Origin of the sequence: Apibacter mensalis (assembly GCF_001418685.1) — a bacterium.
GTDB lineage: Bacteria > Bacteroidota > Bacteroidia > Flavobacteriales > Weeksellaceae > Apibacter > Apibacter mensalis.
The window spans coordinates 1-57,671 of the sequence record NZ_LIVM01000004.1 but is presented as its reverse complement, the minus strand read 5'-3'; the positions used below and the strand labels follow the sequence as shown (position 1 = coordinate 57,671).

46 protein-coding genes and 1 other RNA gene (1 of these 47 running past the window's edge) are annotated in these 57,671 nt (G+C 32.8%); 22 read left to right on the top strand and 25 right to left on the bottom strand.

Features of this window, described 5'->3' with window-relative positions:
- Positions 1–773 carry the 5' portion of a CapA family protein gene (locus ASC36_RS03710; RefSeq protein WP_073961203.1) on the bottom strand. It extends 340 nt beyond the left edge of the window, so the window shows 773 of its 1,113 coding nt (coding positions 1–773); its start codon is at positions 771–773; its stop codon lies off the left edge, out of view.
- Positions 774–818: 45 nt separating this feature from the next.
- Positions 819–1,004 (bottom strand): hypothetical protein, encoded by a 186-nt coding sequence (locus tag ASC36_RS03705; protein ID WP_055425147.1) that lies wholly within the window; start codon positions 1,002–1,004, stop codon positions 819–821.
- 44 nt (positions 1,005–1,048) lie between these two features.
- Here ASC36_RS03705 and ASC36_RS03700 point away from each other — a divergent pair, with 44 nt between their 5' ends.
- From ASC36_RS03700 to ASC36_RS03685, 4 genes are all read left to right on the top strand, one after another.
- Positions 1,049–1,867, top strand: a complete 819-nt coding sequence (locus tag ASC36_RS03700; protein ID WP_055425146.1) for a DUF6427 family protein — start codon at positions 1,049–1,051, stop codon at positions 1,865–1,867.
- 330 nt (positions 1,868–2,197) lie between these two features.
- Positions 2,198–4,783 (top strand): DNA mismatch repair protein MutS, encoded by a 2,586-nt coding sequence (mutS, locus tag ASC36_RS03695; RefSeq protein ID WP_055425145.1) that lies wholly within the window; start codon positions 2,198–2,200, stop codon positions 4,781–4,783.
- 325 nt (positions 4,784–5,108) lie between these two features.
- A complete protein-coding gene (locus tag ASC36_RS03690) occupies positions 5,109–6,680 on the top strand; it encodes a xylulokinase (protein WP_055425144.1) in 1,572 nt (523 codons plus the stop codon).
- A gap of 32 nt (positions 6,681–6,712) precedes the next feature.
- Positions 6,713–7,759, top strand: coding sequence for an NAD(P)H-dependent glycerol-3-phosphate dehydrogenase (locus ASC36_RS03685; protein ID WP_055425143.1), 1,047 nt, complete (start codon positions 6,713–6,715; stop codon positions 7,757–7,759).
- Positions 7,760–7,990: 231 nt separating this feature from the next.
- Here the strand turns inward: ASC36_RS03685 and ASC36_RS03680 are convergent, their stop codons facing one another.
- The 6 genes from ASC36_RS03680 to ssrA form a co-directional block, all read right to left on the bottom strand.
- Positions 7,991–8,200: a hypothetical protein gene (locus tag ASC36_RS03680; RefSeq protein WP_055425142.1), complete on the bottom strand. Its 210-nt coding sequence runs from the start codon at positions 8,198–8,200 to the stop codon at positions 7,991–7,993.
- Positions 8,201–8,280: 80 nt separating this feature from the next.
- The gene (locus tag ASC36_RS10630; RefSeq protein ID WP_156332306.1) at positions 8,281–8,442 is read right to left on the bottom strand and encodes a hypothetical protein; all 162 of its coding nucleotides are present in this window, start codon (positions 8,440–8,442) and stop codon (positions 8,281–8,283) included.
- Between the two features lie 27 nt (positions 8,443–8,469).
- The gene (locus ASC36_RS03675) at positions 8,470–9,081 is read right to left on the bottom strand and encodes a hypothetical protein (RefSeq protein WP_141656191.1); all 612 of its coding nucleotides are present in this window, start codon (positions 9,079–9,081) and stop codon (positions 8,470–8,472) included.
- 1 nt (position 9,082) lies between these two features.
- Positions 9,083–10,537 carry a hypothetical protein gene (locus tag ASC36_RS03670; RefSeq protein WP_055425140.1) on the bottom strand — a complete coding sequence of 485 codons (1,455 nt, stop codon included), beginning with the start codon at positions 10,535–10,537 and terminating at the stop codon, positions 9,083–9,085.
- Positions 10,538–10,641: 104 nt separating this feature from the next.
- The gene (locus tag ASC36_RS03665; protein ID WP_055425139.1) at positions 10,642–12,447 is read right to left on the bottom strand and encodes a type VI secretion system Vgr family protein; all 1,806 of its coding nucleotides are present in this window, start codon (positions 12,445–12,447) and stop codon (positions 10,642–10,644) included.
- Positions 12,448–13,383: 936 nt separating this feature from the next.
- Positions 13,384–13,784: a transfer-messenger RNA gene (gene ssrA / locus ASC36_RS10460) on the bottom strand.
- Positions 13,785–14,180: 396 nt separating this feature from the next.
- Between ssrA and dnaN the strand changes: the two genes are divergently transcribed.
- The 9 genes from dnaN (at position 14,181) to trpS (ending at position 26,896) form a co-directional block, all read left to right on the top strand.
- Positions 14,181–15,296, top strand: a complete 1,116-nt coding sequence (gene dnaN, locus ASC36_RS03660; RefSeq protein WP_055425138.1) for a DNA polymerase III subunit beta — start codon at positions 14,181–14,183, stop codon at positions 15,294–15,296.
- A gap of 86 nt (positions 15,297–15,382) precedes the next feature.
- Positions 15,383–17,803 carry a phenylalanine--tRNA ligase subunit beta gene (pheT, locus tag ASC36_RS03655; protein ID WP_055425137.1) on the top strand — a complete coding sequence of 807 codons (2,421 nt, stop codon included), beginning with the start codon at positions 15,383–15,385 and terminating at the stop codon, positions 17,801–17,803.
- 10 nt (positions 17,804–17,813) lie between these two features.
- The gene (locus tag ASC36_RS03650; protein WP_055425136.1) at positions 17,814–18,590 is read left to right on the top strand and encodes a Rossmann-like and DUF2520 domain-containing protein; all 777 of its coding nucleotides are present in this window, start codon (positions 17,814–17,816) and stop codon (positions 18,588–18,590) included.
- Positions 18,577–19,107 carry a KdsC family phosphatase gene (locus ASC36_RS03645; protein ID WP_176696532.1) on the top strand — a complete coding sequence of 177 codons (531 nt, stop codon included), beginning with the start codon at positions 18,577–18,579 and terminating at the stop codon, positions 19,105–19,107. The genes ASC36_RS03650 and ASC36_RS03645 overlap by 14 nt, the downstream gene beginning before the upstream one ends.
- Positions 19,108–19,640: 533 nt before the next feature.
- Positions 19,641–21,140 carry a cardiolipin synthase gene (gene cls, locus ASC36_RS03640; protein ID WP_073961202.1) on the top strand — a complete coding sequence of 500 codons (1,500 nt, stop codon included), beginning with the start codon at positions 19,641–19,643 and terminating at the stop codon, positions 21,138–21,140.
- A 234-nt stretch (positions 21,141–21,374) separates the two neighbouring features.
- Positions 21,375–24,770, top strand: a complete 3,396-nt coding sequence (gene ileS / locus ASC36_RS03635; protein ID WP_055425135.1) for an isoleucine--tRNA ligase — start codon at positions 21,375–21,377, stop codon at positions 24,768–24,770.
- 2 nt (positions 24,771–24,772) lie between these two features.
- Positions 24,773–25,150, top strand: coding sequence for a TraR/DksA family transcriptional regulator (locus tag ASC36_RS03630; RefSeq protein WP_055425134.1), 378 nt, complete (start codon positions 24,773–24,775; stop codon positions 25,148–25,150).
- A gap of 6 nt (positions 25,151–25,156) precedes the next feature.
- Positions 25,157–25,798 (top strand): lipoprotein signal peptidase, encoded by a 642-nt coding sequence (locus ASC36_RS03625; protein ID WP_055425133.1) that lies wholly within the window; start codon positions 25,157–25,159, stop codon positions 25,796–25,798.
- A gap of 132 nt (positions 25,799–25,930) precedes the next feature.
- Entirely contained in the window at positions 25,931–26,896 is a 966-nt protein-coding gene (gene trpS / locus ASC36_RS03620; RefSeq protein ID WP_055425132.1) for a tryptophan--tRNA ligase, read from the top strand.
- A 177-nt stretch (positions 26,897–27,073) separates the two neighbouring features.
- On the opposite strand, the gene ASC36_RS03615 is transcribed toward trpS, so the two are convergent.
- From ASC36_RS03615 to ASC36_RS03580, 8 genes are all read right to left on the bottom strand, one after another.
- On the bottom strand, positions 27,074–27,745 hold the full coding sequence (locus ASC36_RS03615) for a head GIN domain-containing protein (RefSeq protein WP_055425131.1): 672 nt from the start codon (positions 27,743–27,745) through the stop codon (positions 27,074–27,076).
- Between the two features lie 130 nt (positions 27,746–27,875).
- Entirely contained in the window at positions 27,876–28,124 is a 249-nt protein-coding gene (locus tag ASC36_RS03610) for an ArsC/Spx/MgsR family protein (RefSeq protein WP_221400560.1), read from the bottom strand.
- A gap of 245 nt (positions 28,125–28,369) precedes the next feature.
- Positions 28,370–31,486, bottom strand: a complete 3,117-nt coding sequence (locus ASC36_RS03605; protein ID WP_055425130.1) for a type I restriction endonuclease subunit R — start codon at positions 31,484–31,486, stop codon at positions 28,370–28,372.
- A 12-nt stretch (positions 31,487–31,498) separates the two neighbouring features.
- Positions 31,499–32,599: an ATP-binding protein gene (locus tag ASC36_RS03600; RefSeq protein ID WP_055425129.1), complete on the bottom strand. Its 1,101-nt coding sequence runs from the start codon at positions 32,597–32,599 to the stop codon at positions 31,499–31,501.
- A 17-nt stretch (positions 32,600–32,616) separates the two neighbouring features.
- A complete protein-coding gene (locus ASC36_RS11045) occupies positions 32,617–33,840 on the bottom strand; it encodes a restriction endonuclease subunit S (protein WP_055425128.1) in 1,224 nt (407 codons plus the stop codon).
- The gene (gene rhuM / locus ASC36_RS03590) at positions 33,837–34,841 is read right to left on the bottom strand and encodes a RhuM family protein (RefSeq protein WP_055425127.1); all 1,005 of its coding nucleotides are present in this window, start codon (positions 34,839–34,841) and stop codon (positions 33,837–33,839) included. Before rhuM ends, ASC36_RS11045 begins: the two co-directional genes overlap by 4 nt.
- On the bottom strand, positions 34,838–36,379 hold the full coding sequence (locus ASC36_RS03585; RefSeq protein ID WP_055425126.1) for a type I restriction-modification system subunit M: 1,542 nt from the start codon (positions 36,377–36,379) through the stop codon (positions 34,838–34,840). Before ASC36_RS03585 ends, rhuM begins: the two co-directional genes overlap by 4 nt.
- Positions 36,380–36,775: 396 nt before the next feature.
- On the bottom strand, positions 36,776–37,135 hold the full coding sequence (locus ASC36_RS03580; RefSeq protein ID WP_055425125.1) for an arsenate reductase family protein: 360 nt from the start codon (positions 37,133–37,135) through the stop codon (positions 36,776–36,778).
- 273 nt (positions 37,136–37,408) lie between these two features.
- Between ASC36_RS03580 and ASC36_RS03575 the strand changes: the two genes are divergently transcribed.
- The 4 genes from ASC36_RS03575 to ASC36_RS03560 all read left to right on the top strand — a co-directional run bounded on the left by ASC36_RS03575 (position 37,409) and on the right by ASC36_RS03560 (position 45,013).
- On the top strand, positions 37,409–39,460 hold the full coding sequence (locus ASC36_RS03575) for an HsdM family class I SAM-dependent methyltransferase (RefSeq protein ID WP_055425124.1): 2,052 nt from the start codon (positions 37,409–37,411) through the stop codon (positions 39,458–39,460).
- A 20-nt stretch (positions 39,461–39,480) separates the two neighbouring features.
- Positions 39,481–40,581, top strand: coding sequence for a restriction endonuclease subunit S (locus tag ASC36_RS03570; RefSeq protein ID WP_055425123.1), 1,101 nt, complete (start codon positions 39,481–39,483; stop codon positions 40,579–40,581).
- A 12-nt stretch (positions 40,582–40,593) separates the two neighbouring features.
- Positions 40,594–41,502 (top strand): DUF5655 domain-containing protein, encoded by a 909-nt coding sequence (locus tag ASC36_RS03565; RefSeq protein ID WP_055425122.1) that lies wholly within the window; start codon positions 40,594–40,596, stop codon positions 41,500–41,502.
- Positions 41,503–41,962: 460 nt separating this feature from the next.
- On the top strand, positions 41,963–45,013 hold the full coding sequence (locus tag ASC36_RS03560) for a DEAD/DEAH box helicase (protein ID WP_055425121.1): 3,051 nt from the start codon (positions 41,963–41,965) through the stop codon (positions 45,011–45,013).
- A gap of 258 nt (positions 45,014–45,271) precedes the next feature.
- On the opposite strand, the gene mnmE is transcribed toward ASC36_RS03560, so the two are convergent.
- The 8 genes from mnmE to lnt form a co-directional block, all read right to left on the bottom strand.
- Positions 45,272–46,642 (bottom strand): tRNA uridine-5-carboxymethylaminomethyl(34) synthesis GTPase MnmE, encoded by a 1,371-nt coding sequence (gene mnmE / locus ASC36_RS03555; RefSeq protein WP_055425120.1) that lies wholly within the window; start codon positions 46,640–46,642, stop codon positions 45,272–45,274.
- 19 nt (positions 46,643–46,661) lie between these two features.
- Positions 46,662–47,282 (bottom strand): peptide deformylase, encoded by a 621-nt coding sequence (def, locus tag ASC36_RS03550; RefSeq protein WP_221400558.1) that lies wholly within the window; start codon positions 47,280–47,282, stop codon positions 46,662–46,664.
- Positions 47,263–47,745 carry a hypothetical protein gene (locus ASC36_RS03545; protein ID WP_141656190.1) on the bottom strand — a complete coding sequence of 161 codons (483 nt, stop codon included), beginning with the start codon at positions 47,743–47,745 and terminating at the stop codon, positions 47,263–47,265. Before ASC36_RS03545 ends, def begins: the two co-directional genes overlap by 20 nt.
- A 14-nt stretch (positions 47,746–47,759) precedes the next feature.
- Positions 47,760–48,716, bottom strand: coding sequence for a signal recognition particle-docking protein FtsY (ftsY, locus tag ASC36_RS03540; RefSeq protein ID WP_055425118.1), 957 nt, complete (start codon positions 48,714–48,716; stop codon positions 47,760–47,762).
- Between the two features lie 108 nt (positions 48,717–48,824).
- Positions 48,825–48,977, bottom strand: a complete 153-nt coding sequence (locus ASC36_RS10455) for a DUF4295 family protein (protein ID WP_073961201.1) — start codon at positions 48,975–48,977, stop codon at positions 48,825–48,827.
- A 12-nt stretch (positions 48,978–48,989) separates the two neighbouring features.
- On the bottom strand, positions 48,990–49,172 hold the full coding sequence (rpmG, locus tag ASC36_RS03535; RefSeq protein WP_055425117.1) for a 50S ribosomal protein L33: 183 nt from the start codon (positions 49,170–49,172) through the stop codon (positions 48,990–48,992).
- A 15-nt stretch (positions 49,173–49,187) separates the two neighbouring features.
- Positions 49,188–49,427, bottom strand: coding sequence for a 50S ribosomal protein L28 (gene rpmB, locus ASC36_RS03530; protein WP_055425116.1), 240 nt, complete (start codon positions 49,425–49,427; stop codon positions 49,188–49,190).
- Between the two features lie 86 nt (positions 49,428–49,513).
- On the bottom strand, positions 49,514–51,172 hold the full coding sequence (gene lnt / locus ASC36_RS03525; RefSeq protein ID WP_055425115.1) for an apolipoprotein N-acyltransferase: 1,659 nt from the start codon (positions 51,170–51,172) through the stop codon (positions 49,514–49,516).
- Between the two features lie 47 nt (positions 51,173–51,219).
- Here lnt and ASC36_RS03520 point away from each other — a divergent pair, with 47 nt between their 5' ends.
- From ASC36_RS03520 to mgtE, 4 genes are all read left to right on the top strand, one after another.
- A complete protein-coding gene (locus ASC36_RS03520; protein ID WP_055425114.1) occupies positions 51,220–51,798 on the top strand; it encodes a rhodanese-like domain-containing protein in 579 nt (192 codons plus the stop codon).
- Positions 51,799–51,808: 10 nt separating this feature from the next.
- On the top strand, positions 51,809–52,522 hold the full coding sequence (locus ASC36_RS03515) for a hypothetical protein (protein ID WP_055425113.1): 714 nt from the start codon (positions 51,809–51,811) through the stop codon (positions 52,520–52,522).
- A 169-nt stretch (positions 52,523–52,691) separates the two neighbouring features.
- Positions 52,692–53,957 (top strand): DUF2130 domain-containing protein, encoded by a 1,266-nt coding sequence (locus ASC36_RS03510; RefSeq protein ID WP_055425112.1) that lies wholly within the window; start codon positions 52,692–52,694, stop codon positions 53,955–53,957.
- Between the two features lie 95 nt (positions 53,958–54,052).
- Positions 54,053–55,390, top strand: a complete 1,338-nt coding sequence (gene mgtE / locus ASC36_RS03505; protein ID WP_055425111.1) for a magnesium transporter — start codon at positions 54,053–54,055, stop codon at positions 55,388–55,390.
- A 2-nt stretch (positions 55,391–55,392) separates the two neighbouring features.
- Here the strand turns inward: mgtE and ASC36_RS03500 are convergent, their stop codons facing one another.
- Positions 55,393–56,439: an ABC transporter substrate-binding protein gene (locus tag ASC36_RS03500; RefSeq protein WP_055425110.1), complete on the bottom strand. Its 1,047-nt coding sequence runs from the start codon at positions 56,437–56,439 to the stop codon at positions 55,393–55,395.
- 417 nt (positions 56,440–56,856) lie between these two features.
- Here ASC36_RS03500 and ASC36_RS03495 point away from each other — a divergent pair.
- Positions 56,857–57,671: leucine-rich repeat domain-containing protein (locus ASC36_RS03495; protein ID WP_156332305.1), on the top strand; the 815-nt coding region annotated here is incomplete at its 3' end.

The following is a 57,671-nucleotide window of genomic DNA, read 5'->3' as shown; positions in this document are numbered from 1 at the left end:
TCTGCCCCCGAATCGATACACGCATGTGCAAATTCCACCACATTGCCACGATTTTCACCTGCATAAAATTCATTTTTAAAAGGGATATGCTGATAAGAGGCACCCTCTCCTCCCCCATGAAACATAACAATAACAATATTCACTTTAGGACGAACCTCTTTTATGATTCTCTTGATATCCGTGTAGTAAATCGAACTTACTAAACCCGCATTATGCCCGGCACCAATAAAGGCATATCGTATTCCATTCTTTTCTTTAATAGCATATTCAGAATGTTTTAATATACCGGCATATTGAATTCCTAAACTCTTTAAGTTTTTTTCTGTTGCGATCCTCCCCATTGATCCAAAATCATTACTATGATTATTTGCCATGCTTAAAAAGTCAAAACCAGCCTCCTTCAAATATCTTCCATAGGTAAAAGGAGTTCTGAATACAAAGCAAAAATTAGAATTGGTACAACTTTTGGGCTTTCCTCCGGAATCAAATAAGGTACCTTCTAAATTACCGACGATTAAATCCGTTTTTTCTTTAAGTACGGGTTTAATTTCTTCTAATATATTGACACCTGGCAAATAAGATATAGAGGGATAATTACTTCCTATCATGATGTCCCCAACAGCAGTAATTGTTACCGTATCGGAAATAATATTAGAAGAAAGATTTTTTGAAGTAATAACCGGATAAGACTTTTTTTCAAATTCTTTATCCTTATTTTTTTTACAGGCAACTATAATTACCAAAAAGGTTATAATAATTAAAAAGAATCTCATAAGAATAAGTTAATAAAGCCATTGACTGTGCCTTAAAAACATAATTTATAGATGATCCCCATCATATTTGTTGTCTTTTTGTGTAAATCCAATAATTCTTTTACACCAGTATAAAAGAAATAAACAAAGAACTACCACATAAAACCAATCTACAAAATGCCCAATGACAGGTAAAATTTTGTAAGACCATGTAAATAATTTGCTGATACCTAGAATTAATTCTGTCATCATTTAATAGGTTTTTATTTATATTTTTGTAACAAATATATAAAAAAATGTACTCGAATTCTCCTTTTAATAAATATTTTTTTCCCGTTTTAGGCCTGTGGATCATTTTTTTAGTAGCAATTATATTTTATCTCCATTTACAAATTAATTCCCTAACCAGATTATGGGAGATAGCAGCTATAAGCTCTCTATCATATATCTTAAATGTAATTACTATTTTATACTCAAAATTTAAAAATAAAAGTAAAATATGGGCATTAGCCATCTATAATCTTTTATTTATTCCTTCCTGCGAAGAATTTACCAATTCAACTATTGGTATTTCCTACTTATTACTTTCTATTGCTCTTTTATTACTGTTGGATATTTTCACCAAATCTTCCCAATTGAAATATTTTAACATTGGTATGCTCACTTCCATATCAAGCTTATTATACTTCCCTACCATTACTATAGTTTTTCTGTTTTTGTTTATGACAATTATTTATTATAAAGAAAAAATTAATATATCTCAATATATTGCCGGAGTTGTGGTTACCATGATCCTTACACTTGAAATAACATTGATTACCGATTCATTCTCATATTTGAACAATTGGATAAATCAATTAACCATCCCAACGTTTCATTTTGAATATCAAATACCTATTCTATTAATACTCTCGGTTGTATTAATCTTTGGATGGATCAGTCAATATTCGAACAAAAATATTTCTGAAGATTTAAATATCTCTTCACAACATACCATATTAGTTTTTTATTTATTATTTTGGATTTTAATATATGCTTTCTTTATGGGAGATAATTATGCGTTATTGATATTCGTAAGTCTTCCGGTAAGCCTTATTACTTCTAGATGTATTTAAAAGTTTTGAATTTTTATATAAATCTTTTTTTATTATACGTTAAAAAGTTAGAACGAGTTAAAACTAAATTTATCTCAACTAAAGAATGTGAGTTCCGAAAGGATTCATTTAGAATCAATACTTTATTTTTCAAACTTTAAAATATATATTTTCTCAACACTTTTAAATTATGAATAAAGCATAAAATGTTCTAAGTCAAGATCATTTAGATGTATTTCAGAACAAAAATGGCTAAGCTTTTAATGAAAATTGCAATTTTTTAATACCATTAATAAATGTTAACTTAGCAAATTCATGTAAATTAACACTTATTATAATTTCACATAAGCAATGGGTAAGACAAAAGAAACTCCTTTAATGAAGCAATACAACAGTATAAAAGCCCGATATCCGGATGCTATGCTGTTGTTTCGAGTTGGAGATTTTTATGAAACATTTGGTGAAGATGCTGTAAAAGCTTCCAAAATTTTAGGAATTGTTCTTACAAAAAGAGCTAATGGACAGGCTTCTCATATTGAATTAGCCGGATTTCCTCATCATTCTTTAGATGTTTATTTACCCAAGTTGGTACGTTCGGGACTTAGAGTTGCTATTTGCGATCAATTGGAAGACCCTGCCTTGGCAAAAGGAATTGTCAAACGTGGTGTTACGGAATTGGTTACACCGGGAGTGACGTTTAATGATAAAGTATTAGAAGCTAAGAGTAATAACTTTCTATTGTCTGTTCACCAGGAAAAAAATTTATATGGAATGGCTTTATTGGATATTTCCACCGGTGAATTCCTGGTCTCTGAAGGAGATGAGTTAAAGCTCCGACATCTAATTGATAATTTTAAGCCTACCGAAATAATCCATCAACGAAGACATCCTTTACCCTTTACTCATCAAGCTTATTCATTTCAATTAGAAGACTGGGCATACCAATATGATTACTCCTACGACAAACTAACCTCCCATTTTAAAACTAAATCACTGAAAGGATTTGGAATAGATCAGATGAAGTTGGCTATAACAGCTGCAGGAGCGATTTTTGCTTATTTGGTAGAAGATACCCATCATACATTATTGGATCATATATCCAATATTCAACGTTTGTCGCAAGAAACTTTTGTTTGGATGGACGATTTTACTATCAAAAATTTAGAATTAATACATACAAAAGAATCCCAATCGGTTACCCTATTAAAAATATTAGATAAGACGCATACCAATATGGGAGGAAGAATGTTACGCAGATGGGTTCTCACTCCTCTAAAAGACATACCTGTGATCAAACGAAGATTGGAAGTAGTAGATTTCTTTCTAAAATTCCCTGAAATATCTTATGAGATCAGTGAAAAACTTAAAGGCACATCCGATGTAGAAAGACTTTTAGGAAAATTAGCCGGTGAACGTATATCACCTAAAGAATTAGGATATTTGAAAGATTCTCTGATCCATTACATAACCATTGAAAAAATTTTAAAAGAGAAAAATCATCCAACACTTAGCAATTTTGGAGAATTTAAAAATTTAAAGGAGGTTGTATTATTATTACAAAGACATCTGAATGAAGATTTGCCAGTAGCTCTATCAAAAGGAAATGTTATTAAACAAGGAATTTCCGAAGAACTTGATCAATTGCGAAATCTTAAAAATCATGGTAAAGAATATTTAGATAATTTATGTATCAGGGAATCAGAAAAAACCGGAATTCCTAGCTTAAAAATTGATTTTAATAATGTATTCGGCTATTATTTGGAAGTTAGAAACACTCATAAAGATAAGGTTCCTTCCGACTGGATCAGGAAACAAACTTTGGTTAATGCAGAAAGATACATAACAGAAGAATTAAAAGAATACGAAATACAAATTCTGGGTGCTGAAGAAAAAATAGGAATACTGGAATCCGAATTATTTAAAAGTCTTTGCTTAAAAATAAAAAATAATCTTGCCGATATACAGCATAATACTTCCATAATTGCTACTATCGATACCCTACTGTCATTTGCAAAAACAGCCCAAGAAAATTCTTATACTCAACCCAAATTCACTGATTCTAAAATCATTGACATAACAGACGGAAGACACCCAGTGATCGAAAAACAATTACCTTTAGGAGAATCCTATGTAGCTAATTCAATTTATTTGGATGATGAAAAGCAGCAAATACTCATGATCACCGGACCCAACATGGTCGGAAAATCTGCATTGCTCAGACAAACGGCATTAATTGTTTTAATGGCTCAAATAGGCTGCTATGTTCCGGCAAAAAATGCTACCTTGGGAATTGTAGACAAAATATTTACTCGTGTAGGAGCTTCGGATAATCTGTCAAAAGGGGAATCAACCTTTATGGTTGAAATGAACGAAACGGCCAGTATTTTAAATAATATATCAGATCGCAGCTTACTATTACTTGATGAAATAGGCCGAGGCACCAGCACCTATGACGGCGTTTCCATAGCTTGGGCTATCGCAGAATACCTGCATGAACATCCTACTCACCCGAAAACACTTTTTGCGACCCACTATCATGAACTTAATGAAATGACTACTTCCTTTGCAAGAATTAAAAATTTTAATGTAAGCATTAAAGAATTAGATGGAACAATTGTATTTCTCAGAAAATTAGTACCGGGAGGAAGTGAACACAGTTTTGGTATACATGTAGCAAAGTTAGCAGGAATGCCGGAAATTTTAACTCGACGTGCCGAGCAAATTTTAAAGACTTTAGAAAAAAACAGTTCCAAAGAAGAGCTAAAAGAAAGAACCAAAGTATTAACTGACAAAAACATACAATTAAGCTTTTTTCAACTGGATGATCCTGTTTTAGAAAACATACGAAAAGAAATATTAAAAACTGACATCAATGCCCTTACTCCTATTGAAGCCTTAATAAAATTAAATCATATAAAGAAAATGATAGGTGGCTAACTGATAATTATTTTTTAATGATATATCAATAAACCGTAAACATTTTCCACGTTCTTTTAATCATTTATTTTTTATCAAAAAATAGTTAACGATAATATTTTTTAAACTTATTGAAATTATCTGTCTTTTATACCAAAAAAAATTAAATGTATTTGTTCAGATTTCAAAAAGTTTCTTTTTAAAAACATTTTACTTTCGATACACTTCCTTAGTTATCGATATTTGTAAAAAAAATTTCGTTTAATTCTTGCCTACTTTCGATTTAGTAAATATATTTGTCTAATTGACTTTCAATTAAACTAAAACCACAAAAAAATTATAAACTATGGACACCCAAAAAGCACAAGACGGTCCTTTAGTCATTGCCATTGATTCTTCAACCACTTCTACCAAAGCAATTATCGTTGATGAAAACGGTAACATTTGGCACACAGCAAAAAGAAATATACAACTCCATACACCTGCTATGGATTTTTATGAACATAATCCGATCCGATGGTGGGAAACTACCAAAGAATGCATAGGAGAAGTGTTATCGAAACTTTCTTCGAAAGACAGAGAACGCGTTGCGGCTATAGGACTAACTCATCAACGAGAAAGCTTTGCTCCTTTTAGTCAAAACGGAAAACCTATACGTAATGGGATACTTTGGCTGGACGGTCGCGCTACGAAACAAATTAGAACTTACGGATCTCACTACATACACAATCTTTCAGGTAAACCTCCGGGCGTTACTCCCGGCATATATAAAATTGCCTGGTTAAAAGAAAATGAACCCGAAATACTGGAACAAGCACACAAATTAGTAGAAGTACACGGGTATATATCTTGGAACCTTACCGGAAAATGGGTTTCCTCTGTAGCTGCAACAGATTCTTTAGGCTTATTAGACATCCGTAAATTTGATTACAGTGAAGAACTCTTACATATAGCCGGAGTAACACGAGAGCAAATGGTCGATCTAGTTCTTCCCGGAGAAATTATGGAAGAATTAAAACCTGAATTGGTATCAGAATGGAAATTATCCAAGTCGATTCCTGTTATCGCAGGACTGGGAGATGGTCAGGCAGCGGGATTAGGTGCAGCGGCCGTATCCGCGGATATTGCCTTTTTAAATTTAGGTACTGCCGTAAATGCTGGAGTTGAAAGCTCTGAATACAGATGCGATCCAGTATTTAGAACTCATGTTTCAGGAATTAAAGGGAATTTTGTTTTTGAAATTTTACAATCATCGGGATCATATCTTGCCGGATGGTTCAGACAATCTTTGGGCGATCCTAAATTATTAGGGGAACCCGACCCGAAATTAGATAATGAAGCTTCCCATATTCCTCCGGGTTGTGAAGGACTTGTAACCCTACCTTACTGGAATGCCGTACAAAGTCCTTATTGGGACTCTGTAGCAAGAGGTGCGGTAGTCGGCTGGAGAGGAACTCATTCCAAAGCACATATGTATCGTTCCATTCTGGAATCAATCGGTTTTGAAATGAAATTTAACTTAGAATCCATTGAAAAAGGAACCGGTGTTAAATTAAAATTTATTCGAGCCATGGGCGGCGGAACCCGATCGAAATTATGGCGACAAATAATGGCCGATTCCATAGGACTCCCCATTACAATATGTTCAGAAGATGAAATTTCTGCCTTAGGAGCTTCCATAGTTGCCATGGCAGGAATAGGAGCACACGGATCCACCGACATAGCTCATGCAGCTAAACATATGGCTCATTTCGGTGATACTATAGAACCCGATTTAACTCAATGCGAAAGATATAGAGAAGTTGCTGAAATACAACATAAACTTTATCCGCAACTAAAAAATATTTTTGAACAACTCTATGAGCTTTCAGAAAAACATCCTTCTACCAAACCGGAATCACCAAAATCAGAATTATAAAACCAAAAACATAATCCATAAAATAAACAAAAATGGCAATAATCACCATATTAGGAGCTGGAGCCATGGGCTCGGCCTTATGTACACCGGTATGTAGAGCAGGATGGGAAGTGAGACTATGGGGTACCTGGCTGGACGGTCACTTACTTGATGTTTGCGAAGCAGGTAAACCTCATCCAAGAACCCAAATTCCTCTTGAAAAAGGAGTTAAACTTTATCGCTCCAATGAATTAAATAAAGCATTAGAAGGAGCAGATGTTGTTGTAATGTCTGTTGCTTCTGTAGGTGTTCCCAAAGTTACCGAATTAGCATTAAAAGGAATTTCACAAGCAAAAGCACTTTGGCTTACCTCTAAAGGATTTTGTCCGGATAAAAATGGTAAAATCCAGCTTCTCCCCGAAGCAATACGCATCATAGCTAAACAAAAAGGAGTATTAATCCCTCCTATTGTGGCAATCGCCGGTCCGGTAAAAGCAAACGAATGCGCAGAAGGCAAACCCACCGCCACCATCTTCGGATGCAAAGATCTGGAAGTTTCACGCAAGTATGCCCAAGAAGCACGAACAGAGGTTTATTGCATTGAAGCAACCGACGATGAGATCGGAGTAGAAATCTGTGCTCCCATGAAGAATGTATATGCCATAGCTTTAGGAATTGCAGACGGTCTTGAAGAAGGAACAGGATTCCCCCATCATAATTTAAAAGCCGCAACGTTTAGTCGTGCAATCAAAGAAATGTCCTTATTGGGACAAGCGTTAGGTGCTCGAATGGAAACTGCATTCGGTCTGCCCGGAGTAGGTGACCTGGAAGTAACCGGATTATCGGGTAGAAATAAAGTATATGGTGTAAGGATAGGAAGAGGCGAAAGCGCAAAAAATGCCTTAGCAGAAATGAATCGTTTAGAACAAACTGTAGAAGGAGTTCCGGCAGCAAGTCTCGCCGCCAAATTAGTTGAGCAATCAGCTCCTCATCTTAAAGAAAAAATGACGTTATTACAAGCAGTAAATGAGATTTTAGCCGGAACTGAAAGATCGGTGGTACGAGTGCTTTCCGAAGCAGTTCTCCCCCAAAAACCTTAAAGACATAGATTTTAAATTTCACCATAGTTGTACTAATTAACCCAAGTAGTTCCTGAAATTTCAGGAACTATTTATTCATTATACATTTATAACCTACCATTTCAGCTTTTATATTTTAAATGACAACTGAAATACAATCTCATAAAATCAGAAAAGGTTTGATGGGTCTGTTATCAGATAACACTTTGCGTGTACCGGTAATACTACTTTCATAATAGAATTTTGACATCTTTAAACCTGTTTCTTCCCCCAATCTACAAACATTTTATAAGCTTTTTTACCCTGACTGTTAGCATTTAATTCTATATCTTTATTTGTTATTCTATCATACTTAGCAGAAAAATCTAATTCTCCATCGGTTTTATATTTTTGCAATTGCCCCCATTGCTTGGTGCCTTTATAGTAGAATTTACCATCTTTTAGTTGGCTTTTAATACTCACCTCATCAATAGGTTTCTCAAAGTAAGCATAAACAACAAATTTTGTGAAATTTAATTCTTGGTAGTAAAAACAGATAAAACTTATACTAATTTATTAATAACGATCATTTTACAGTATTTCATATTATTCTTTTCTTGGTTTTTACCTTTTTCAAAAATAAACATTCCTCCCTCAAGACGACCTCCCGGAGTCTTTCCGCTTGTTGGAGCTGAATAAACCCCGTACCAATCCCCAATATACATGGTTGTGTCTATTTTAAATACTCATCATTATAAAATATCTATTTCAAACCATTTTCCGAAATTGTGGTAAACTTGCCTGATTTTAAGCGAGTCTTTTTTATTGTATAATTCATAAATATATTTTTCGGATTGTTTTTGTGTTTCATAATCATCATAAGAGTAATCCAAAAAATTCTGTACGATGTTGACATTGAGGCTATCAAAATCAGTTGATAATTTTTTTACGGGAAGTTTATCTTTATTTATTCCTTGTTCTATTTTAAAATGTAGCTTGGTTTTTTTTAAATAATTTACACTAATTCTAAAATTTCGGGTGTTTGTATCATTACCCTGATTATCTTCTCTATTAAAAATGAACTTATGAGAAGCCGTATCTTTAATGAAAGCTATATTGTCATCAAATTCATACATATCTTTATGGGTCATAATTATCAGATAGCCCTTATTCTTCTCAGCAAAGTTAAACAGGTATTTAATGCAATTTTCGTTATCCTGAAAATTATCAAATACATAATAATGACCAAGATAATTATCCCGTAAATGATGTATGTTGGGTTTCCCTAGGGGCTTTTTGGGTGGAGAACAGCTTACCAAAACAGAAAGGAGCATGGAGTACAAGAAAAGTAGTGTAGATTTCATGTTATTTCTTGCTGTTGATGGTTATATAATCTACGGATTTATAAACCAGTTCGGTTTCAAAGGGTTTATAGTTTTTTTCGTAGCCGGGAAGGTAGCCGTAATGGTATTGAAGCCAGAAAAAGGCATTCAAACAGGACATGTTCCCTTTTTTATGTCCCATCATTTCATTTAGTCGGCTGCCCATAGCCGCAATAGCGATGTTTTGAGACACCAGGGCTTTCCCTACATCGGTAAATTGATTCATCAGTTTGGAATATATTTCTCCATAGTCTTTTCCTCCGTTAATGTCTCCCCAATCAGACCCGTACCAATCCCCTATATACATGGTTGTGTCTATTTTAAAGCGCCCGGGCTGGGTTTCTTCTATTTTCAAATCTACCTTAACCGTTTGCGTGCCTCCCATCAAGCCGTAATACTCGAATCCTTCTTCATTGTACGTGCGCATGTATAAATCTGCGGCCAATTCTTTAGGGCGGTAATTAACTCCGGTAAAATTAGACAATGCAAGTTTATCCAAATAATCTTCTCCAAAAACTCTTTCTATCCCTTCTTTACCAATCGTATGAATATCAAGTCTTGGATCTTCCAGTACAAACTTAATCATTTGCAGGTAATTATTGTAAAAATAGTCCTGAAAGGGTTTGAATTGGTGCAGGCGTTTGGAAATTTCGGTATCGGGGCCAAAACTTACTTTTTTACCATTGCCATGATAAAAATTCTGAACTATGGTATTGGCGGTATTTTCTTTAAGTACGTCTCGGGTACCGAAAAAGCCGCCTTTATAATCGTTGCCTTCATAAAGTTTCTGAATTTGCTTTTCGGAAAGTTTTTCCAGATGGGATATAGCAGCCTGCCCGGAGTTTCCTGCTTTGGATCTAAACTCTTGGTTGTGGGCATCCAAAATTGCTTTTACCTTGTCGGTATCGTTTTGCAGTTGCCCCCATTGCTTGGTGCCTTTATAGTAAAATTTACCATCTAATCTGCTTTCAATACTCACCTCATCAATAGGCTTCTCAAAGTAAGCATAAACAACAAATTTGGTGTAATTAAATTCTTTATCTATATTAAATTTTACTTCTTTTAATCCTCGTATATTTGAATAACCTGTATTTAGGGGTTGATTATCAAATTTTGTTGCCCACTTTAAGTCTTTAATTTCATATTCTTTTGCCCCTCTGTTAAATTGCACTACTTTGTATATATACCATTTTTCCTTTTCCAGTACAGTAACTTTTTGGCCTTTTTCATCAAAAGGACCGTCCAGTTTTACCACACGTAAAGGCGCAGGAGGTACATAATCATTCAAGTATTCTACTCCGCCCTTTTTTCCTATCATTTCCACTTTTTTGGCTGAATATAAGGTTAAATTATCATGAGTTGACTCTAATATTATAGATTTTTTTGCTTGTTTTATACTCTCTCCCCCTATTTTCCGTATTATGTTTCCTCCTTCCATAATTAGTGTAAACTTGTATCTTGAGAACTGTTGGATTTAACTTTTTTACCACTTCTTAAATGGAAATTTTCTTCCTCACTGCCGTATGTTCCTTTTTTAGATGTTTAAATTATATTCTTAGCATCTGAAAATCTGGTTTGTCCGACACTTTCAAAAATATTGTTTGCCGCCAGGGTATAATCTTTTCCCGCCGTAGTGGAAATATTTTCCCCCGCAGTCATTTGTATATTCTGTGAGGCTGATACTACCACATTTTTGGCATTCATAAAAAGAGTTTCGGGGGCATCTGCTTTTATATTTCCCTTCCCGTCCAGAAAAATTTTATTTCCGCTGGGGTCTTCCAATAGGATGCTTCCTTCTGCATCGTTAAAAACAATCTTGACACCGCTTCGGGTCTGGATCACTTTTATGTCGTTGCCTTGGGTATAATAGGCGGTTATTTCTCCTACGTTATAGGCCGTTCCTAATACTACGGGGGCTTCGGCATTACCTCCATGAAAGGCACATAAAACCGTCTCGCCTATTTCCGGGTTCATGTACGTCCCTTTCCCTGCTCCGGAATGGGGTTGTATTACTTGTATCCACGGGGTTTGGCTGTTGCTTTCTTTCTGCCAGCTAAACTGTACGCGCACTCTTCCCATTTTCAACGGATCTTGATTGTCTGTTACCGTGGCATGTTGTATTGATGCTTTCGAATATGTTCTTCCGTTATAATACGGTGGAACGGTCATATCTTTGGGTATCCCGATAAAGGTATTTTCATAACCTTCTCCGTCAGCAAAGGTGTGTATGATTTCCGTGATTTTATACGATTCAATCGGCACGCGCCCGTCCTTAAATATTTCATGTTCCGGAATCCATACCATTATCTTGGCTATATCTCCTACGCGCAATTGAGGGTTGTTACTGACGGCTTCTACATAGACCAAATTCTGCCTTTTCTTTTTTTCTGTCTCTACTGATTGCTCTATTTCCATAGCTCCGTTCTGTAATAAGCTGTAGTCATAATGAGATTGCGGTACTGTATTATACAGTTTTTTTGAGTACGACAAGGCATGTTGTTGAAAGGGATTAGTTGACGGGGAATGGTTTTGATGAATGGAATTTAGGGTATGGTCCGTTTTCTGTTTAGCATCATATGCTGTGTACTTAAAATTCTGGGGTTGTATCCCCAACTTTAACTCATAATCATATATCTCTTCGCCTTCCATCAATTCTACGATCTTCCCTCCCCAGGAGCTGAAGCAAAACTGTTCTCCGTTGTAATAAAAATATTCTCCATAGCGTTCGCTTAATTGCTGAATAAATTCTAAATCCGTACTGTTGTATTGTACTGTATAACCCAACCGTTCTTTTTTATTGGGATTGATATGGAAGTTCATTAGATTCTTGGGATAGGGTCGGATTACTTCTTGGATGATCTCCTCCAAGGTTTGGTTTTCAAAACTGCGGCATTGTAAGCCGCTCTCCATTAATATGGCGGGAGAGGTACCCCGAAATACCAGTTTACGGATGCCTTCTTTCTTAGGCATGGATATTTGTGTGATGATTCCGGTAAAAATCGAAGCCGTTTTACCATACTGGCGAAATTCAAAGGTTATTTTTTTTCCTAAAAACTCTTTGGTATTTTGCAGTAAATAGGTCTTTTTGTTTTCCCCGAATTCATCCGGATCACAATACAGAGTAAAGGTATGTAATTCATTAAGCTTTTGTTTAAGCTCTAATTTAATGCTGGTTTTGGTAAAATATTCGGTTTCGTTTATGTATATTTTTACGGAAACCAAGTGTGAATTTCCATACATTTCATCTTTTACTCCTCCGTATTTAGCATAATAACGAGGTTCTTTTTCAGGCGGGTTTAGCTGAAATGATTGATTATTGTATTTCTCATAGTTTGTAGTGGTTTTCATATGAAAAAAGTATATTTATTATTAAAAATTTATAAAACACAAAAATAACAATTACTTAATTATTGAAATAAATATAGCCAAAAAAACAAATAGAAACTTAATAAGTATACAAAAACGCACATTATAGCCTATATACTTACATTATTTATACGTATATATGTTTTAAACAATACAACAAAAAAAATAAGATATTGAGATATGAGAAATTTTAACAACTCGCTTTTCCTTGGATCGTGAAACTCCAATTTCCTCATTATAACATCAACCTAAATAAGCAAGAAACTAAAGACACGAGACATAAAGTTCCGGTTAGAATTATCAGAATTATATTTTTATCCTTAGGTGAATGTGTGCTTTATCCTGAAGTCAACAGTCATGATTGTATACTTATAAGTGGAATATTTATTTTTAACTTGTTCAAAAAATTTTTTATTTCTTAATCTTAATTGGTCAGCATCTGAAGGCACTATGAAATAAAAGATGAACATTCTGTATAATAACTAATTTTTTATGGATTGTGTATCTATAAATGACTCATTAAACACATTAAACACAATTTTTAATTGGGTGTCCATCTTAAAGACCAATTCCTTGTATTCTGTGAAAATTTTTCTTGCTTTTTATCGTAAAAAGAAAAAATAAAATGGTAGGATTTTCTTTTTTTTGGACTTGAACCATTTTCGTGAATGATTATGAATGTCCCAACTCAAATAAATGCATATATAATTTAAAACGGATGTCCATAAAAAATCCTCTTAGAAATTATTACCCAAGAGGAGCGACTTTTTAAGAATTGTATCAAAAGATTTGATACAAATATAAAAAAGTGTATCAAAAATATGGCATAATACAGCATTTTTTGTCATATTCAAAAATTACTAAAATTCAATAAAAACCTTTGTATAAAAGAAAAACCCGCTATATAAGCGAGTTTTATAGTGGAGATGGAGGGATTCGAACCCTCGTCCAAACAAGCAATACGCAAGCTTTCTACATGCTTAGTGAATTATTAATTTTCGGCTGATTGCTGAGAATTCACACTCCACAAGCAGCTTATCATCTAAATTTTCAAACAAAATCCGATGCCTATTCTGTTCTATCTCCGCATTCCCGTGCCTCTTAATCAAACGCCGCAGAGAAGGGCTTTTGAGAGACATTTAGCTTCCTTACCTGGTAAGGAGATAGCTTGGACTTACTGTAATTCGGTCGTATTAAGCAGCTAAAGCGTATTCTTCGTTGCCAGTTATAAGTTTGTAACGAAAGATTTACGAGATTACATTACGTGACTCGACATGCTTACTTACCCATTGATCTTGCTGTCAAAACCGGTCATCCCCCAATGTTAATTAGCAAATATAATCATTTTTATTTATACTTAAAAAGTATATTTGAAAAATGGTCTCCCTAAAAAATATTTCACAACATAAATTAATTTTTATATAAAATAAGCTATTCATAAAATATAAAAATTTTAATTATTTCTATAATTTAATAAAAACAAAATTCATTGGTTTGAAACTATTACAAAACATAATTGATTGAAAAATATTTTTAAAAAAATTAAAATTATTATCTTATTATATTTATAAAAGTAATGAATAGAAAATAATGTAATATATCATAAAGAACTATATTTTTTTTTGATAATAATATTTTTTCAATAAAAATTGAAAAAAGAGTTTGATTTAGAATGAAAAAAACTAATTTTGTAAATATTAAGAAAAAATTCATATATGAAATTCATAGTTTCAAGCGGAGAATTATTAAAAGCATTACAATTAATAAGTGGAGTTACCGGAGGAAATTCGTCTTTACCTGTATTGGAAAATTTTTTATTCGACCTGGATTTTGATCAATTAACCATCTACGGATCAGATGGGGAAACTACCATGAAAACCAGCATTCAAGTTCAAAGTACAGATAAAGGTAAAATTGCAGTCCCATCTAAACTACTTACCGATACTGTAAAAACTTTTTCCGAACAGCCGCTTTCCTTTTCTCAAGAAGGAAATCAACTGGAAATTGTGGATGAAAAAGACAATTATTTTATAGCATTAGACGATGTAGATCAATATCCTACCATACCTGAATTAGACACAGATAAGTCTATAACCATGAAAGCCTCCGTTTTAGGGGAAGCTGTTGCCAATACTGTGTTTTCAACCGGTAATGACGCCATGCGTCCCGTGATGACCGGGGTACTATTTCAATTTACTGATTCTGAATGTCGATTTGTAGCAACCGATGCGCATCGCTTGGTAAAATATACCCGAAAAGATATTAATGCCGGCGAAGATATAGAATTTATCATGCCTAAAAAACCGCTTACTCTATTAAAAAATGCTTTAATTGCATACGATGATGAGGTCATTATTGAATTTAACGAAACGAATGCACGATTTACCCATAATGAAACTCAATGGGTATGTAGATTGATCGACGGTAAATATCCCAATTATGACGCTGTAATACCTAAAGAGAATCCTAATGTATTAACTATAAATAGACAATTGTTTTTAAGCTCTTTAAAAAGAGCCTCTCTTTTCTCTAATAAATCAACATCGCAGGTCCGTCTGGCATTAAATGGAAATTTACTTAAATTAAGCGCCGAGGACGTTGACTTTTCCAATAAAGCGGATATGAGCCTTCCTTGTGATTACAATGGAGAAGAACTGAAAATAGGATTTAATTCCAAATTCTTGAATGAAATGCTTAACAACATTTCATCTGAAGACATTACTCTTGAAATGTCTACACCCAACCGTGCAGGAATTATAAAACCGGCAGATGGGCTGGATGAAAATGAAGACATATTGATGCTGGTAATGCCTGTTATGTTAAATAACTAAATAAATTAAATATAAACCACTTTTTTCTCTCTCTTATGTAAATTAATAGTTTACATAAGATTTTTTTGATATAAATAGTAAAATCAATGAAAATTTCTTATAACTGGTTAAGTAAATATATTAAGACTGATTTATCTGTTGAAAAGATAGCTTCCATACTTACGGACATAGGTTTGGAAGTAGAAGATATTGAAGAAATTGAATCGGTTAAAGGCAGTCTTAAAGGTGTAGTTGTTGGTGAAGTCATGGAGTGTGAGAAACACCCGAATGCCGATAAGCTCAAATTAACTAAAGTTAACTTAGGTCATGAAATCGTTCAAATTGTATGCGGAGCACCAAATGTTGAAAAAGGGCAAAAAGTTCCTGTAGCAACATTGGGAACCTCTTTATATTCTGAAGATGGCAGTGAATTTATAATTAAGAAAAGTAAAATACGTGGTGAAGAATCTTTCGGAATGATCTGTGCCGAAGATGAGTTGGGCTTGGGTGAAAGTCACGAAGGTATACTTGTACTGGATAAAGAATTAAAAGCGGGTACCCCGCTGAATAAGGTTTATAATGTCTTCAAAGATTACTGCATTGAAATAGGACTCACTCCTAATCGCACCGATGCCATGTCTCATTACGGTGTAGCCCGTGATTTATATGCTGCATTGAAAAACAGAAAAATAAAGGCTGAATTACAACCTATCTCAATCGAAAATTTCAAATTAGATGAAACAACAGGAAATCCAATTAAAGTTGAGGTGGAAAATCACCAACTCTGCCCAAGATATTCGGGTATATATTTGAAGAATATTGAAATTAAACCTTCTCCTGATTGGCTTCAAAATCAATTAAGAATCATAGGATTATCTCCCATCAATAATGCCGTAGATATCACCAATTATGTATTACATTCTTACGGACTTCCTCTTCACGCTTTTGATGCTGATAAAATTAGCGGTCAAAAAATAAAAGTAGGTACTGTATCCGAAGGAACTAAATTCACTACTTTAGATGGAGTGGAAAGGAATTTATCTGATACTGAACTGATCATAAAAGATGCTCAAGATACTCCTTTATGCTTAGCTGGGGTATATGGGGGGATAGAATCCGGAGTTTCCAATGAAACTAAAAATATTTTTTTAGAAGCCGCTTATTTTGATCCGGTATCAATTAGAAAAACTTCCAAAAAAGAAGGATTAAACACAGATTCATCTTTCCGTTTTGAAAGAGGTGTAGATCCCAACTATACTATCCTTGCTTTGAAAAAAGCCTGCGAGCTTTTTAAAGAATTTACCAATGCTACCATTGTTGGAGAAATAGTAGACATTTATCCCAATCCTATAAAGAATATTAATACTATTTTAAGGTATCATAAAATTGATCGGATTTTAGGAAAAAAAATTCACCGTGAACAAATAAAAGAAATTTTAAAATCGTTAGAATTTACCATTATTAGCGATATTAATGAAGTTCTTGATCTTATAGTCCCTGCATATCGTGTAGATGTTACTAGAGAGATAGATGTTATTGAGGAAATTGCAAGAATCTACGGATATAACCAAATTGATATACCTGAAAAATTTACATTCGCTTATGAAAATAAAAGGGCTTATGATGAAGAATTTTTTGAAAACACCATCGCTAACCAATTAAAAAACAATGGATTTTATGAAATAATTAATAATTCTTTAACTTCTCGTAGGACTGAGGATATAAATTATGTAGAACTGATTAATCCATTAAGCGCAGATTTGTGTGTGATGAGGCAATCTCTGGCTTACGGAATATTACAAAGTATTTCATTTAACAGTAATCGGAATCAAAAAGCAATTAAGTTTTATGAATTTGGGAAAACTTATTTTAAAACCGCAAGTGGAACATATATTGAAAGTAAAAAACTTTCGGTAGCTTTATACGGTAATTTTCAAGAAGGTAATTGGATTACTCCTCCAAACATCTCTTCTTTTTTTCATTTAAAAGGTATTATAACACAATTACTTAAAGGTTTTAATTTAAATCTTGAAGAAAAACCTTTAGAATCAAATTTTATATATAAAGACGGTATTGAATTATTTGTAAATGCATCTTCTATAGGTAAAATGGGAAGTATAAATCCCAACCTTATAAAAGATTTCGGATTAAAAGGAAATGTATTTTATGCTGAATTGGAATGGGAAAAACTGGTAGATCTTACGTCAAAGAAAAAACCTCTCAAATTAGCTGAAATACCAAAATTCCCCGGTTCAACACGAGATTTAGCACTTTTGCTAGATAAAGAAATTACCTATTTTGATTTATATAAGGCTGCCTTTGATGCAGAAAATAAATTACTACAATCTGTAAATCTTTTTGATGTTTATGAGGGTAAGAACCTGCCTGAAGGAAAAAAATCGTATGCTTTGAATTTTTTCCTTCAAGACGAAAATAAAACTCTTACGGATCAAGATATTGATAAAGTGATGAATAAATTACTAGACCGTTTTTCATCACAATTTCATGCTGAATTAAGAAATAATTAATGGTAAAAATATGCATAAAAATGTAGTAATATTAGGGGCGGGAAATGTTGCTTATCATATAACAAGAGCTTTGCTTGAGAACACAATAAATGTAGTACAGATTTTTAACAGAACTCTGGATAAGGCACAAAATTTTTCAGAAGATTATAACATAAATTATACAGATAAAATTTCAGAGATTGTAAAGGCAGATATCTATATTATTTGCACCTCAGATAAGGCTATATCTGAAATATCCTATTATGTTCCTTTTGAAGATTGTTTAGTTGTTCATACCTCAGGATCTATACCTTTATCTGCACTTAAAGGAAAATACAGAAAAGGGATTTTTTATCCTCTACAAACCTTCTCAAGAAAAAGAGCATTGGAATATGATAAAATTCCTTTTTTTATTGAGGCAGAAAATAAAGAAGATGAGAATATTCTTCTAAGTCTTGCTAAGAGAATTTCTGATGAAGCCTATGTAGTGGATTCAGAAAAACGATTACAGATACATATGTCCGGTGTATGGGTAAATAATTTTACCAATCATTTATTTTACATAGCTAATGAAATTTGTCGTAATCAAGATATTTCTTTTGAAATATTAAAACCACTAATTAAAGAAACTTTTGAAAAAATAAACGATGACATTACTCCTTACGATGCTCAAACGGGACCTGCTAAAAGAAACGACAACATTGTTATCCAGAAACATTTATCTATTTTAGAATCAGACTCTAATTTATATCAATTGTATTCACTTCTAACTAATTCCATCTTAAAAACTTATCATGATAAATTATAAAGAAAAGCTCAATCATATTAATTCATTCGTCTTTGATGTTGACGGAGTTATGACTGACGGATCCATCATTCTTATCAACAAAGAAATGATAAGAAATATGAATACTAAAGATGGCTTCGCATTACAGTTTGCTGTTAAGAAAGGATATAAAATAGCCGTAATCACAGGGGGGAAAGATGCTTCAGTAGTTAGTCGACTTAACTATTTAGGAATTACAGACATATATCTTGATTCAAAAAATAAATGGGATGACTTAGAAGATTTTCTTTATAAATACGGATTGAAACCACATGAAGTTTTATATATGGGAGATGATATTCCGGATCATGAAGTGATGACAAAAGTTGGAATTGGCGCCGCACCTAAGGATGCTTGTGCTGAAATTCTTTCTATCGCAGATTATATTTCACCCCAAAAAGGCGGAAAAGGTTGTGTGAGAGATGTTATTGAACAAGTATTAAGAGTAAAAGGTGATTGGGATTATCTTGAAAACAAGGATACTACCGCATCCATATAAAAATATATAAATTAGGATTTCTTCTATGCTATTTCAGTCTAGTTTATATTATATCTATACTTAAATTCTTCACTAATAAATTAATGGATGTTTTGATAAAGATTCATTTTTAAAAGTAGCAAACAACGTATAACTAATACTTATTTTAGTTTTTATTTTATCATTATTTAAATGCCATTCCGTTATAGGTTACAGATTTTTTATGTATCCTTTATAATAAAATGTATTTATCAACTATTAAATTTATAGTGAATAAATTATTAGTTACAAACAGGAATTAATTCATATAAAACACACTCTCTATTATTATTTTTTTCACCATAAATCAAAATATTTGCCAATCCAGTCGCACCATCAAGCTACCTTATTTTACTATAATTATTTATTATATAAATAAAAATAATCATAAAAACATAATTATTTTATAATTATATTTTTAAAATACTGAAAATTATAGATATAAATAATAAAAGTTGTTTAATATTTAAATTTACTAAATTTATAATAATTTTTCGTTGCAAATTAGAAAGTGTATGGATAAATTTATAGCATGGTTTAAATCATTAAACTTTGAATATCTATCAATAATAGGTGCTGTTCTTTATATTATTGTTATTATTTATACCATCTTTAAAATTATAAAAAATACGGAAAGCCCTTCTAAAGCAATCGGTTATCTTCTTATAGTTATTATACTTCCCATTATAGGAGTTATTTTATATTTTTCGATAGGTATGAACTACCGACTTGAAAAACTGTATAAAATAAAATACACACACGACCGAAATTATTACCAAATACTCAGAAATCAAATAAATGAACATACTGAAAAAAGAATTAGTAAATATAAAAACTTATTGGAGGGTAGAACACATTCAATCAGAATGCTATTAAAAGATACTTCGTCCGCTCTATATGTAGCTGATAATACAAAATTGCTTATAAATGGTGAAAATAAATTCAAAAAGGTTATTGAAGAATTAAAAAAAGCAACCAAACATATTCATATTGAATACTATATTTTTGCTGATGACTACATAGGTAACGAAATTAAAAAAATTTTAATAAAAAAAGCTAAAGAAGGCGTAATTGTTCGGTTTATATACGACGATTTTGGAAGCCATTCTTTAAACAAAAGAATGATTAAAGAATTACGCGACGGCGGAGTACAAGCAGCTGCTTTTTACAAAATTAAGCTTTATGCTTTTGCTAACAGAATGAATTATCGTAATCACCGTAAAATAATTATCATTGATTCCCAAGTTGGTTTTATAGGAGGAATTAACGTTGATGATAGATATATTAATACCCCGAACAATAAATTATTTTGGCGTGATACACATTTTATGGTGAAAGGAGAAGCAGTAAACGGTTTACAATATAATTTCATAACGGATTGGAATTTTTGTTCAGGAAAAGACGTCGATCCTTTCGATAAAGATTACTTTCACCCTTCTACAGACATCACAAGTAAGGATGATAATCCGGAGCTTATGCAGATTGCTGCCAGTGGACCGGATAGTGATCGGGCAACCATTATGCTTGTATATAACGGAATTATAATGTCTAGTAGAAAGAGACTTTACTTAACAACTCCCTACCTTATCCCTAACGAAACCATTGTTAATGCTCTAAAATATGCAGCCTTAAGTGGAGTGGATGTTAGAATATTGGTTCCGTATAAATCTGATAGCATAATTGTTAATGCAGCTTCATGCGCCTATTATAAAGAATTGTTGGCTGCCGGTGTTAGAATTTTCAGATATACTAAAGGCTTTGTACATGCCAAGACTATAATTTCCGATACCAATCTTTCTGTCATAGGATCAGCTAATTTGGATATGCGAAGTTTCGATTTAAATTTTGAAATAAGCGCCTTAGTTTACAGCGAGACTATAAATCAAGAGCTTTATGATGCTTTTATGGAAGACATTGAAAACAGTACGGAAGTATCGTATAAGGAATGGACGAAAAGAAATAAGTTGATTGATCTAGGAAATTCCGTTGCCAAACTTATATCTCCTCTTTTATAAAAAAATTCAATTTATACCATCCTATCTAAACCTTAGTATTCAGACTAGTGAGAACTATTATCCGGGAATATTCTTTGATGAATATATTTTTGAAATTTAAGATTTTTTTTAAGATATAAATCGTTGATAATAATGCACTAAATCCGATTTACTTTACACTTAAACCCCATTTAATATAGACTTTTTTTTCGTATATTCGCAAATCAATTTTTTTCGCAATTGTTTAAAAAGAAAATGAGCAATAAATTTCAAGAATATAAGGAATTAAATCTAAATAAATTTGCAGAAGAAATTTTAAATTTCTGGAAAAAAAACCATATTTTTCAAGAAAGTATAAAATCTCGCGAAGGAAAACCTCAGTATGTATTTTTTGAAGGTCCTCCATCTGCTAACGGAATGCCGGGAATACATCATGTAATGGCTCGTACCATAAAGGATATTTTTTGTCGTTATCAAACCTTGAAAGGAAAACAAGTCAATAGGAAGGCCGGTTGGGATACACACGGATTACCTGTAGAACTTGGTGTTGAAAAAGAATTGGGTATTACCAAAGAAGATATCGGTAAAAAAATAACCGTGGAAGAATACAATAAAGCTTGTAAAGAGGCGGTTATGCGTTACACAGGTGCTTGGAATGAATTAACACAAAAAATAGGTTATTGGGTAGATTTGAATCATCCTTACATTACCTACGATCCTAAATATATGGAAAGTGTTTGGTGGTTGTTAAAACAAATTTACAATAAAAATTTACTTTATAAGGGCTATACTATTCAGCCTTATTCCCCTAAAGCAGGAACGGGTTTATCCAGCCATGAGCTAAGTTTACCCGGTGCCTATAAAGATATTACCGACACTACCATTGTTGCTCAATTTAAAACAATTAAGGATAGTACCCTTTTATTTAATGATGTTCAAGGAGATGTATATTTCCTAGCTTGGACAACCACCCCATGGACTTTACCTTCCAATACTGCTTTAACAGTTGGAGGTTCTATTGATTATGTTCTCGTTAAAACTTTTAATCAATACACATTTCAGCCAATAAATGTAATTTTGGCGAAAGAATTAGTGGGAAATCAGTTTTCAGGTAAATATGTACTTGCTGAATCGGATGAAGATTTTCTTGAATTTAAACCTGAAGATAAAAAAATTCCCTACCGTATTCTTGCTCAATACAAGGGAAAAGACTTAGTCGGAATAAAATACGAACAATTGCTAACTTGGACTTTACCGTATAAAGATTCGGATAAAGCGTTTGTAGTAATTGATGGAGACCATGTTACCACTGAAGACGGTACAGGTATAGTTCATACTGCTCCGACCTTTGGTGCAGACGATGCTAAAGTAGCTAAAGAACATGGAGTTCCCGGCATGTTAGTTCTTGATGAAAACCAAAATCCTGTTCCCTTGGTTGACTTACAGGGTAAATTTATTACTAGTTTACCCCAACCTTTTGCAGGAAAATATGTACGCATTGAATATTATAACGAAAACGAAGCTCCCGAAAGATCTGCCGATGTAGAAATAGCCATACTTCTAAAGACCGAAAATAAGGCTTTTAAAGTAGAAAAATACAATCATAACTATCCACATTGTTGGAGAACGGATAAGCCGATTCTTTACTATCCTCTTGATTCTTGGTTTATAAAAATTACGGAAGTGCGTGAAAGAATGACCGAATTAAATCAGAATATAAATTGGAAACCTAAATCTACCGGTGAAGGACGTTTCGGAAACTGGTTGGAAAATGCAAATGACTGGAATCTTTCGCGTTCCAGATATTGGGGTACTCCCCTACCTATTTGGAGAACCGAAGATTCTAAGGAAGAAATTATCATTGGCTCACTCAAAGAGTTAATCGCCGAGATGGATAAATCCGTTAAAGCCGGATTCATGCCTAAAAATATTTTTGAAGATTTTGTGGTAGATGATTTTTCAGAAGAAAATTACAGTAAAATAGACCTCCATAAAAACATTGTAGATCAAATAGTACTTGTTTCAGAAAGTGGAAAGCCCATGAAACGAGAAAGCGATTTAATTGATGTTTGGTTTGATTCCGGAGCTATGCCTTATGCTCAATGGCACTATCCTTTTGAAAATAAAGAATTAATTGATGACCGTACCTATTATCCGGCAGATTTTATCGCTGAAGGAGTAGACCAAACTCGCGGATGGTTCTATACATTACATGCAATCGGCACCCTAATTTTTGATAGCATTACATTTAAAAATGTTGTTTCCAATGGCTTGGTTTTAGATAAAAAAGGAAATAAAATGTCTAAAAGCAAAGGAAACGCCGTCGAACCCTTTGAAACCTTAGCCATGTACGGACCGGATGCTACCCGATGGTATATGATTTCCAATGCTCAACCTTGGGATAATTTAAAATTTGATTTGGAAGGTATCGATGAAGTACGTCGTAAAATATTTGGTACCCTTTATAATACGTATTCTTTCTTCGCTTTATATGCTAATGTTGATGGATTCAGTTATAAAGAGAATGATATCCCTTTTAAAGAAAGAAATGAATTAGATCGATGGATACTTTCCGAGCTTAATATATTGATTGAAGAAGTAGATTCATTCTACTCCGATTACGAACCTACGAAAGCTTTACGGGCAATTAATACTTTTGTAATAGATAACTTAAGTAATTGGTATGTACGATTATCAAGGAGACGTTTTTGGAAAGGAGAATACTCTAATGATAAAATTTCTGCATACCAAACTCTCTATAAATGTTTGGATGCTATTGCTAAATTAATGTCACCGGCAGCTCCTTTTTATTCCGATAGATTATATCAGGACTTAAATGCAGTTACGGGTAAAGAACCTTTTACATCGGTTCATTTAGCTTATTTTCCGGTTAAGCAAGAAAAAGAAATTGATTATTTGTTGCTGCAAAGAACTCATTTAGCACAAAAATTGACCACTATGATATTCTCTTTACGTAAAAAAGAAAATATAAAAGTTCGCCAGCCTTTGCAAAAAATTATGATTCCTGTTTTAAGTAAAAATGACAGAGAAAATTTAGAATCTATTATACCTATAATAAAACAAGAAGTCAACGTAAAAGAAGTTCAATTGTTGAATCCTGAAGAGGCTTCTGATATTATTGTGAAAGCAGTAAAGCCTAATTTTAAAGCTTTAGGGCCCAAATTAGGCAAAGATCTGAAAGTTGTCAGCCAAGAGCTTCAACATTTATCCTCTTCACAAATTGAAGAGTTGGAAAGAAACGGATCAATCAAAATATCCGGCTATGAGCTGAACTTAGATGATGTTGAAATCCGCACTCGAGATATCACGGGATGGTTGGTTGCCAATGACGATAAATTAACTGTTGCCCTAGATATAACTATTACACCTGAATTAAAATCTGAAGGAATTGCGCGTGAACTGGTAAATAAAATTCAAAACTTGAGAAAAGAGCATGGCTTGGAAGTTACCGATAAAATATCTTTAGAAATTCAAGCCAATGAAGAAATTGAAAAATCCGTTAACGAAAACATGGAATATATATGTTCTGAAACATTAACACAGAAATTAACTTTTGTGAGTAACACTGCCGACGGGACAGAATTTGACATTAATGAAATTAAAATTAAAATTGTACTAAAAAAAGTGTAATTATGACTGAAGACAGACTTAGATATTCTGACGAAGAACTTGAAGAATTTAAGAAACTCATTCTTGATAAAATAGAAAAAGCAGAAAATGATTTAATCATGCTAAAAGAAGCTTTTGTTAATGATTTAAATAACGGTACGGACGATACCTCTCCTACTTTTAAAGCATTCGAAGAGGGCTCTGAAACCATGAGCAAAGAAAGTAACTCTCATTTGGCAGCACGTCAAGAAAAATTTATCCGTGATTTACGAAATGCATTGGTACGAATTGAAAACAAAACATACGGAATTTGCAGAATTTCCGGTAAATTGATAGGTAAAGATAGATTGAAAGCAGTTCCTCATGCTACTTTAAGCATCGAGGCTAAAAACAATCAATAGTTAGAAATGAAGAAAGTCTTATGGATAACATTTTTTATCCTTTTTATAGATCAGGCATCAAAACTATACGTAAAAACACATTTTCATCTTCATGAGGAAGTAAAGGTTTTCGATTGGTTTTACCTTACTTATGTAGAAAATCCTGGCATGGCATACGGAGTGCAACTGGGAGGATTTGTCGGTAAAATAGGCTTAAGCTTATTGCGTTTGGTTTTAATAGGTTTAATGGCTTATTATATTAATAAATGGTCTAAAAAGGCTAATACATGGTATTTCATTATTCCTGCCGGATTAATTTTTGCCGGAGCCATAGGTAATTTAATTGACAGCACATTTTATGGAATAATTTTCGATTCGGGTACTACCTACAGTTCTCCAGTAAAAGATTGGTACGGTTATTCGGGGATTTCCAAACTTAATTTCGAAGGCTATGCTCCTCTTTTTGGAGGATGTGTAGTAGATATGTTTCGTTTTCCACTTATAGATACCTACTTACCTCAATGGATTCCTGTCTGGGGAGGAGAAAGAATTCAATTCTTTAATTACATTTTTAATATTGCTGATTCTTCTATTACCATAGGAGCGATATGTTTAATTATTATCTACTTCTTCAAACCCGGTATTTTTCCTAAGGAGTGGATGCAATAAGCTATACTCAAATTATACGATTTTGTATGCTTCAGGTTATTTAAAACTTAACTTAGTACAATAAAAACACATAAGTTTTTTGAACTTTATATTTTAAATGTAAATTTGCAATTTATCACATAAAATACGCAGATGAGAGTTTTAACAGGCATACAAAGTACGGGTACTCCACACTTAGGTAATATATTAGGGGCAATAGCACCGGCTATCAAATTAAGCAATGATCCTAATAACGAATCCTTCTTCTTTATTGCCGATTTGCATTCCATGACGCAAATTAAAAATTCTGAGGTCCTTCAACAAAATACGTATGAAATAGCTGCAACCTGGCTCGCATGTGGACTAGATATTTCCAAAACTTATTTCTACAGACAATCAGACATACCTGAAGTAACAGAACTTATGTGGTATATGCTTTGTTATTTTCCATATAGCCGTTTAGCTTTAGCGCATGGATTTAAAGATAAGGCCGATCGTTTGGAAGATGTAAATTCAGGGTTATTTACTTATCCTATGCTTATGGCTGCTGATATTCTCTTATACGATGCTCATGTAGTACCGGTAGGAAAAGATCAATTGCAACATCTGGAAATGACAAGAGATGTGGCACAAAAATTTAATAAGATGCATGGAGATGTTTTAATTATACCTGAAGCTAAAATTCAAGAAAATACCATGTACGTACCCGGGACTGATGGCAATAAAATGAGTAAATCGAGAGGGAATACTATTCAAATTTTTGCACCTGAAAAAGAATTAAAAAAACAAATCATGTCCATTGTAACTGATTCTACTCCACTGGAAGAACCTAAAAATCCGGATACCTGCAATGCCTTTTCAATTTATAAACTGGTGGCAACTTCTCAAGAAGTGGAAAATATGAGACAAAATTATTTAGCAGGAGGGTATGGATACGGACACGCTAAGAATGAATTATTTAAAGTTATTCTACGTGAATTTAGTGAAGCTAGAGAAAAATATAATTACTATATGAATCATTTAGATGAACTTGAAAATATACTTAAAGAAGGAGCAGGTAAAACAAAAATAATAGCGTCTGAAACTTTAAAAAGAGTCAGAAAATTTTTAAAATTTTAAATGATTAAAAAAAAATTGCAGCAAAAAAACTTTGCTACAATTTAAACTAAACTAATTAAACTAATATTTAAATTCTTGTGTAAAAGGATACAATTTTAGTTTAATTATTTTTTCTTCACAATTATTTGCAATAGATTTTATCTATAGTTGTATTTAATATTTTTATACCCTTTTTATTTAATAAATATTTACATATCCACCACCTTCAATACCTTTTTTAATAACTTCAGCTCCCCCATACACATTGATATCCCCTCCATCCTTTATTTTAGTTTCTACCAATCCATTTGAATTTACAATAGCAGTTCCTTGGGAAATAACCGCAACAGCAACTTTATTCGAATCTAGCTCTTTAGCATCGTATTTACCACCTGAAGAAACCTTAATATTTTGATGAGTAGCCATTCCGGAAACTTTTATTTCTCCTTTTGAATTTAGTTTGGCATGTATTCTGTTTACTCCAACAAGTACTGTAATCTTGGAACCTTCAGTAGCCCCAATATTTAATAAATTTACTTCTAATTTATTATTTCCGGTTATGGTAGAGCCTTCACAAGCATGTATACTTTTTAACTTTTTATAATATACCTTTACATTTACCTCATCATCGTTCAATAATTTTAATTTGTCCATCATAATGATTAATTCACCCCCTTTTCTAACGGTTTTTACATCTTCTTTTTTTAATCCGTCTATTTCAACTTTGTTTTCTGTAGAAGAAATTAGTGTTACCGGAATTTTATCAAAAACACGCAAAACGGTAAAATTTCTTATATTTCTAACTATTGCCTGAGCAGAAACAATCTGAAAAGAAATTATCGTAAATAAAATAATTAAAATTTTCTTCATATACTTTTTTGACATAGATTTCAATAATTAAGCCATAATTACACTATTGACACTATATCAGCAATAAGTATATATTTTAGAGGCAATTTTCATAAAAATATTAGCTTAATAACAATCTTTCCCATTATCTTTATTTAAATCCAACTAATATAAAATCATCGTTTATCACTAACGGACGTTTCACCAACATACCATGGGTAGAAAGAAGAGACACCAATTCATCCTCACTGCTTGTTTTTACTTTTTCTTTCAAATTTAATTCTTTATATAGTTTTCCTGAAGTGTTAAAAAACTTGTTTAAAGGCAATTCTGATTTTTGATACCACCCATTTAATTCTTCTTTATTTGGACGATCCGTTGAAATATTTCTCTCTACCAATTTTATATTATTATCTTTTAGCCATTAGGTTACTTTTTTACAAGTGCTGCAAACGGAATAGTGTAAGATCGTTATTTTCATAATTTTTAATCAATCATTTTTTTTATAACAATTATAAATCATTTTTCTTTCCAAACATTCCATTTTCTATTTAATATTTTTATATGATACTGTGAGTATTACTCTACAAAATATTTTTTTTTAATACCTGATAAATCCTAAATCTAGTATTATTTCATAGATATCTAAATATTAATAAATCTTACAATCCCCCCAACCCCTTTAAACTTTTCAACCAGTGCGGCGATTTTTTCAAAGACTCGGTTCTTTTTAATTAAATATTGGGGATTGAGTGGGCTCATTTTCGGCAAAATCTCGTTCAACTCAGTGCCGTTTTCGGTTGCATATTCTCGTTTTAATGATGAGGCGATATAGCGTTTTGCGGATGCTTCGTTTAGATTTTCTTCTTCAATTAAGCTATTTAGTTCTATCTGCAATTCTTGCTGAGCATATAAGAAAAACGCATCAATAATCGAGGCTTTATCCGGAATAGCGTCAAGATCGGTTTGTTTTATAAATTCGACAACTAGCTCTTCTTTAGCTCGATTTTCTAAGCTTGATCGAATTAATCGCTTAGCATCTTCGACAATGTCCTGTTTGGTTTTTTCTTGCTTATTTTGTTCATAAATTAACTCAAGAATATAATCCAAATTGATCTCTTGTGATTTTAATAGATCAATTTCGAAAACCACATCATCCCAGTCAAATCTTTGCTGATCTTGTTGATTGGCTTCTTTTTCTCGGCGTAGCCAATCACGAATATCATTATAAGTTGAACGATAATTTTGTATTGCGCGATCAGTCGGTAGTTTAACGGCTTGCATTTTTTGCAGATCTTCATCAGTCACATAATGCTTATTTTTAAACGCTAAAACCGCTTGTGCATCGGTCATATCTAATTGTTGGAAATCTTTTAATGCAACAAATTCATCATAATTTTGCAAGATGTTATCAGCACGCAAGTACTCACCAAATAATTTAACAAACGCTTTTTTATCTTTTTCTTTGATAATTTCATCAGGGCGTGGGAACTTTTCTTGTAACTCGGCAACGATGGCTAGATAGCCCTGATGGAACTGACCTGAGCTTTGTTCAGTAAACCCTTCCATGTATTCCTTAAAGCTTTTTTCTAACACCACTTCACGAGTATTACTTTTACCAAATATTTTTATTGCATCAATGGTGGCTTGTTCTAAATCACGAAACGCCACAATATTACCAAAGGTTTTGGTGGCATTATAGATACGATTGGTGCGTGAAAAGGCTTGAATTAACCCATGATACCGCAGGTTTTTATCAACAAATAAAGTATTAAGCGTTGGCGCATCAAAGCCAGTTAAAAACATACCCACCACAATTAATAAATCAATTTCTAGATTTTTTACTTTTAAAGATAAATCGCGATAATAGTTTTGAAATTGATCACTGCTGACATCATAGTTTGATTTAAATTCCTGATTATAGTCATCAATAGCCATCGCTAAAAACTCTTTGGCACTTTGATTTAAGGCGTCTATTTCAAAACTTTCATCGGCAAAATTACCCTGTGCGTCTTGTTCTTCATTAGCAGAATAAGAAAATATGGTGGCTATTTTTAACGGCTGATTGGCCCCTTTTTGTAATTTTTTGAATGATTCATAATAGAGTTTAGCCGCATCGACACTACTCACTGCAAACATGGCATTGAACCCTTTACTTTTGCCCATTAAGCGGTGGGTTTTTTGTTTAAAATTATTCAGAATATATTGTGTGATTTGCTCAATACGGTTTGGGTGGAGCAATGCTTTTTTATTTTCAGCAGCGCTGAGTTTTTCGAGATTTTGTTCTTGCTCTATCGATTTAAAATTAGGACGCACATCATTATAGTCAACTTTAAATTTTAGTACCTTTTCGTCACGAATGGCATCGGTTAACACATAAGCATGCAATTCACGTCCAAAAACATCGGCTGTGGTTTGTGCTCCTTGTGCGTTATCAAGCATAATCGGCGTGCCGGTGAAACCAAATTGGTAATATTTTTTAAATTTACGCTTTAAGTTTTTTTGAGCTTCGCCAAACTGGGAGCGGTGCGCTTCGTCAAAAATAAACACGACCTGTTTATCATAGATTGCTAAGTCATCTTCGCTTTTAATCAAATTATTCAGTTTTTGAATGGTGGTAACAATAATTTTATTATCGGTTTTCTCAATATTACGCTTCAGCCCAGCGGTGCTGTTTGAGCCATTGACACTGTCTTTTGAGAATTTTTGATACTCTTTCATGGTTTGATAATCCAGATCTTTACGATCCACCACAAAAAAGACTTTATCGATAAATTCCAGTTCGGTGGCTAACCGTGCCGCTTTAAAGCTGGTCAGTGTTTTGCCGGAACCTGTTGTGTGCCAAATAAATCCACCACTTTGTAAGCTACTCCACCTTTTGGCATGATAAGCGCTGATGATTTGCCATAATATACGCTCAGTGGCGGCAATTTGGTAAGGGCGCATAATTAATAAGGTATCATTGACATCCAAAACCGAGTAGGTGATAAGTACACTCAACAAAGTACGACTGGCAAAAAACGTGGTAGTAAAGTCTTTTAAGTCTTTAATCGGCTCGTTTTTAACATTGGCCCAATTCATGGTAAAGTCGAAGCTGTTTTTATCACGCTTGGTGGTATTGGCAAAATAGCGCGTGTCGGTACCATTTGAGATAACAAACATTTGCAAGTATTTAAATAACGAATTGTCTTGATTAAAACTCTCTTTACTATAGCGATGCACTTGATTAAAGGCTTCACGAATGGCAATACCACGCTTTTTTAGTTCAACTTGAACAAGGGGCAAGCCATTCACTAAAATGGTAACATCGTAGCGATTGGCATAGCTGCCGGTTTGTTGAAATTGGTGAATAACTTGTAATTTATTATTTTTAAGTGTTTTTTTATCAAGTAGATAAATATTTTGAATATGACCATCATCAAACACAAAATCATAAATATGATTATGGTGGATTTTGCGACTTTTATCGACCATCGATTCATTGGGTTTATCTAAATACTCTAATACAAATCGCTGCCATTCTGCATCAGTAAACTGCATGTTGTTCAGTGTTTGTAACTGCACGCGAATATTGGCCAACAGCTTTTCGTGCGTAGTTAGGTTGGGCAAATATTCATATCCTTGACGGCATAAATCCTGAATCAATTCGTTTTCTAATTCATTTTCTGTTTGATACCCTGCCGCCGGCTCTTCAAGCTTGGTGTACTTATCTAAAATAATATAGCTATTGGTTTCGGCGATGGGGGTTGTATAAGTCGTCATAGTCTATTCCAGTTATTTAAAATTATACTTTTCAAGTAAATGGTTCAGTAAAAAGGCAACCGTTTGCTTTTCAGGTTCAGAAGGTTCGGAAATCATTTCATGGGATAAAGTTGAATGACTGGTGAAATTGATAATCCGTGTTAAGTAAAGTTGTTTATCGTCAGGCAACAAGTCTGACCATTGCGGATAGCCTAAAAAACCGGCGGTTTTTTCATATAAGTTGCGTAATAGAGTGAAATGATATTTTTCAATTTTATTTTCTTTAATCGCTTCTTGCAGTAACTGTTTTAAATAAAGATGATAGGAAAAACAGCGGTTTGAATCGCCTTTTTTCTCTTCTAATGTAAATTCACCGTCCTCAAATCGTCTTAAAATATAACCGTTTGGCAACTTCAATTCATTATAAAGTACATTATAAAACAGCGGGTTATGGGTCGTAATAATAAATTTAATGTCAGATTCACTGGATTTGATTAATTGGGCAATATCTACCGCTAATTGAATCAGATGATTCTCGTCCAATGAACTAACCGGGTCATCAATAAAAATATAGCGTAATTGGTCAAACTCATTAGTGGAACGCTCGCTTTTTTCCGCAATATTGCGCTCGGCAATCACTAAGTTAATGAGCGTGAAAAAAATACTCCAAATTAAATTGTTTTCCTCGCCTTTGGAGATTTTAATATTATCCATACGCTGCTCATTATCTCCTGCCAGCGAAAAAGTAATAGCGGAAAAATCCTCATTGAAATGCGGCAGTAATCTTTGGTGAGTATAGGATTGAAAGTAACGAACAATATTTTGGTCTTGTCCTTGGTCTTTCAAAATCCAGTCCGTAAATGAGTTCGGTTGTATGGTTAATTGATGTTCACCCTCTTGGTGTTTATCATTATCCCAAACAAATAAATCCTCAGTAAAAGCGTTATAATAAAGGATTTTATGCCTTGTTAAGGCGGCATGATCCTCTTGATTGCCTTTGCGTTGCGAAATAATTAAATTTTTAAAGGTTTGAGATAAACGTGTTTTACCGGTACCGTTAAAGGCATAGATTAATTGGGTTTTTTTATTGTTTTTATCCAGCTTTTCAGCAATATTCCTTAATGGGCTATTCATCTTTTTATAACTCTACCTTATGATTCTTGCACTTTGGGAAAGTCTAATAATAAATTCCGATAATACTCATATTGTTTTTGACGTAAGGCAATCTCACGCAGTAACCCCTCGGTGATTGAGTTGGTAAGCGCATCGAATTTGTCTAATATTTCGACAATACGGGCTTGTTCCTTGAGGGGGGGAATGGGAACTTTTTTATTAGCAAAATTACTAATCCATTGACGTTTATGATTGTGATTAGCTCGTGTATCAGAAAGTGTATTTAGCCAGTAATAAATATACTTTAGCAGATATTTAGATTCATCAATAGAAGTAATCATTTTCATAGCAGATGACTTTACTTTGAAGTTAAAATCAACCCATTTATTCGCAGTTGTAAAATCATCAAAAATAATGACTGGTGTTTCTGAAGCTTTATAAATTCCATCAATTTCATCAGTAAATCCAAGAATAAACGTTTTTCCAGCTGTAAGGACTGGTGTTTTAAATTTATCACTATAACTTGTTGATTTCACCAAGTACTTAGTTGGTTGTTCATAGTTTACAACCTCCCCTAAAGCCTTCCACTCAACCTCATCCTCTTGAAAGGTCAACAATTGATCTCGATAATAGTTGTATTGTTTTTTCCGTGCAGTAGACTCTGCCGTAAGCTCTGCGGTGAGCTCTGCGGTGAAGGCTGTGAATGAGTCTAAAATACGGGCAATTTCAGTCTGTATGTGTAGGGGAGGAATAGGGATTTGAATTTTTTTTAATTCACTCATTGGTAAACTAATAACTGGAGAACCAACAATTTTTTTACTATATTCATTTACTATATCTTGTGAATTAAATAAATGAGATAAGTATTTTGAAATAACTATTTCTTGAACAGGTTTTATTACATAGACTCCTTCTTTGATATTCCAATTTTTAGGTTTTTCATCAATAACAGCTGTTTTTCCTACCGTCCCTGTCCCCGAAAATAAGATGTCGCCAGCCTCTAAATTCGAGCGGTTGTTTATAAGCTCTAAAGCTTGATTATTAATTTTATCAGTCTTATCAAGGAATACAATCTTTCCATTCTGAATTTCTCGAACAGTTATATAGAAATTCATAGCATCGGATGTATTCAACTTAAAGTTATTTCGTGGATTTAGCCCCGTTTTCAAAGATTTTATTACTTCCCCCAAAGTCTTCCACTCAACTATAACATTATCAAGTAATTTCGCGATGCTATTTTGCATATTTAGTCTATCATTCATTTTTTGCGGCTTTCCTTTTTCGCTTTTTTCTCTAATGCGTTTATAGTCTTAAGATATGGAACTTCCACTGGGGCTAGCGTTTGGGCTTTAAATTTTTTATATTCTAATTTGCCTTTGTTTTCTGCTTGATGATAAGAAATTGAAGCCGGATTATCGAGTAACTGGCGCCTTGTAGATGAAAGAATATTATCTAATTCTCGTACACAGTCAACCATCCGCATTTTAGGTTCTTCCATGGCATTCAGTTCCGCTAAATCAAAATAGGCTGGAACCAGATTATTGAGTGCTCGTAATTCTTGTTCAGTTAAATAGTTTTGGGCTACCCTTGCTTCTGCTTGTGTCGGGCCGCTTCCTTTCAAGTGAGTTAATCCTGCAAAAGGTTTATTACTGTCAACTCTAAAATGTATAATTTCACTAGCGGTATTGCCGTGTGCTGCATAGTGTAATTTATTTTGTACTATTTTGAAAAAATCGGCGCTAGCTTTGGTATTGGGTTCATAATCAATCGCTGTGGCATATAAATCCAACACTTGGCGATGCATTACTTTTTCACTAGAACGAATCTCTCCGATACGGTCAAGAAGTGCTTTCCAATAGCTGTTACCACCTAATTTTTTTAAACGGTCGTCATTTAACACAAACCCTTTTTTCAGGTACTCTTTAAGGATGCTTGTTGCCCAAGTGCGAAATTGGGCAGCTATTTTCGAGTTAATTCGATAACCCAGCGAAATAATCATGTCCAGATTGTAATATTCTAACTCTCTAGTGACATTCCGACAGCTTTCTTCTTGAACTGTTCGGATTTTCCGAATCGTTGCTTCAAGAAGTAATTCACCCTTTGCATAAATATTTTTAATATGCTCGCTTAGTGTAGATTTCGCAGTTTGAAAAAGCTCAACCATTTGGCGTTGAGTTAACCCAATATTTTCGTTTTCAAATCGTGCCTCAACGCGAATTGGTTGGTTATTATCCTGGTAAATAAGGATATGATCATTACTCATGCTTCAATCTCTTTAATTATTTCATCTATATCAGCACGAAGTGTGTTTATTTTTTTTACCGTTTCGGCAATGTTGGCATTAAGCTGTTTGATATCAATCACTTCACGGGTATCTTCGGCTTCCACATACGAACTGACCGCTAAATTATAATCATTGTCGGCAATGGTTTGATTATCAACCGATTTGGCAAAATATTCGATATCTTGTTTGCTAGCAAATACTTGCATAATCTGTTGAATATGTTCATCAGTGAGGACATTATTATTGGTCTCTTTCTTAAACAGTTTGCTAGCATCAATAAATTGTGTGGTTTTGACGGTTTTATTTTTAGCAAGCACCAGAATATTAACCGCAATCGAGGTGCCATAAAATAAGTTGGGTGCGAGCGAGATTACCGTTTCAATATAATGATTGTCGATTAAATATTTACGGATTTTTTGTTCCGCACCGCCACGATAAAATATCCCCGGAAAGGTAACAATTGCCGCGCGACCGCGATCGGACAGGTAACTTAATGCATGCATAATAAAGGCAAAATCGGCTTTCGATTTGGGGGCTAGCACACCGGCAGGTGCGTATCGGTCATCATTAATTAAGGTTGGATCATCACTGCCAATCCATTTAATTGAATAGGGTGGGTTAGAAACAATGGCATCAAATGGCTTTTCGTTGCCAAATTTTGGATTAAGTAGTGTGTCCCCTAAGGCAATTTCGAATTTATCATAGTTGATATTGTGTAAAAACATATTCATTCGAGCAAGGTTATAGGTAGTATGGTTGATTTCTTGACCGAAGAATCCATCCTCAATAATATGTTCGTCAAACTGTTTTTTTGCTTGTAACAATAAAGAGCCAGATCCTGCAGCCGGATCATAGATTTTATTGACCTTTTTTTGATTATGTAAGGCGAGTTGTGAGATCAGCCTGGACACATTCGGCGGGGTAAAAAACTCACCTCCCGATTTACCGGCGTTCGAGGCATAATTAGAGATCAAAAACTCATAAGCATCGCCAAACAGATCGATTTTATGGTCTGCAAAATCACCAAAATCCAGTTCGGCAACACCATTAAGTACCGCAGCTAACCGTTTGTTTTTATCGGCAACTGTATTACCTAATCGGTTACTGGTGGTATCAAAATCGGCAAATAATCCTTTAATATCGCTTTCTGACGGGTAACCATTAGCTGAACTTTCAATCGCATTAAAAATATTGGCCAAATCAGTATTTAAACTTGAATTGGTATTGGCCTGAGCTACCATTTTACAAAATAATTGGCTAGGATAAATAAAATAGCCTTTGGTTTTTATTGCGTCTTTTTTAACTTCATCGGTAATGACATCGTCGGGTAATGTGCTGTAATCGATACTCTCATCGCCACCTTCAATATAATTGGCAAAATTCTCACTAATAAAGCGATAAAACAAAGAACCAAGTACATATTGTTTAAAATCCCAACCATCAACAGCACCACGGACTTCGTCGGCAATTTTCCAAATTTGTCGTTGTAGTTGATCGCGTTGAATCATGCTCGTCATCTTATATTTTTAATGATTAATTAATTATCCGTTAGTTTTTTTTCTAATATTACCATTATAAAATTTGTTCATTTCATTGAAAGGGTATAACCTTTACTATTGGGAGAATGGTTATGAATAGCGTTAAATAATCACGTAATCTTATAAGTGACCATGTTAAACCTGTTAAGCCAAAATTTATTATGTAATAATACTAAAATAATCTACTAACAACTTACAAAGTTACAAAATCGTTGCAATTGCAATCCATTCATTTTACTTATAAATCAAAAAATAAAATATTCATGGTCCGTCACAAAATACTAGTGTTCATAAAAAATTGAAAGTGTGTATGTATCTTAAGTTTAAATATTATACATCAGCTGTTGGAATATATAGAGTTAATTTATAAAAATATTAGCTTAATAATACTTTTTCCCATTCTTCTTCTTTAAATCCAACTAATATAAAATCATCGTTTATCACTAACGGACGTTTCACCAACATACCATGGGTAGAAAGAAGAGACACCAATTCATCCTCACTGCTTGTTTTTACTTTTTCTTTCAAATTTAATTCTTTATATAGTTTTCCTGAAGTGTTAAAAAACTTGTTTAAAGGCAATTCTGATTTTTGATACCACCCATTTAATTCTTCTTTAGTTGGACGGTCCGTTGAAATATTTCTTTCTACAAATTCTATATTATTATCTTTTAGCCATTGGATTGCTTTTTTACAAGTGTTGCAAACGGGATAGTGTAAGATCGTTATTTTCATAATTTTTAAATATTCATATTTTTTTATATCAAAATTAATTAATATTTTATAATTTTAATTATTATACTTAGATTAAAATAAAAAAAAACTATAATTTTTAAAGTTATATATTCTACTTTTAATTTTAACCTTTTAATACTATTTTATAATTCCAATTACCTAGATATATGTACTATTAAAAAAAATTTATATTCTTTTAGTTGTATTATTTTATCTAGAACAATATAATTTTTAGGTGTATTTTTGAACATTGAAAAATGGAATACTGATATAATGAGAGAAAAAAAAACAGCGCAATCAATCGAACCCAATATTGCGGATTTAGCAAACGGTTGGCTTAAATCATATCAATTAGACTATAAATTAGAACAAGAATCATTAAATACTGAAATAGATAAAGCGCTTTCCGATTACTTTACTAAAAACGGCGGAAGCGGTGCAAATCGCCCCGATGTAAAATTGTTGCTACAACATGAAAATATGAATTTTTACCCTATTCTTATTGAATATAAAGGATATAAAAATAAACTCGTAAAGCTTGATAATCAAGGACAAGTTGAGAATAGAACGGCAAAAAATGACCCCTATTTTAAAAATATCAATTCCTATGCAGTAAACGGTGCCGTGCATTATGCTAATGCTATACTGCACCATACCAGTTACACCGATATTATCGCTATCGGGATGACTGGTTATAAAGACGAAAATGAAAAAATACAATATCAAATAGGTGTTTATTATGTTTCAAAAAGTAATTTTGGGATTGGCCAAAAAGTTGGCGAATTTTCAGACTTATCTTTTTTGAAAAGGGAAAACTTTGATAGCTTTATCAAGCAAGTAAAATCGTTAAGCCTAACACAAGAAGAGATTGAGAAACTCAAAGAACAACGTGAAAGAGAAATTAACGCGAGTCTGGTAAAGCTTAATAATGATATATACCAAAATGAAAAAGGATTAGGAGAAAACGATCGAGTCTATCTGGTTGCTGCTTCTATTATTGCAACTCTGGGGATACCAGGCAAAGTTGCGCCTCTTGAAAAAGAAGATTTAAAATCGTCTATCGAAAAAGGTAATACAGATGGAGACATAATCGTTAGAAAAATCCAAGCCTTTTTGGAAGAAAAACAGCTCCCTAAAGCAAAAAAAGATCTTATTTTAAGAACTTTGCAAAATACTCTTACTACCGAAAACATCAATAAAGTCAGCAATGGGGAATCTCAGTTAAAAAGAGTGTTTGCTAAAATTATTGATGATTTAGGTATTTATTATAAAATTGGGTTAACGACTGATTTTACGGGAAAACTCTTTAATGAAATGTATTCTTGGTTAGGTTTTACTCAAGATAAACTTAACGACGTAGTGCTCACACCTTCGTATGTTGCTACCCTTTTAGTAAAATTGGCACGAATAAATAAAGACTCCTATGTTTGGGATTTTGCAACAGGATCTGCGGGCTTACTTGTTGCCGCAATGAACGAAATGTTGAATGATGCTAAAAACACTACTACATCACCGGATGAACTTAAGCAAAAAGAGATTCAAATAAAAGCCGAACAATTGCTGGGTTTAGAAGTCCTTTCCAATGTATATATGTTGGCAATTTTAAATATGATCTTAATGGGAGACGGAAGCTCAAACATTCTGAATAAAAACTCCTTAACCGACTTTGACGGTAATTACGGCTTTGGAAAACCGAGTGAAAAATTTCCAGCAGATGCTTTTATACTCAACCCGCCTTATTCTGCAAAAGGTAATGGGATGATTTTTGTAGAAAAAGCGCTTAATATGATGAATAAAGGGTATGCAGCCATAATTATACAAAATTCCGCCGGTTCCGGTAAAGCAAAAGAATACAATCAAAGAATTTTAAAAAAACATACGCTTCTGGCCAGTATAAAAATGCCTATTGATTTATTTATTGGCAAATCAAGCGTACAAACAAATATCTATGTGTTTAAAATAAATGAAAAGCATGAAAAAGATGAAATGGTGAAGTTTATTGATTTCTCAAACGACGGGTACACACGAACTAACCGCAAAAAAGCAAGTAACAATTTAAAAGATACAGACAGAGCGATAGAACGCTATCAAGAATTAGTCAACTTGGTACGTTTTGGCCGGAGTAAACTTAATATTTTTACCGATAAAGAATATTACGAAAATACCATAGATCCTGAAAATGGCGCTGATTGGAACCAAAGCGCACCAATCGATACCAAACCGACATTACAAGACTTTAAGAAAACGGTTAGCGACTATTTGGCTTGGGAAGTCTCCAATTTACTAAAGCAACAAAATAAAGAAGAAGAAAGCCCGGGAAAGTAGATGCCTCACTTAGCAAAAAGCTGCAAGAAGTTAAGTGGGGCGAATTTAAAATTGGGGATCTATTTGATATTAATCGGGGGAATATTTCAAACCAAAAAGAACTTATTCACGACTCTAAAGGTATTTGCTTCATAGCTCAAAACAACAATAATAATGGCTTTGTAGATACAGTAAAACCTCAAAATCATAAAATATTCAAGGGAAATTCTTTAATCATTGGAAGACAAACAGGTATAGTTTATTATCAAGAGAAAGATTTTATTACAACAGATGGCGTCCTTGTATTAACCGCAAAAGAAAATTTTATAGAAAATAAAAATACTGGCTTAGTTTTCGTTAGTGCTTTAAATAAAAAAATGTTATCTTTTGGTTATAATAATACTGTTTCAGAAGCAAAATTAAATAAAATTAAAATCAAACTCCCAATAAAAAATGATACGATTGATTTTAATTTTATGGAAAATTTTATAGCGGAGCTGGAAGCGGAGCGTATAGCGGAGCTGGAAGCCTATTTATCTGTTACAGGTTTAAAAGATTACACTTTAACAAAAGAAGAACAACAAGCTTTAGATGATTTTGAAAAATTAAAATTTAGAAAATTTAATGTTATTGATATTTTTGATGTAAAAAATACAGGAAATATTTTATCAAGGGATATTGTTGAAAATAGTGGGAAAACGCCTTATTTATGTGCAAGCATAACAAATAATGCTGTGAGCTCTTATATTTCTTACGATGAAAAATATTTAGATAAAGGTAATTGTATTTTTATTGGAGGAAAAACGTTTACTGTAACCTATCAAGAAAAGGATTTTTATTCAAATGATAGTCATAATTTAGCACTTTATCTAAAGAAAGAAGAAAAAAACAAATCTAATTACTTATATTTAGCCACTTGTATTAATAAAAGCTTGAAACATAAATATTCTTGGGGAGATAGTATAAGTAATAAGAAGATTCAAATAGATAAAATATTTTTACCTGTTAATAATTATCAACCTTATTACGACGCAATGGAAACATTTATTTCTGCCATTCAGAAATTAGTAATTAGAGATGTTATTTTATATGCTGATAAAAAAATTGCAGCAACAAAAACTATAGTAAATAAAAATAATTAACTTCTTATTCTTATGCAACTCTACCTAAAACAGAAAGGCTCCTTATCGGGTTTAAAAGAAAAACCTTTTAAACTGGAAAAAGATATACAAAGATTATTTGAAGCAAACTTAGAACAAATTACAGGATTCAAACTTATTAAAACAGAATTCTCATTGAAAAATGTAAGATTCGATACATTGGCTTTTGATGAGGAAAGCAAATCGTTTGTTATTATCGAATACAAGCGAGATCGAAACTATAGCGTAATAGACCAAGGAATATCATATTTAAACTTGATGTTGGAGTATAAATCTGACTTTATTGTAGAATATAATAAGTCTTGTAATAAAAATCTAAAACGTGATGATGTGGATTGGTCACAAAGCAAGATCATATTCGTTGCTCCGTCCTTCACAAACTTTCAAAAACAATCTTCCAACTTTAAAAATCTACCTATTGAGTTGTGGGAAATCAAACAGTTTGAAAGTAGTATAATAGTAATTAATCCAATAAAAAAATCACAGGCTGCACCAAGTTTTAAGCAAGTACAGTCTTCTAATGATGATTCTGAAATAAACAAGGTAGTTGAGCAAATTAAGGTTTATACGGAAGAAATGCATTTAGAAGGAAAAACGGAAGAAATAAAAGAATTATATGAAACCTTTAAATTAGCCATATTAAATTTATCAAGTGATATCGAGGTGGTACCTAAAAAAATGTATATCGCTTTTAAAAAAGATAAAAATATTGTGGATATTCGTATTCAACATAAAAATCTTATTCTTTGGCTGAATATGAAGAAAGGAGAACTAAATGACCCTCGCAAACTGGCTGTTGATGCTTCCTCAAAAGGTCATCATGGCAATGGAGATTATGAACTACATGTATCCAATACAGATAACCTTGAATATATAATGAGTTTAGTTAAACAAGCTTTATAAATTCCCTTATTTTTAGTTTTTATATATCCGAAATACTATGAAAATAAAAATGCAAAATTTTTTCAAAACATAACCATCGTAGATAATTTTAGTTTATAATTGTTTTTGTAGGTACTTTAGTGTATGGTAGTTTGGATTACTAAAAAAAATATGATCGTATTACTTTATTAGTTGTTTTATCGTTAAATCACACTATAGTAGTGAAAAAATTATATTAATTAAATTGATTAAAAATAAACTATATCATCAAATTTTACGTTAAATAATTGTAAATTCAGAGTGAAATCTAAATTATATTCAATTATTATTGTATTGCAAAATTTATAAATTTTATTTACCAATCATAATAAGATATAAAATTATAAGTTTGCTACGTTAATAAAAGGGAAATATTATAAAAAAACGGTCTCTTGAAAACAAATTACAAAAGAAATTTACTAACATACACACGCCTTTTACTTTGAAACCACAACCTATACTTAAATTCTGGAGAAATGTAGAGATATTTAATCTTCCGGATTTCAATAAAAATACCAATTTGATTAACCCCGGAAATCCTCTTCCATGGCTTCAACCTAATAAACCCTTAAAGAAAAATTATAAGTGGCGATATACGTTAGTTTTTGGGAAAATTAAGAAGAAAGTAGTTGTGGATCATCTCAATAGTTTAGTAAAAATAGACGATACAAACGATTGGGAAGAGCCTGTGAGTGGTTTTACTTGTTTATCGGCTCTGATTTTAGATGAGGAAGGTATCCCTCATCAAGAAACTTATATAATAGCCAGCTATATATTTGGAATCCGTGCGTTAGAACGTAAAACAGATCTTTCCTCTGTTAGTTATGATTTGGAAGTATCCCAAAGCGATTTCCAAGACAGATATAACTTTAAATGGGTAGAAATTGCCGGAAAAGAGGTTTATAAAGGTGATGTGGTTTTATGGGAACACCTTCACAAAGAGATTGAGTATTTAAAAGGTATCAATACATGGTGGAAACACACTATTGGAATTTATGTTCTAGCCGAAATTGTCCCTAAAGACAGTGAAATGAATATCGGATTTCTTAATAGTTTTTATTTAAATGACCTCAACTATCTATCTGATATTGAAGAGAATAAATTAGGAAGCGCTCTTCGTGCCTATTTAAAGTTAGCTCCGCCTGTTGAAAAAAGAAAAGATTTGATTCAAAATAAAGCGTTTCTAGTTGACAGTTTTAACCCTAATTCCATAACTAGTGGAAGGTGGCCTTCACATATTGAATATGGGCTTTATTCCGCACAAATGGGTGCTGTTAATTCAATTTTTTCAAATTTAAGAAACAATGAAGGGCTACAAGGGCTCAATGGGCCTCCGGGAACAGGGAAAACTACCCTATTAAAAGATATTATTGCCGAAATAATTGTTGAAAGAGCAAAAATTATTTCGGACCTAGGATGTGATCATCTATTTAAAAAAGGATATACCAAAATTGAAAAAGAAGGCGGATATGTTAGTTATACTTATAATTTAAAGCAATCTCTGAAAAATAATTTTGGCATAGTGGTAGCCAGTAATAACAATGCGGCAGTAGAAAATATAAGTAAAGAACTGCCTCAAAAAAAAGGAATTGATAAAGACCATTTTCCAGCTGTTGATTATTTCGCCGGCTGCTCACAATCTTTAACAGCTGAGGAAAACTGGGGAGCCATCGCAGCTGCTTTGGGAAATATGAAAAACAGGGAATCGTTTAGAAAAGCTTTTTGGAAATCGGAAGAATCGGATGAGCAGCTAGGTTTTTATAATTTGCTTTATGATATTTACAAAGATCCAACACATGATAAAACCCATATCTACCAAGGCTCTTTTATCAAACATAATAAGTTATTTAAATCTTTAGTAAAAGAGTTTGATGACTTTAAGAAACTGGCAAGTTCATTCCATAAATTGCTCCCAAAGTATATCCAAAACAAGGAAAAAGAAATTCATCTCAAAAATGATCTTGCCAAAATTATTGAGTATTTATCTGAACTTTCGATAGAGAAAACGAATCTGCAAAAACAAGAGAATGTTACCAAACAGGATGCTGATAGGGTGCAAGATTTATTAAAGCTTCACTTACAACAAAAACCTAGTTTTTTCTTTTTTCAAAGACTATTTTCAACTGCCAATTACCAACAATGGCTATTTAAAACAAAAAGCTTTAGCATTAAATTACAGTCGCTGGATACATCATTAGATAACCTAAGAAAAAAACTAGATTTAAACAGAAATAGATCCGAAGAATTATCAAACCAAAAAGAAATTATCAACAAAAAATTATCGGAGCTGAATACATTCTTCGCTGAATATAAAAAATCTCAAGAAATTTTAATTCAAAAATACGAAATAGATCCGAAAAATATTGTTGACGTCGATTTTTGGCAAAAAGAATTGAATGAAATTCATCTTTTAAATCCCTATCACTCTCCTAAAATAGCAACTTTAAGAAGTAAAATATTTATTACTGCACTTGAGTTGCATAAAGATGCTATTTTAGTAAACGCAAAGAAAATAAGAAATAATTTATCCGCATTTTTTGAAATGCTTTCAGGCTGGGTTACTGTTAGAGGAGATATGTACCAAAATTTATGGGATACATTTTTTTTATGTGTACCGGTTGTATCAACAACATTAGCATCCGCAAGCCGTTTATTCAAAAATATCGATAGAAATCAAATAGGATGGCTACTAATTGATGAGGCCGGACAAGCAACTCCTCAAGCTGCCGTAGGACTGATTCACCGATCCAAACGATGCGTAATTGTAGGTGATCCGCTACAGGTAGAGCCCGTGGTTACTATCCCCGAAAAATTAGTGGCCCGGTTAAGGAATGAATGTGAGGTGGATACCGCATGGTCTCCTTGTAAAGTCTCCGTTCAACAATTAGCAGATAGGGTTTCTTTATCGGGAACTTATATGCAGGTTGGAAATTCTGAAGAAAAAGTTTGGACAGGTTTTCCACTTCGTGCACATAGAAGGTGTGAGGATCCGATGTTTACTATTGCCAATAAGATTGCATATGGTAATCAAATGGTAAATGCGGTCCATGAAATTTCAAATAAAGAATTTATGGGTCCATCCGCCTGGTTTCACGTTGAATGTGCCTCTTCGCCTTATAATAAACATGTTATTTTGGAGGAAATCGAATTGCTTAAGACCAAAATTAAGGAATTGCAAAAACATTATTCGGGTAAAATTTACGTTATTTCCCCCTTCAAGTCGGTTGCCGAATATTGTAAGGAAGTGTTTGAAACACAGAAAACTATTTCTTGCGGAACCATACATACATTTCAGGGAAAAGAGGCCGACGTTGTCTTTTTTGTTTTAGGGGGTAATCCGGCTACTGCAGGAGCTAGAAATTGGGCTTCTCAAAAACCTAATATGTTGAATGTGGCTTTAACCAGGGCAAAAAAACGGTTTTATGTGATAGGAAATAAAAATTTGTGGGCTTCTTGTAGTTATTTTAATACCATGGCTCATATTATTTCATAGCATTCTTAAATTTATAAAATAAGAAGTCAAAAATGTAGTTTTCACTAATTGTATATTGTTATTTAGAAACTTTTATTCTATTTTTTCGGTTGTTTCACTTTTAAAAATATAACTAAAATGATTTTTATTTGATGAACTTTATCTTCTTAAACTAAATAGAAACTGCTATATGATTAGATAATATAGATAATTAAATCATAAAACAGATTTATTTATTTTACCTATTTTACAATTGTTTACTATTTCATATGTCAAACTTTACTTTCCGATACAAAACTTACCAAAGATATTTCCGAGCAATTCATCATTAGAGACCTGTCCCACAATTTCACCCAAAGATTCTAAGGCACGCCGTAAATCAATAGCGACCAATTCGCTACTCAATCCGGTTTGTAAACCTTCTTTACATAACCATAAAGATTCTCGGGCACGAATTAAGGCATTCACATGACGTACATTGTTTACAATTGTTTGTGAAGTCGATCTTTGAGATTCTATATGGGAATACATGTTTTCTTTAAGTTCAGAAAGATCGGGATTTTGTTTAACAGAAAACATTACTATTGTATAGTTACGTAAAAATTCTTCAGGGATGTCAGAACGGGTAAATTTTAATTTTTTATCCAGCTTGGTAAGGCATATAATGATACGGATTTCCCCTCTTTGAAATTTTAATAAATCAGCATTTATCACTTCCCAATCCAAATCCGTTACATCTGCTAAATATAATATAATCGAAGCTTCCTTTGCCTTTTCCAATGCTTTTGCTACACCCATTGCTTCTATGGGATCTTCAGTTTCCCGCAATCCGGCCGTATCTATAAATCGAAATTGTATTCCGTTAATAATTAACGATTCTTCAATCGTATCGCGAGTAGTTCCGGCAATATCACTAACTATAGCCCGGTCTTCCTGTAATAAAGCATTTAACAAGGTTGATTTTCCGGCATTAGGCTTCCCTAAAATTGCAACCGGAACTCCATTTTTAAGCGCATTTCCATAGGAAAATGACTCTATTAGAGGATTGATAACCCCTAAAATTCGGTCCATCAAGTGTACTAATTGTGAACGATCGGCAAATTCAACATCTTCTTCAGAAAAATCCAATTCAAGTTCCAAAAGTGAAGCTAAATCCAACAATTCGACTCGTAATTCCTGGAGAAGTGAGGAAAATCCACCTCTCATTTGGGAAAGGGCCATATCGTGACTGGCTTTATTTTCGGCTGATATTAAATCGGCAACTGCCTCTGCTTGACTTAAATCTATACGTCCGTTAAGAAAGGCCCGTTGAGTAAATTCACCCGCCAGAGCTAAGCGACAACCTTTTTTTACTAGTAGGGAAAGTATTTGCTGTTCTATATAGTGGGATCCATGACAGGTTATTTCCACTAAATTTTCTGCAGTAAAAGTTTTAGGAGCCCAAAAAACAGAAACCATCACTTCATCAATCGTTTCATTTCCATCTTTAATAAAGCCGTAATGAACAGTATGCGAACTTACCTCGTTTAAGTCTTTACCTTTAAAAACAGAATTAACCAACGAAATAGAATTTTTTCCGGAAACTCTAATAATTCCCAATGCTGCTGTTCCCGGCGAAGTGGCTAATGCACAAATGGTATCTTCAAACATGATTAAAATTCATTAAAAATTATTTAGAAACACACGGCTTATCTATGTATAATTTTCCTTGTAAATGGTCGTATTCATGTTGAAAAATAATGCCCGTGTAATCTTCAGAGCGGCTTCCTCCCAAAAATTTATGGGTAACCTTTTGTTTATTTTGATCAGTATATTCAACTTCTATCCAAGAAAAACGCCCTGAGTTTCCATATTTGTCGGGAACAGATAAACATCCATCATTATGAAAGCAAATGATTTCGGATGAGTGTGAAATAATTTTAGGATTTATTGCTACTTCTACGGAATTTTCTTCTTTATCTAATCTGGTAAATAAAAAAATATTCTTATTTATTCCTATTTGCGGTGCTGCAATTCCTATACCTCCTTCCTCAAGCATAGTTAGATATAATTTTTTTACTAAGGGTTCTATATCTTTATTCTTTTTTACATTTTTTATATTTTTCGAAGGGGCTCTTAAAATTAAAGAATCATTTTTATTGGTGATCTGTAACACTCTTGCTGGTGAATCGGGGGAGTGGTAAATAATTTCTTTTTCTGAGGATGAAAAAGAACTTGTGCAAGATGTTAACATAATAAATAATACTAAGTATGCTATTTTATACATTTTTTTAGTGGTTGATTTTATCATTGTTGTTTATTTTACTGATTATTTTAGTTCTACAATCCAAAATCGTACTAAAAAATTCATTCATCTTTTGGTATTCATCTGAATCTTGTGAATTAATAAAAGAAAATTCTTTTCCGGAACATAAGACTATCTTAAACTTAGTATCTTTCCCATCATACAGAAGTGTACTCTCACCACTTTTAATTCTTTCTAGTAAATGAATATCTAAAGAAGATTCTAATTTTCTCCAAACATTTTCAGATGTTTTTTCAAGCTCTTTTTCGCTTTTATTAGTTCTTCTGCTTATAGAATTATACGAAATATTCTCTTCAGTGATACTAAGAGATTCTTCCCAACCATGAATGCCTCCGTAATTAGAATATTCAACTTTGCAAAGTTTGTTATTGTTAGCAGATAGAGGCTGCTGAGATTTACAAGCCAAGCAAGTAATTACAATAATAAGAAAGTAGATAATTCTTTTCACGTTCACTAAAATGTCTAATTTTTTTTAAAAAAGCTATCCACAAATTCATATTTATTAAATGGCTGGAGGTCAACCATTTTTTCGCCCACTCCAATATATTTTACCGGTATTTTAAATTGATCTGATATACCAATGACCACTCCCCCCTTCGCTGTGCCGTCAAGTTTTGTAACCGCTAAAGCACTTACATCTGTAGCAGTCGTGAATTGTTTTGCTTGTTCAAACGCATTTTGTCCGGTTGAACCATCTAATACCAATAATATTTCATGAGGAGCATCCGGAATTACTTTTTGCATTACCCTTTTTATTTTACTTAGCTCATTCATCAAATTAACCTTATTATGCAATCGTCCGGCAGTGTCTATTAATACTACATCAGCTCCTTGAGCTTGGGCTGATTGAACGGTATCAAACGCCACCGAAGCAGGATCAGATCCCATACTTTGCTTAATTATAGGAACCCCTACCCTTTCAGACCAGATAACTAGCTGATCCACTGCAGCCGCTCTGAATGTGTCTGAAGCTCCTAATATAACTTTCTTTCCTTGTTGTTTGAACTGATAGGCTAGTTTTCCTATAGTAGTCGTTTTTCCTACTCCATTAACTCCCACAACCATGATTACGTAAGGCTTTTTATCTTGAGGAATTTCAAATTCCGAGTCAGAGCTTTTATTTTCGGCTAATAAATTCATAATTTCCTCCTTAAGAATCTGATCTAATTCCGAAGTATTCATAAATTTATCTCTGGCTACCCGTTCTTCTATTTTTTTTATTATTTTAAGTGTAGTTTCTATCCCAACATCCGAAGAGATCAACACTTCCTCCAAGTTATCGAGAACTTCATCGTCCACTTTACTTTTTCCTGCAATAGCCCTCCCTATTTTATCAAAAAAAGATCGACTAGACTTTTCCAACCCCTTATCTAATGTTTCTTTTTTCTCTTTTCCGAAAATTTTCTTAAACCAGCTCATATAGATTATAATATAACAAATAGATATGTAATATAACAAAAATAAAAAAAATCATTCACATTAAAGTGAATGATTTTTTTAAAACCTTAAAAACCTATGTTATGAAAACTATTTCTGTTTTAAAAATGTGTCGACGTTATCCGCATTTACAACTTTTTCTTCAAAAACGTAAGCCCCGGATTTAGAAGACTTAACCATTTTGATCACTTTGGTCATTTTTTTAGATTCTGTACGTAATGTTGCTACAACCTTCTTTGCCATGACTAAAATTTATTATTTAATTTCTTTGTGTATAGTATATTTTTTTAGTACCGGATTAAATTTTTTCAATTCAATTCGTTCCGGAGTATTCTTTTTATTCTTAGTTGTTATATAACGAGACACTCCCGGCATTCCACTCTCTTTATGTTCAGTACATTCTAATATTACTTGTACTCTGTTACCTTTCTTTGCCATTTTTAATTTTAATTTTTAGTAATTGATAAGACCTTGTTTACGAGCTCTAGCTACAGCTTCTTCAATTCCTATTTTATCTATAATTCTTAAACCATGAGCAGATACTTTTAAAAATACCCAAGCATCTTCTGAAGGTAAATAGAATTTTTTCTCCATCAAATTTATTTCAAAACGTCTTTTTGTTTTGTTATTGGCGTGCGACACATTATTTCCTACCATTGCACGTTTTCCTGTTATTTGACAAATTCTAGCCATTATCTTAAATCTAAATAATATTCTTTTTCCTTGAATCGGGTTGCAAATTAACAAATTATTTTTGATTCTTACAACTTTTTTACTTTTTATTTTTTAAGATCGGTTTTCCTTTTTACGGTATTTATATTTATTTTATTCAAAATAGTTGGGGAGAGAGCATAGGCTAATATAACCCCGGCTAATAGTAATGCTAATCTGGCAATTACATCACCGTATTTCACATAAATGGTCAATTCTGAATTAAGATTGACTTCTCCTTTTAAAGCTCCCTTTTTACCATATCCCAGTTCACTGATAATATCTCCACGTTGGTTTATAAACGCCGAAATTCCGCTGTTAGCAGAACGTGCTATATCTCGCCTTGTTTCTATAGCTCTTAAACGTGCATAAGCTAACAGTTGTTTATGTCCTTGTGAATCTCTCCACCAGGAATCGTTAGTCATAATGAATATTGCATTGGCTCCTCTTTTTACAAATTCACCTACATATTCTCCATATATGCTTTCATAACATATAATGGGAGCTACTTTTAGTGGATTCTTTGAATTTATGAATATATCCGGCTGCTTCTGCACTCCTAAACTTTCCATGGATCCTCCAAAATTCATCATATATTTTCCAATTATGGGTTTTAATATAGCAGCATAAGGGAAATGCTCTACTCCCACTACCAATTTTGACTTATTATAGTATTGAACAGGATCACTTAAATTAACCTGAACCGCTGAGTTATAAAGGTCTATCCATTGATTATGGCGTTCTAAATAGCGGGCCGTAGATGTTTGTTGATGTGCAAAATATTCTGCTAATGAAACACCCGACACCAAGCTCAATCGAGGATACTTTTTTAACCATTCCTTTATTTGTGCTATATAGTAATCGTTTTCAAGATTATTTACCAACACAAATCCATTCCCGGGGAAAGCCGTTTCCGGAGCAACGACAAATTGTGTATTGGGAGTAATATCTTTTTCTATTGTTCTTAATAATTCCTTAAGAATAACGGATCCATCCCAATTATACTTATCCGTATAAGGATCAAGTGCAGGTTGAGCTAAAACTACTTCTATTTTTTTTAATGTTTTTTTTGGGTACGATTGATACCTAAGAAAAGAAATGGCAATGGGTATTCCTATAGCAGCCAGGGAATAACATAAGGACTTCCATATATAGGTTTTACTGCGTGTGACCTGGAAAGCTCGAATATAGTAAAAGAAAATCAAGTTTATCAATAATACCCATAAGGTTCCTCCTAAAGTTCCGGTGACTTCATACCATTGAATTATTTCCGGATAATTGGCAAAGGCATTTCCTAAATTTAGCCAGGGCCACGACATTTCCCAATTTAAATGAAATTTTTCAAAACAAATCCATACGGTAGGAAAGAAAACAATCCCACACCGAGTTCCTGTTTTTCTTTTTATAAAATGAAAAAAAGTAAAAACAACAGCCATCAGTAAGCTATTCACGAAAAGAGGAAATAAAAATGCCATCCATGAATTGGAGCCATCCGGATTTTGGGCGAAGTGAAGCCATTGGGTAGCCACTCCGTTCCAAAGGAAAAAAGCTAAATAGGATAGTCCAAGAACCTTCCAGGCGGAGAATTTTTCTTTTTTTACAGTAATCTCATGCTCAACCAATAACAGAGGAACAAAGGCAATAAATAGTAAAAAGGGAAAGCCATAAGTAGGCCAAGACAGAGCAAGCAGCAATCCACTAACTATTGCAAGAATAAATCTTTTCATATACTTGTAAAAATAGTTATTTTTGAGTTTTTAAACGCTTCAAATCTATGAATAAATTATTTTTTTTAATTCTGCTTTTCTTGATTTTACTTTCATGTAAAACTCATCAAAGAGAATCAGTAAATAAATATACTACCCCTCCCGAAGTAGGAATACTTACCACCGATTTGCCCCGATACAGCAAACCTCCTGCATCGTTGAATTCTACTAAAATAGAAGAGCCGCTCCCTTCTTTAAAAAAAGATAGCCTAGTTAATTCTAAGGATACGATTTCTACCTTCTCCAACACTATTCATAGAGAAGAAAATTTAATTCAAACCGTTCCGGTATCTGCTTTTGCATGGGAAATAGGAATACGTCAAACGCAGATTGTAGATGTACGTACCTTAGTGGAATACAAAAGTGGCCATATTTACGATGCTATTAACATTAGTGTTGACGATCCCAGCTTTGAAAACCAAATTCAAAACTTAGATAAAAACAGCCCGGTAGCCATATATTGTAAATCCGGAATAAGAAGCATTTATGCTGCTAAAATTTTAAAAGACCACGGTTTTCAAATCATTTATAATTTAGACGGGGGTCTTAACAGCTGGTTGAAAAATAAACAAGAAATTGTAAAATAAAATATCAATTATGATGGTGAAAATCACATCTATTATCTTAACTCTATGTTATTGTACTGTATTGCTTATCAGTTGTTCAATAAGTGAAGAAATTACTTTCAATGAGGAAGGCAGCCTCAATTATTCTTATGTAATAGATGCTAGTGAATTTATGAAAATAATGCCGGATTCCATGGATAAGAATATGCTCAAAGACACTCTTATTTCCTTTAAAGATTTACTTACTCAAAAAAAGGATAGCATATCCCAATTACCTTCCGAAAGTCAAAAAAAATTACAAGCGCTAAAACCTCTTTTTATTAAGATGCACCAAGATAAAAAGAAAGGAGAATTTTATGTATTAATTTACGGGAATTTCATCAACAGTACTTCCTTAAATTCAGCACTTTCCGCTTTAAATTCTATTGACAATTCGAAAAACAATTCATCTAAAAATATGGAATTTCTCACCCATACAACCTATAATTGGAACGGTAAAGAATTTAGTAAGAAGTCCATTAAAGCTGAAAGTTTAAAAAGTGATTCTGTCGCACAAAACATTCTCCCTTTATTTACCGGAGGCACATTTAAAATCCGATACAATTTTCCAAAAGAAATAAAGAAAGTAAACAATTCTTCAGCCGTGATTTCTCAAGACAGAAAAAGTCTTTCTATTGAATATGATGCTACCGAATATCTGGCTACTCCGCAAAAAACAGATTTAAAAGTAGAACTAGTAAAATAATTATTAATAGTATAATACCCATACTGACTATTTTTTATTTTATAATTCTTACCAGTAACTACTCATATAGCCTGCTTATTTAAAAAATAAAATTTAAAATAGCATCAAGTTAACTCATTGACACTATTTCTTATTTTGTACCTTTGTTGGGTTAAATAGTAAATTTACTATGAATTCCCAAACTCAAATAAAATGTCCGAATTGTGGAAATGTAATTGATGTTAATGATATCCTTAAGCACCAATTAGAAGAATCCATAAAGAAAAAATATCAGGAAAAATATCTTTCCTCACAAAAAGAATTTCAAGAGAAAAATAATTTACTGGAGCGCCAAAAAGAAGAATTTGAAGCTAAGAAAAAAAAAGAGAATGAAATTTTCCAGGAAAAACTTTCCAAAATAACTAAGGAAAAGACTCTTGAAATTGAAAATCATCTTAAAAAGAAAATTGAGGAAGAGAATCAAGAACGAATTCTTCTATATGAAAAAGAATTGGCCGAAAAATCCGAAAAGCTTCAAGAATTAAATAAAATGCAGGCGGAAATTTTCAAATTAAGTAGAGAAAAAGAAGAAATGAAAGCAGTTTTTGAAGCAGAAGCTCAAAAAAAATTAAATGATGAAATTTTACTAGAAAGAGAAAAAATCCGCAAACAGGAAAATGAAAAAAATGAATTGAAAATCAGAGAGTTACTTAAACAGTTGGAAGATCAGAAAAGATTAACCGAAGAGATGAAGCGAAAACAAGAACAAGGATCCATGCAGTTGCAGGGAGAAGTTCAGGAATTGGCAATTGAAGAATGGCTGGCTCAAAATTTCCCCTTAGACACTATCAACGAGATAAAAAAGGGGGTCCGTGGTGCCGACTGTCTTCAAATTGTGAATACTCGTGACATTCAAAACTGTGGTTCTATCTATTACGAAAGTAAAAGAACCAAGGATTTTCAAAATTCATGGATAGAAAAATTTAAGAATGACATTCGAGAAAAAAAAGCAAACACAGGAGTCCTCATTACAGAGGTTATGCCCTCAGATATGAAACGTATGGGCATGAAAAACGGGATATGGATCTGTACATTTGAAGAGTTTAAAGGATTGAGCGCTGTATTAAGAGATTCCATCATCCAATTCAGCACCCTTATCCAATCTCAAGAAAATAAAGGCGATAAAATGGAAATGCTATACGATTTTCTTACCGGAAATGAATTTCGTCTAAGAATTGAAGGAATTGTAGAAGGATTTACTCAAATGCAAGAGGAGCTAAACAGAGAAAAAAGAGCTATGATGAATATATGGTCAAGACGTGAAAAGCAAATCGAAAAAGTAATTAAAAATACTTCATCCATGTATGGTTCTATAAAAGGAATAGCCGGAAATGCAATTCAAAATATACAGGCATTAGAATTAAATCCAGATGAACAATTAGATTTCGATGAATAAATAAATATAGGTAATACTTTAAAAATTTGCTTTTTTTCTATAAAATAGAATTATATTTGCAGTACTCTTCCATAATATAACCTAAAAAAAAGTCTATGGAAAAAAATATCTTTGAAGGCACTCCTATTGAAGATCTTCACCCAAATGACATTGCAGAACAACTTGAAGAGCTTTCCGAAAAAGATCGGATATTAAACTTTTTTCTACTTCCTCGTAATCAAAAAACTGATGTTTTCACTTATTTGGATCCTAAAATTCAACAAGAGTTATTGCATGGTTTAGGTAAAAAAGATATTGCTGATTTATTAAACGAAATGGCTCCCGATGACCGTACGGAATTTTTTGTGGATCTTCCGGATGATCTCATCAAAAATACCATAAACTTATTAGACGAAAACGAGAGAAAAATTGCATTACAACTTTTAGGCTATCCGGAAGACAGTGTAGGGCGTTTAATGACTCCTAATTATATACAAGCAAAGAAATACTGGACAGTAAAACATACCTTACAGCATATTAAAATATACGGGAGAAAAGCAGAAACCTTAAATTTTATATACATTGTTGATGAAAATGATAAGTTACTGGACGATATTAAAATAGGAAAGCTACTTCTAGCTGATGACGACAGTAAATTAGAGGAATTAGGTGATGATAATTTTATTGCCTTAAAAAGTATGATGAATCAAGAAGATGCCATTCATGTTTTTGAAGATTACGACCGAAGCACCCTTCCCGTTATTTCCGAAACCGGAGTATTGGTAGGTATTGTTACCGTGGATGATATTTTAGATATTGTAAAAGAACGAGATACAGAAGATATACAAAAATTTGGAGGAGTAGAAGCTCTGGATATTCCTTACCGTAATACTCCTCTTTTAACTTTATTTAGAAAACGTGCCGGGTGGTTGATTATACTTTTCCTTGGTGAAATGCTGACTGCCAGTGCCATGGTTCATTTCGAAGAGGAAATTGAAAAAGCAGTGGTTTTAGCCTTATTTGTACCTCTAATTATTTCCAGTGGAGGAAATTCAGGATCCCAAGCCGCTACCCTGATTATCCGTGCTATGGCTTTACATGAAATTAAATTGAAAGATTGGTGGTATGTCATGAAAAAAGAAATTTTTTCGGGTTTATTATTAGGAATAACTTTAGGTGTTATTGGCTTTATCAGAATCCTGATATGGCAAAATCTCAATTTTTATGATTACGGACCACACTGGTTGCTAATTGGTATTACGGTTGCTACGTCATTAATTGGTATTGTATTATGGGGAACACTTTCCGGTTCCATGATTCCTTTTATTTTACGATTATTTAAATTGGATCCTGCAACCTCCTCCGCTCCGTTTGTAGCAACTATGGTGGATGTAACGGGTTTAATAATCTATTTTACCATTGCTTCACTCATATTAAGCGGAGTTTTACTATAATATTATTCTAACTTCCTTAGATAAGTTAATTCATATTCGGGTATTATTTCGGGATGTATGATTTTAATTAGATCCGATAACACTTTATCCGCGTAAATACTTCCGTATTCATAATAATCATTTGCCTGTAATTGATTTTCCCTATTATTTAAAGCATACACATTTCCTGATTTATAAGCTTCAAACCATGCATAATTTGAATGGCCGTTCAACAAGTCCTTTTTAGATTTAAAATTACTGGTTCCAATCCATAATTCGGCATTTTTCGCTTTGCTTAGTACTTCTTCAAAAGTCATTGGAATTGATCCGGACTTTTTATTATCTTGCCACAAATAATGAGCTCCCGCATCCTTAAAAAGAGTGGCAAGAAAGCTTTTTCCTCCTGCCATATACCAGGAATCACCATACATAATTCCAGTAAAAACGGTAGGTTTTGTGGTAGCATGCGATGCTTTTTCTTTTAGTTTTTCATAATTTTTCTTTACAAAAGTATAGAGACTATCAGCCTTATGGTACTGCTTAAAGACGGTTCCGAATAATTTAAGATACTCTGTTTTACCTAAAGGGTGTAATTCCATAAATTCTTCCACATAAAGAATTTTAATACCCTGTTTAGACAGTTGATTTAAAATTTTTTCATACGTTGGATTATGCCCGGATATAATTAAATCCGGTTGTAATGCTAAAATTTTTTCAAAATTCAAGGTTGCGTCATTCCCTATGTCTTCAATCGATTGGTTTTTAATTTTCTCTTTTATTTTTGGATTATAAAAGTAATGTGGAGAACAAACCCCCACAATCGAATTAATTTCCCCCAACGCATCAATGTAGGCTGAGGCTGAGGTAGTGGTAATTACACATCTTTTACTTTTATAATCCTTCGGAAAAACCACACAATTACCCGCAGATATTATAGTTACTTGTTTATCTTGAGTTTGTATTGAAAAATTAGTCGCATATTCATTTTTAGAAATTATAGATGTTTGGAACGACTTTCTACATGAAAATAAGACTATTAAAAACAATATACACACAAATATTTTCTTCATAATAGAGGTTACTAGTTTCTTTCCAAAACTACTAAAAACACACATTTCTTATATCTATTATAATATACACTTTTTGTTAAGTAATCCATTAAATTTCAATATGTATTCATTATAAGAATTATAAAATAGTATTTATAATCCCTATTTCTAACTACTCTTTTAAATGATTTTTTCAAAATATCAAAAAAATAGCATTAAAAAATTAGTAATCCCTCATAAAGTTAAAATTTCAAATTTTAAACAAAACTTTAATTAATCAAACCATAAACAAATTAACAATAATTCAATTAAAAACTAATTATATTTTATTTTTTTAATTATTAAATAACTTTTAGCATATTTAAATATAATTTTAATATTTTTTTTACCTTTACAATATTTATAAATAAAATCACTAATCATCTAAAATGTATATTTATGAAAAATTATTTACTTTTTCTATTTTATTTTTTATCCATAATTTACTTGCATTGTCAAGTAAAAGTTATTGATGTTGAAGACCCCGGAAGTTTATCTAAACTATTAGGTAATGAAATTAATACTATTACAGATTTAAAAATCAAGGGAAAAATCAATACTTCTGATTTAAATACGTTAAATAGTATGAGGAAATTATCCGTTTTAGATCTTTCCCATTCTTCCATTACAGATGGAATACTTCCCTATAAAGCATTCATAAACAATACTGTACTCAAAAATATTATTCTTCCTTCTAATCTAACAAATATTTCTAAAGAAGCTTTCGAATATGCGTATAATATTAGTGTGGATGCTTCCAAGTGCTCACAACTGAAAAATATCGGTGAATACGCTTTTAATGGTGTTAAGGGAAAAGTAGTTCTTCCTGATCATCTAGAATCCTTACCTTATAAATCTTTTGCTAATTTTAATGGGACCGTTAGTATTTCTAAAAATTTAAAAACTATCGGTAAAGAGGCGTTTTATAATTCCAGCATTAATACTTTGGATCTGGCCCATTGTTCACAACTGAAAAATATCGGTGAATACGCTTTTAATGGAGTTAAGGGAAAAGTAGCTCTTCCTGATCATCTAGAATCATTACCTTACAAGTCTTTTGCTTATTTTAATGGTACCCTTGTTTTGCCTAAAAATTTAAAAATTATCGGTCAAGGGGCGTTTTATAATTCCAGCATTAATACTTTGGATCTGGCCCATTGTTCACAACTGAAAAATATCGAAATGTACGCTTTTGAAGGAGTTAAGGGAAAAGT

Excerpts from the sequence above, each read along its gene's own strand:
- mutS (WP_055425145.1), top strand. The coding sequence starts at position 2,198 with ATGGGTAAGACAAAAGAAACTCCTTTAATGAAGCAATACAACAGTATA.
- ASC36_RS03665 (WP_055425139.1), bottom strand. The coding sequence starts at position 12,447 with ATGAAAACCACTACAAACTATGAGAAATACAATAATCAATCATTTCAG.
- ASC36_RS03600 (WP_055425129.1), bottom strand. The coding sequence starts at position 32,599 with ATGAATAGCCCATTAAGGAATATTGCTGAAAAGCTGGATAAAAACAAT.
- ASC36_RS03605 (WP_055425130.1), bottom strand. The coding sequence starts at position 31,486 with ATGACGACTTATACAACCCCCATCGCCGAAACCAATAGCTATATTATT.
- ASC36_RS03705 (WP_055425147.1), bottom strand. The coding sequence starts at position 1,004 with ATGATGACAGAATTAATTCTAGGTATCAGCAAATTATTTACATGGTCT.
- ASC36_RS10630 (WP_156332306.1), bottom strand. The coding sequence starts at position 8,442 with ATGTATATTGGGGATTGGTACGGGGTTTATTCAGCTCCAACAAGCGGA.
- ftsY (WP_055425118.1), bottom strand. The coding sequence starts at position 48,716 with ATGAGCTGGTTTAAGAAAATTTTCGGAAAAGAGAAAAAAGAAACATTA.
- dnaN (WP_055425138.1), top strand. The coding sequence starts at position 14,181 with ATGAAATTCATAGTTTCAAGCGGAGAATTATTAAAAGCATTACAATTA.
- ASC36_RS03520 (WP_055425114.1), top strand. The coding sequence starts at position 51,220 with ATGAATAAATTATTTTTTTTAATTCTGCTTTTCTTGATTTTACTTTCA.
- ASC36_RS03580 (WP_055425125.1), bottom strand. The coding sequence starts at position 37,135 with ATGAAAATAACGATCTTACACTATCCCGTTTGCAACACTTGTAAAAAA.
- rpmB (WP_055425116.1), bottom strand. The coding sequence starts at position 49,427 with ATGGCTAGAATTTGTCAAATAACAGGAAAACGTGCAATGGTAGGAAAT.
- ASC36_RS11045 (WP_055425128.1), bottom strand. The coding sequence starts at position 33,840 with ATGAATGATAGACTAAATATGCAAAATAGCATCGCGAAATTACTTGAT.
- cls (WP_073961202.1), top strand. The coding sequence starts at position 19,641 with ATGGATAAATTTATAGCATGGTTTAAATCATTAAACTTTGAATATCTA.
- ASC36_RS03630 (WP_055425134.1), top strand. The coding sequence starts at position 24,773 with ATGACTGAAGACAGACTTAGATATTCTGACGAAGAACTTGAAGAATTT.
- ASC36_RS03670 (WP_055425140.1), bottom strand. The coding sequence starts at position 10,537 with ATGGAAGGAGGAAACATAATACGGAAAATAGGGGGAGAGAGTATAAAA.
- ASC36_RS03690 (WP_055425144.1), top strand. The coding sequence starts at position 5,109 with ATGGACACCCAAAAAGCACAAGACGGTCCTTTAGTCATTGCCATTGAT.
- ileS (WP_055425135.1), top strand. The coding sequence starts at position 21,375 with ATGAGCAATAAATTTCAAGAATATAAGGAATTAAATCTAAATAAATTT.
- mgtE (WP_055425111.1), top strand. The coding sequence starts at position 54,053 with ATGGAAAAAAATATCTTTGAAGGCACTCCTATTGAAGATCTTCACCCA.
- ASC36_RS03650 (WP_055425136.1), top strand. The coding sequence starts at position 17,814 with ATGCATAAAAATGTAGTAATATTAGGGGCGGGAAATGTTGCTTATCAT.
- ASC36_RS03500 (WP_055425110.1), bottom strand. The coding sequence starts at position 56,439 with ATGAAGAAAATATTTGTGTGTATATTGTTTTTAATAGTCTTATTTTCA.
- lnt (WP_055425115.1), bottom strand. The coding sequence starts at position 51,172 with ATGAAAAGATTTATTCTTGCAATAGTTAGTGGATTGCTGCTTGCTCTG.
- ASC36_RS03510 (WP_055425112.1), top strand. The coding sequence starts at position 52,692 with ATGAATTCCCAAACTCAAATAAAATGTCCGAATTGTGGAAATGTAATT.
- ASC36_RS03645 (WP_176696532.1), top strand. The coding sequence starts at position 18,577 with ATGATAAATTATAAAGAAAAGCTCAATCATATTAATTCATTCGTCTTT.
- ASC36_RS03625 (WP_055425133.1), top strand. The coding sequence starts at position 25,157 with ATGAAGAAAGTCTTATGGATAACATTTTTTATCCTTTTTATAGATCAG.
- rhuM (WP_055425127.1), bottom strand. The coding sequence starts at position 34,841 with ATGAGTAATGATCATATCCTTATTTACCAGGATAATAACCAACCAATT.
- ASC36_RS03585 (WP_055425126.1), bottom strand. The coding sequence starts at position 36,379 with ATGACGAGCATGATTCAACGCGATCAACTACAACGACAAATTTGGAAA.
- rpmG (WP_055425117.1), bottom strand. The coding sequence starts at position 49,172 with ATGGCAAAGAAAGGTAACAGAGTACAAGTAATATTAGAATGTACTGAA.
- pheT (WP_055425137.1), top strand. The coding sequence starts at position 15,383 with ATGAAAATTTCTTATAACTGGTTAAGTAAATATATTAAGACTGATTTA.
- ASC36_RS03575 (WP_055425124.1), top strand. The coding sequence starts at position 37,409 with ATGAGAGAAAAAAAAACAGCGCAATCAATCGAACCCAATATTGCGGAT.
- ASC36_RS03700 (WP_055425146.1), top strand. The coding sequence starts at position 1,049 with ATGTACTCGAATTCTCCTTTTAATAAATATTTTTTTCCCGTTTTAGGC.
- ASC36_RS03685 (WP_055425143.1), top strand. The coding sequence starts at position 6,713 with ATGGCAATAATCACCATATTAGGAGCTGGAGCCATGGGCTCGGCCTTA.
- mnmE (WP_055425120.1), bottom strand. The coding sequence starts at position 46,642 with ATGTTTGAAGATACCATTTGTGCATTAGCCACTTCGCCGGGAACAGCA.
- ASC36_RS10455 (WP_073961201.1), bottom strand. The coding sequence starts at position 48,977 with ATGGCAAAGAAGGTTGTAGCAACATTACGTACAGAATCTAAAAAAATG.
- ASC36_RS03675 (WP_141656191.1), bottom strand. The coding sequence starts at position 9,081 with ATGAAATCTACACTACTTTTCTTGTACTCCATGCTCCTTTCTGTTTTG.
- ASC36_RS03615 (WP_055425131.1), bottom strand. The coding sequence starts at position 27,745 with ATGAAGAAAATTTTAATTATTTTATTTACGATAATTTCTTTTCAGATT.
- def (WP_221400558.1), bottom strand. The coding sequence starts at position 47,282 with ATGATAAAATCAACCACTAAAAAAATGTATAAAATAGCATACTTAGTA.
- ASC36_RS03565 (WP_055425122.1), top strand. The coding sequence starts at position 40,594 with ATGCAACTCTACCTAAAACAGAAAGGCTCCTTATCGGGTTTAAAAGAA.
- ASC36_RS03515 (WP_055425113.1), top strand. The coding sequence starts at position 51,809 with ATGATGGTGAAAATCACATCTATTATCTTAACTCTATGTTATTGTACT.
- trpS (WP_055425132.1), top strand. The coding sequence starts at position 25,931 with ATGAGAGTTTTAACAGGCATACAAAGTACGGGTACTCCACACTTAGGT.